At 70.0% G+C, this 57671-nt stretch carries 48 protein-coding genes and 3 tRNA genes (2 of these 51 cut by a window edge); 19 read left to right on the top strand and 32 right to left on the bottom strand.

The genetic code is table 11. The features are described 5' to 3' along the window. Together rpsL and ABH926_RS12555 are read right to left on the bottom strand one after the other, a co-directional pair. A protein-coding gene (gene rpsL / locus ABH926_RS12560; RefSeq protein ID WP_012785148.1) for a 30S ribosomal protein S12 crosses the window boundary here: on the bottom strand, positions 1-309 show its 5' portion. 66 nt of this gene lie to the left of the window's left edge; the window shows 309 of its 375 coding nt (coding positions 1-309); its start codon is at positions 307-309; its stop codon lies off the left edge, out of view. Between the two features lie 542 nt (positions 310-851). After that, positions 852-1265 carry a hypothetical protein gene (locus ABH926_RS12555; protein ID WP_370365655.1) on the bottom strand — a complete coding sequence of 138 codons (414 nt, stop codon included), beginning with the start codon at positions 1263-1265 and terminating at the stop codon, positions 852-854. 109 nt (positions 1266-1374) lie between these two features. On the opposite strand from ABH926_RS12555, the gene ABH926_RS12550 reads away from it, so the two are divergent. After that, entirely contained in the window at positions 1375-1725 is a 351-nt protein-coding gene (locus tag ABH926_RS12550; protein ID WP_370365654.1) for a hypothetical protein, read from the top strand. Between the two features lie 88 nt (positions 1726-1813). Here ABH926_RS12550 and ABH926_RS12545 read toward each other — a convergent pair whose 3' ends face one another. From ABH926_RS12545 to ABH926_RS12500, 10 genes are all read right to left on the bottom strand, one after another. Further along, on the bottom strand, positions 1814-5692 hold the full coding sequence (locus ABH926_RS12545; protein ID WP_370365653.1) for a DNA-directed RNA polymerase subunit beta': 3879 nt from the start codon (positions 5690-5692) through the stop codon (positions 1814-1816). A gap of 32 nt (positions 5693-5724) precedes the next feature. Continuing rightward, the gene (gene rpoB / locus ABH926_RS12540) at positions 5725-9201 is read right to left on the bottom strand and encodes a DNA-directed RNA polymerase subunit beta (RefSeq protein ID WP_370365652.1); all 3477 of its coding nucleotides are present in this window, start codon (positions 9199-9201) and stop codon (positions 5725-5727) included. A 594-nt stretch (positions 9202-9795) separates the two neighbouring features. Continuing rightward, on the bottom strand, positions 9796-10179 hold the full coding sequence (rplL, locus tag ABH926_RS12535; RefSeq protein ID WP_370365651.1) for a 50S ribosomal protein L7/L12: 384 nt from the start codon (positions 10177-10179) through the stop codon (positions 9796-9798). A gap of 52 nt (positions 10180-10231) precedes the next feature. Continuing rightward, positions 10232-10756, bottom strand: coding sequence for a 50S ribosomal protein L10 (gene rplJ, locus ABH926_RS12530; RefSeq protein ID WP_370365650.1), 525 nt, complete (start codon positions 10754-10756; stop codon positions 10232-10234). 393 nt (positions 10757-11149) lie between these two features. Beyond that, positions 11150-11863 (bottom strand): 50S ribosomal protein L1, encoded by a 714-nt coding sequence (rplA, locus tag ABH926_RS12525; RefSeq protein WP_370365648.1) that lies wholly within the window; start codon positions 11861-11863, stop codon positions 11150-11152. A gap of 120 nt (positions 11864-11983) precedes the next feature. Beyond that, on the bottom strand, positions 11984-12418 hold the full coding sequence (gene rplK, locus ABH926_RS12520) for a 50S ribosomal protein L11 (protein ID WP_370365646.1): 435 nt from the start codon (positions 12416-12418) through the stop codon (positions 11984-11986). Positions 12419-12587: 169 nt separating this feature from the next. Then, complete coding sequence (locus tag ABH926_RS12515; RefSeq protein ID WP_370365645.1) at positions 12588-14651, bottom strand: cell wall-binding repeat-containing protein; 2064 nt, start codon at positions 14649-14651, stop codon at positions 12588-12590. A gap of 119 nt (positions 14652-14770) precedes the next feature. Continuing rightward, positions 14771-15517 (bottom strand): transcription termination/antitermination protein NusG, encoded by a 747-nt coding sequence (gene nusG / locus ABH926_RS12510; RefSeq protein ID WP_370365644.1) that lies wholly within the window; start codon positions 15515-15517, stop codon positions 14771-14773. A 47-nt stretch (positions 15518-15564) separates the two neighbouring features. After that, positions 15565-15807: a preprotein translocase subunit SecE gene (gene secE / locus ABH926_RS12505; RefSeq protein ID WP_370365955.1), complete on the bottom strand. Its 243-nt coding sequence runs from the start codon at positions 15805-15807 to the stop codon at positions 15565-15567. Between the two features lie 135 nt (positions 15808-15942). Beyond that, positions 15943-16015 (bottom strand) — tRNA-Trp (locus ABH926_RS12500). A 190-nt stretch (positions 16016-16205) separates the two neighbouring features. On the opposite strand from ABH926_RS12500, the gene ABH926_RS12495 reads away from it, so the two are divergent. Beyond that, positions 16206-17453 (top strand): pyridoxal phosphate-dependent aminotransferase, encoded by a 1248-nt coding sequence (locus tag ABH926_RS12495; protein ID WP_370365643.1) that lies wholly within the window; start codon positions 16206-16208, stop codon positions 17451-17453. A gap of 114 nt (positions 17454-17567) precedes the next feature. On the opposite strand, the gene ABH926_RS12490 is transcribed toward ABH926_RS12495, so the two are convergent. Continuing rightward, a complete protein-coding gene (locus ABH926_RS12490; protein WP_370365642.1) occupies positions 17568-19106 on the bottom strand; it encodes a DHA2 family efflux MFS transporter permease subunit in 1539 nt (512 codons plus the stop codon). Between the two features lie 151 nt (positions 19107-19257). Beyond that, positions 19258-19914 carry a TetR/AcrR family transcriptional regulator gene (locus ABH926_RS12485; RefSeq protein ID WP_370365641.1) on the bottom strand — a complete coding sequence of 219 codons (657 nt, stop codon included), beginning with the start codon at positions 19912-19914 and terminating at the stop codon, positions 19258-19260. Positions 19915-20135: 221 nt separating this feature from the next. On the opposite strand from ABH926_RS12485, the gene ABH926_RS12480 reads away from it, so the two are divergent. The 4 genes from ABH926_RS12480 (at position 20136) to ABH926_RS12465 (ending at position 26445) form a co-directional block, all read left to right on the top strand. Next, positions 20136-20855, top strand: a complete 720-nt coding sequence (locus ABH926_RS12480) for a response regulator transcription factor (RefSeq protein ID WP_370365954.1) — start codon at positions 20136-20138, stop codon at positions 20853-20855. Between the two features lie 8 nt (positions 20856-20863). Further along, the gene (locus ABH926_RS12475; RefSeq protein ID WP_370365640.1) at positions 20864-22279 is read left to right on the top strand and encodes an ATP-binding protein; all 1416 of its coding nucleotides are present in this window, start codon (positions 20864-20866) and stop codon (positions 22277-22279) included. Between the two features lie 207 nt (positions 22280-22486). Continuing rightward, the gene (locus tag ABH926_RS12470; protein ID WP_370365639.1) at positions 22487-23773 is read left to right on the top strand and encodes a glycosyltransferase; all 1287 of its coding nucleotides are present in this window, start codon (positions 22487-22489) and stop codon (positions 23771-23773) included. Further along, positions 23770-26445, top strand: a complete 2676-nt coding sequence (locus ABH926_RS12465) for an ArnT family glycosyltransferase (protein ID WP_370365638.1) — start codon at positions 23770-23772, stop codon at positions 26443-26445. Before ABH926_RS12470 ends, ABH926_RS12465 begins: the two co-directional genes overlap by 4 nt. Positions 26446-26602: 157 nt before the next feature. Here ABH926_RS12465 and ABH926_RS12460 read toward each other — a convergent pair whose 3' ends face one another. Next, positions 26603-26725 carry a hypothetical protein gene (locus ABH926_RS12460; RefSeq protein WP_370365636.1) on the bottom strand — a complete coding sequence of 41 codons (123 nt, stop codon included), beginning with the start codon at positions 26723-26725 and terminating at the stop codon, positions 26603-26605. Between the two features lie 210 nt (positions 26726-26935). On the opposite strand from ABH926_RS12460, the gene ABH926_RS12455 reads away from it, so the two are divergent. Beyond that, a complete protein-coding gene (locus ABH926_RS12455) occupies positions 26936-27313 on the top strand; it encodes a pentapeptide repeat-containing protein (protein WP_370365635.1) in 378 nt (125 codons plus the stop codon). Positions 27314-27382: 69 nt separating this feature from the next. Here the strand turns inward: ABH926_RS12455 and ABH926_RS12450 are convergent, their stop codons facing one another. The 6 genes from ABH926_RS12450 to ABH926_RS12425 all read right to left on the bottom strand — a co-directional run bounded on the left by ABH926_RS12450 (position 27383) and on the right by ABH926_RS12425 (position 30122). Beyond that, on the bottom strand, positions 27383-28447 hold the full coding sequence (locus ABH926_RS12450; protein WP_370365634.1) for a UDP-N-acetylmuramate dehydrogenase: 1065 nt from the start codon (positions 28445-28447) through the stop codon (positions 27383-27385). Positions 28448-28604: 157 nt separating this feature from the next. Beyond that, positions 28605-29033, bottom strand: coding sequence for a MaoC family dehydratase (locus tag ABH926_RS12445; protein WP_370365632.1), 429 nt, complete (start codon positions 29031-29033; stop codon positions 28605-28607). After that, on the bottom strand, positions 29030-29500 hold the full coding sequence (locus ABH926_RS12440) for a MaoC family dehydratase N-terminal domain-containing protein (RefSeq protein WP_370365631.1): 471 nt from the start codon (positions 29498-29500) through the stop codon (positions 29030-29032). The genes ABH926_RS12445 and ABH926_RS12440 overlap by 4 nt, the downstream gene beginning before the upstream one ends. Before the next feature lie 124 nt (positions 29501-29624). Then, a complete protein-coding gene (gene rpmG / locus ABH926_RS12435; RefSeq protein WP_194892873.1) occupies positions 29625-29789 on the bottom strand; it encodes a 50S ribosomal protein L33 in 165 nt (54 codons plus the stop codon). 108 nt (positions 29790-29897) lie between these two features. After that, positions 29898-29971, bottom strand: a tRNA-Met gene (locus ABH926_RS12430). A 78-nt stretch (positions 29972-30049) separates the two neighbouring features. Beyond that, positions 30050-30122, bottom strand: a tRNA-Thr gene (locus ABH926_RS12425). 91 nt (positions 30123-30213) lie between these two features. Between ABH926_RS12425 and ABH926_RS12420 the strand changes: the two genes are divergently transcribed. Next, the gene (locus ABH926_RS12420; protein WP_370365630.1) at positions 30214-30774 is read left to right on the top strand and encodes an NUDIX hydrolase; all 561 of its coding nucleotides are present in this window, start codon (positions 30214-30216) and stop codon (positions 30772-30774) included. A 70-nt stretch (positions 30775-30844) separates the two neighbouring features. Here the strand turns inward: ABH926_RS12420 and ABH926_RS12415 are convergent, their stop codons facing one another. Then, positions 30845-31648, bottom strand: a complete 804-nt coding sequence (locus tag ABH926_RS12415; RefSeq protein WP_370365629.1) for an SIMPL domain-containing protein — start codon at positions 31646-31648, stop codon at positions 30845-30847. A gap of 152 nt (positions 31649-31800) precedes the next feature. Between ABH926_RS12415 and ABH926_RS12410 the strand changes: the two genes are divergently transcribed. Then, the gene (locus tag ABH926_RS12410; RefSeq protein ID WP_370365628.1) at positions 31801-32400 is read left to right on the top strand and encodes a hypothetical protein; all 600 of its coding nucleotides are present in this window, start codon (positions 31801-31803) and stop codon (positions 32398-32400) included. Here ABH926_RS12410 and ABH926_RS12405 read toward each other — a convergent pair. Next, the gene (locus ABH926_RS12405; RefSeq protein ID WP_370365627.1) at positions 32397-33182 is read right to left on the bottom strand and encodes a DeoR/GlpR family DNA-binding transcription regulator; all 786 of its coding nucleotides are present in this window, start codon (positions 33180-33182) and stop codon (positions 32397-32399) included. The two genes, ABH926_RS12410 and ABH926_RS12405, sit on opposite strands and share 4 nt — an antisense overlap. A 130-nt stretch (positions 33183-33312) precedes the next feature. Between ABH926_RS12405 and ABH926_RS12400 the strand changes: the two genes are divergently transcribed. The 6 genes from ABH926_RS12400 (at position 33313) to ABH926_RS12375 (ending at position 42221) form a co-directional block, all read left to right on the top strand. Further along, entirely contained in the window at positions 33313-35307 is a 1995-nt protein-coding gene (locus tag ABH926_RS12400) for a DUF5107 domain-containing protein (protein WP_370365626.1), read from the top strand. 268 nt (positions 35308-35575) lie between these two features. After that, a complete protein-coding gene (locus tag ABH926_RS12395; protein ID WP_370365625.1) occupies positions 35576-36889 on the top strand; it encodes an ABC transporter substrate-binding protein in 1314 nt (437 codons plus the stop codon). Between the two features lie 2 nt (positions 36890-36891). Continuing rightward, positions 36892-37860, top strand: coding sequence for a carbohydrate ABC transporter permease (locus tag ABH926_RS12390; RefSeq protein WP_370365624.1), 969 nt, complete (start codon positions 36892-36894; stop codon positions 37858-37860). A 13-nt stretch (positions 37861-37873) separates the two neighbouring features. Then, positions 37874-38737 (top strand): carbohydrate ABC transporter permease, encoded by an 864-nt coding sequence (locus ABH926_RS12385; RefSeq protein WP_370365623.1) that lies wholly within the window; start codon positions 37874-37876, stop codon positions 38735-38737. Continuing rightward, positions 38734-40680 (top strand): DUF5107 domain-containing protein, encoded by a 1947-nt coding sequence (locus ABH926_RS12380; protein WP_370365622.1) that lies wholly within the window; start codon positions 38734-38736, stop codon positions 40678-40680. The genes ABH926_RS12385 and ABH926_RS12380 overlap by 4 nt, the downstream gene beginning before the upstream one ends. A gap of 14 nt (positions 40681-40694) precedes the next feature. Continuing rightward, the gene (locus tag ABH926_RS12375; RefSeq protein WP_370365621.1) at positions 40695-42221 is read left to right on the top strand and encodes a right-handed parallel beta-helix repeat-containing protein; all 1527 of its coding nucleotides are present in this window, start codon (positions 40695-40697) and stop codon (positions 42219-42221) included. 93 nt (positions 42222-42314) lie between these two features. Here ABH926_RS12375 and ABH926_RS12370 read toward each other — a convergent pair whose 3' ends face one another. Both ABH926_RS12370 and ABH926_RS12365 read right to left on the bottom strand, forming a co-directional pair. Then, the gene (locus ABH926_RS12370) at positions 42315-42488 is read right to left on the bottom strand and encodes an AAA family ATPase (RefSeq protein WP_370365620.1); all 174 of its coding nucleotides are present in this window, start codon (positions 42486-42488) and stop codon (positions 42315-42317) included. Positions 42489-42575: 87 nt separating this feature from the next. Continuing rightward, on the bottom strand, positions 42576-43826 hold the full coding sequence (locus ABH926_RS12365) for an alpha-L-fucosidase (protein ID WP_370365619.1): 1251 nt from the start codon (positions 43824-43826) through the stop codon (positions 42576-42578). Positions 43827-43898: 72 nt separating this feature from the next. On the opposite strand from ABH926_RS12365, the gene ABH926_RS12360 reads away from it, so the two are divergent. Continuing rightward, positions 43899-44642 carry a helix-turn-helix domain-containing protein gene (locus ABH926_RS12360; RefSeq protein ID WP_370365618.1) on the top strand — a complete coding sequence of 248 codons (744 nt, stop codon included), beginning with the start codon at positions 43899-43901 and terminating at the stop codon, positions 44640-44642. 76 nt (positions 44643-44718) lie between these two features. On the opposite strand, the gene ABH926_RS12355 is transcribed toward ABH926_RS12360, so the two are convergent. From ABH926_RS12355 to ABH926_RS12335, 5 genes are all read right to left on the bottom strand, one after another. Next, positions 44719-46239 (bottom strand): SDR family NAD(P)-dependent oxidoreductase, encoded by a 1521-nt coding sequence (locus ABH926_RS12355; protein ID WP_370365617.1) that lies wholly within the window; start codon positions 46237-46239, stop codon positions 44719-44721. Positions 46240-46328: 89 nt separating this feature from the next. After that, on the bottom strand, positions 46329-46769 hold the full coding sequence (locus tag ABH926_RS12350) for an iron chaperone (protein WP_370365616.1): 441 nt from the start codon (positions 46767-46769) through the stop codon (positions 46329-46331). Positions 46770-46929: 160 nt separating this feature from the next. Then, the gene (locus tag ABH926_RS12345) at positions 46930-50367 is read right to left on the bottom strand and encodes a S8 family serine peptidase (protein ID WP_370365615.1); all 3438 of its coding nucleotides are present in this window, start codon (positions 50365-50367) and stop codon (positions 46930-46932) included. 576 nt (positions 50368-50943) lie between these two features. Next, a complete protein-coding gene (locus tag ABH926_RS12340) occupies positions 50944-51360 on the bottom strand; it encodes a hypothetical protein (protein ID WP_370365614.1) in 417 nt (138 codons plus the stop codon). A gap of 90 nt (positions 51361-51450) precedes the next feature. Then, on the bottom strand, positions 51451-53097 hold the full coding sequence (locus ABH926_RS12335; protein ID WP_370365613.1) for an alpha/beta hydrolase: 1647 nt from the start codon (positions 53095-53097) through the stop codon (positions 51451-51453). A gap of 42 nt (positions 53098-53139) precedes the next feature. Between ABH926_RS12335 and ABH926_RS12330 the strand changes: the two genes are divergently transcribed. Beyond that, positions 53140-53556: a PPOX class F420-dependent oxidoreductase gene (locus ABH926_RS12330; protein ID WP_370365612.1), complete on the top strand. Its 417-nt coding sequence runs from the start codon at positions 53140-53142 to the stop codon at positions 53554-53556. A 64-nt stretch (positions 53557-53620) separates the two neighbouring features. Beyond that, positions 53621-54310 carry a YqjF family protein gene (locus ABH926_RS12325; RefSeq protein WP_370365611.1) on the top strand — a complete coding sequence of 230 codons (690 nt, stop codon included), beginning with the start codon at positions 53621-53623 and terminating at the stop codon, positions 54308-54310. Here ABH926_RS12325 and ABH926_RS12320 read toward each other — a convergent pair. Next, positions 54297-54989, bottom strand: coding sequence for a RibD family protein (locus ABH926_RS12320; RefSeq protein ID WP_370365610.1), 693 nt, complete (start codon positions 54987-54989; stop codon positions 54297-54299). The two genes, ABH926_RS12325 and ABH926_RS12320, sit on opposite strands and share 14 nt — an antisense overlap. Positions 54990-55023: 34 nt before the next feature. After that, positions 55024-55824 carry an ATP-grasp domain-containing protein gene (locus tag ABH926_RS12315; RefSeq protein WP_370365609.1) on the bottom strand — a complete coding sequence of 267 codons (801 nt, stop codon included), beginning with the start codon at positions 55822-55824 and terminating at the stop codon, positions 55024-55026. Between the two features lie 297 nt (positions 55825-56121). On the opposite strand from ABH926_RS12315, the gene ABH926_RS12310 reads away from it, so the two are divergent. Continuing rightward, positions 56122-57671, top strand: the 5' portion of a protein-coding gene (locus ABH926_RS12310) for a hypothetical protein (protein WP_370365607.1). 205 nt of this gene lie beyond the right edge of the window; 1550 of the gene's 1755 nt are visible here — the first part of the coding sequence; it begins with the start codon at positions 56122-56124; the stop codon falls past the right edge of the window.

Here is a 57671-nt window from a genome sequence, read left to right as displayed (position 1 = left end):
GTCGAGCGAGCCACGGACGATCTTGTACCGAACGCCCGGCAGGTCCTTCACGCGGCCGCCGCGCACGAGCACGATCGAGTGCTCCTGCAGGTTGTGGCCGACGCCCGGGATGTACGCCGTGACCTCGATGCCGGAGGACAGCTTCACACGGGCCACCTTGCGCAGAGCCGAGTTCGGCTTCTTGGGCGTGGTGGTGTACACGCGGGTGCAGACGCCGCGGCGCTGCGGGGACCCCTTGAGGGCAGGAGTGTTGCTCTTCACAACCTTGTCCTGCCGGCCCTTGCGGACCAACTGCTGAATGGTAGGCACTAGGTGCTGGCCTTCCCTTTCCTTCTACGGCTCCACGTGGGCGACCCCGGTCGTGGAGAGCTACTACCTCTCGGTTTCGCGTCGAGTTCCTGCTTGTCCACTTGTCACACACCCCTGCGGGACCGGGTCCGTCCTGTCCGGGTATAACCCGGGACGTCCAGTCCACGAGGTCGGGTGTGTCGCGACCAACAGACCCCTGCTGCCTCCGGCGGAACGGCGAGCGGCTTGGGCCGACGCCACCGAACGAACGGTGCGCAGGCAGGAGCAGCCGGGGGGACACCCCTGGCACGGCGACGAGCCTACCCAGGGCATGCCTGTGAGGTCAAAACGAGGGGAGGGACCCTAGCACCGGCGAAGGCCGCCATCAAGGCGGCTGGTCCGGTCCCTGGACCCACCACGGTCCGCCGTGCCGGCGAACCCACTCATTCTCGCATGCCGGACATAGGTCCGTGACCTTTTAACGGGACGGGTGACATTCGGCGGCACCTGGGTCAACGGCAGGGGCCCGGGAGGTATTCCCGCGTCCCACCCGGCCCGCTCCGTCACGTGAGCAACAGCGTGAGGACGCCCTTGATGCCGGCGTGCGCGACGAAGTAGTAGTGGAAGATCAGGTAGGCCAGGATCGCCAGATCGGCCATCCCCAGCAGCCGCGCCAGGTCCGCGATCCCGGCTCCGGTCCGCCGCCCCTCCGAGGCCAGTATGTTCCGCTTGGCCCGCGCCCCCCAACGGGCCGCCAGGACCGCGGCCACCAGAGCCACGACTATCGGCAGGTTGTAGAACGGCGTCCACGACGACCACGCCAGCGCCGCCGCCGCCATCGCGGCCACCGCGCGCAGGTCCACCCGTGCGCCCTGCTCCGGCGGGTGGCCGCCGCCCTGGCGCGGTACCGGACCGGCCGAGGGCCGGCTGCCGCCGGCGCTGTAGTTGGGACGCCCGACCTCGGGCTGCTCGTTCATCGGCACTCCGCTTTTCAGGTCACAGGCGACACATTCAGAGTACCCATCAGGAACCTGAACCACGTCTCGCGCATCTAAGTACGGAATGGTCCTCAGGACGGGGGAAACGATGACAGAGCAAGAAGTCTTCCAGAAGCAGTTCAGCGCGTTGGCCGTGACCACGCGTGCGGCCTTGGTCTTCCGCTACCGCGAAGGCCTGCCGCTTTCCCATGTGGCCCAGCTGGTCGACCGGCCGGCCGGGAAGCTGGAGCAGCACCTTGATCGAGTTCTGACAGAACTGAAGGGCGCCGGGGCACTGGAGTCCGGCCACCAGGAGACCGCTGAAGAGGTCCTGTGCCAACGGCTCGAGGAACTGCGCGGCGATCCCGCGCTGTCCGCCTTCAGCCTCGTGTGCGCGGTCCGGGCCAAGCAGCAGGAACGCAGGCTGTTCGGCGGTTGGGCACGGCGCGGGTTCGCCTGAGCCGGTCCTCGACGACGCCGAAGGGCGGCCGCTCCCCCACGGGGGAAGCGACCGCCCTTTCAGCGCTTTACGCGATCAGCGCCCGAACTCAGCCGCTGTAGCCGCCGAAGTCGTACTCCTCCAGCGGAACCGCCTGGCCGGAGCCGCTGCCGAAGCTGTACGACGAGTAGTCGTCGTCGTAGCCCACCAGCGTGTACATCTGGGCCTTCGCCTCTTCGGTCGGCTCGACCTTGATGTTCCGGTAGCGCGGCATGCCGGTCCCGGCCGGGATCAGCTTGCCGATGATCACGTTCTCCTTCAGGCCGAGCAGCGAGTCGGACTTGCCGTTGATCGCCGCGTCGGTCAGGACCCGGGTGGTCTCCTGGAAGGAGGCCGCCGACAGCCACGAGTCCGTGGCCAGCGACGCCTTCGTGATACCCATCAGCTGCGGACGACCCGAAGCCGCGTGCCCGCCCTCGGCGATCACCTTGCGGTTCTCGGTCTCGAAGCGGCTGAACTCGACCAGCTCGCCCGGGAGCAGTTCGGCGTCCCCGGCCTCGATGATCGTCACCCGGCGCAGCATCTGCCGGACGATGATCTCGATGTGCTTGTCGTGGATCGGCACACCCTGGCTGCGGTACACCTTCTGGACCTCGGCCACCAGGTGGATCTGCACCTGGCGCTGGCCCAGGATGCGCAGCACGTCGTGCGGGTTGATGGTGCCCTTGGTGAGCTCCTGCCCGACCTCGACGTGCTGGTCGTCGGAGACCAGCAGCATGGTGCGCTTGCTGACCGGGTAGGCGACCTCCTCCACCGACGGGTCGTCGGGGGTGATGACCAGCTTGCGGGTCTTGTCGGTGTCCTCGATCCGGACCCGGCCGGCCGCCTCGGCGATCGGCGCCACGCCCTTGGGCGTGCGGGCCTCGAACAGCTCGATGACACGCGGCAGACCCTGCGTGATGTCGTCACCGGCCACACCGCCGGTGTGGAAGGTGCGCATGGTCAGCTGGGTGCCGGGCTCGCCGATCGACTGCGCGGCGATGATGCCCACCGCCTCGCCGACGTCCACCAGCTTGCCGGTGGCCAGCGAGCGGCCGTAGCACATCGCGCAGGTGCCGACCTTGGACTGGCAGGTCAGGACCGAGCGGACCTTGACCTCGGCCACGCCGTTCTCGATCAGCTTGTCGATCGCCACGTCGCCGAGGTCCACGCCGGCGTCGAGGATCGTCTTCTTCTCGACGACGACCTTCTCCGCGGTGTTGCGCGCGTAGACCGAGTTCTCGACGTTCTCGTCCTTGATCAGCCGGCCGTCGGAGCCGCGGGACGCGATCGGCATCACGATGCCGCGCTCGGTACCGCAGTCCTCCTCACGGATGATCACGTCCTGCGAGACGTCCACCAGACGCCGGGTGAGGTACCCGGAGTCGGCGGTGCGCAGCGCGGTGTCAGCCAGACCCTTGCGGGCGCCGTGCGTCGAGATGAAGTACTCGACGACCGACAGGCCCTCGCGGAAGGACGCCTTGATGGGACGCGGGATGGTCTCGTTCTTGGCGTTCGACACCAGTCCACGCATACCGGCGATCTGCCGCATCTGCATGAAGTTACCGCGCGCTCCGGAGTCGACCATCATGAAGATCGGGTTCGTCTTCGAGAAGTTCGCCTGCATCGCGTCGGCGACGTCGTTCGTGGCCTTGGTCCAGATGGAGATGAGCTCCTGGTTGCGCTCTTCCTTGGTGACCAGACCGCGCTCGTACTGCTTCTGGATCTTGGCGGCCTGGGCCTCGTAGCCCTCGAGGATCTCGCCCTTCTTCGGCGGCACGACGATGTCCTCGACGGACACCGTGACGCCGGAGCGGGTCGCCCAGTAGAAGCCCGCGGACTTCAGGTTGTCCAGGGTCGCCGCGACGGTCACCTTCGGGTAGCGCTCGGCCAGGTCGTTGACGATCGCCGAGAGCTGCTTCTTGGCCACCTCGCGGTTCTCGTACGGGTAGTCCAGCGGCAGCAGCTCGTTGAACAGAGCGCGGCCCAGCGAGGTCTTCAGGCGGAACGGCTGACCGGTCTCCCAGCCCTCCGGCGCCACCCAGCCGCGCGGCGGCACGGCCTCGGAGATCCGCAGCTCGATCGGCGCCTGCAGGTCCAGCTCGCGGTTGTCGAAGGCCATCATGGCCTCCGAGATCGAGCCGAACGCCCGGCCCTCGCCCTTCATCCCGTCACGGTCCATCGTGAGGAAGAAGATGCCCAGGACCATGTCCTGCGTCGGCGAGGTGATCGGCCGGCCGTGCGCCGGGGACAGGATGTTGTTCGAGGACAGCATCAGGACCCGGGCCTCGGCCTGCGCCTCGGCGGACAGCGGCAGGTGCACCGCCATCTGGTCGCCGTCGAAGTCCGCGTTGAACGCGGTGCAGACCAGCGGGTGGATCTGGATCGCCTTGCCCTCGACCAGCTGCGGCTCGAAGGCCTGGATGCCCAGACGGTGCAGCGTGGGGGCGCGGTTGAGCAGCACCGGGTGCTCCCCGATGACCTCTTCCAGCACGTCCCACACGACCGGCCGCGCGCGCTCCACCATCCGCTTGGCGGACTTGATGTTCTGCGCGTGGTTCAGGTCCACCAGCCGCTTCATCACGAAGGGCTTGAACAGCTCCAGCGCCATCTGCTTGGGCAGACCGCACTGGTGCAGCTTGAGCTGCGGGCCGACGACGATGACCGAACGGGCCGAGTAGTCGACGCGCTTGCCCAGCAGGTTCTGGCGGAACCGGCCCTGCTTGCCCTTGAGCATGTCGCTCAGGGACTTCAGCGGACGGTTGCCGGGACCGGTGACCGGACGGCCGCGGCGGCCGTTGTCGAACAGCGAGTCCACGGCCTCCTGCAGCATCCGCTTCTCGTTGTTGACGATGATCTCCGGCGCGCCCAGGTCCAGCAGCCGCTTGAGGCGGTTGTTCCGGTTGATCACGCGGCGGTACAGGTCGTTCAGGTCGGAGGTCGCGAAGCGGCCACCGTCCAGCTGCACCATCGGACGCAGGTCCGGCGGGATCACGGGCACGCAGTCCAGCACCATGCCGGACGGCGAGTTGTTGGTCGAGCGGAAGGCCTCGACGACCTTCAGCCGCTTCAGGGCCCGGGTCTTCTTCTGGCCCTTGCCGTTGCGGATGGTGTCGCGCAGCGACTCCGCCTCGGCGTCCAGGTCGAAGGTCTCCAGACGCTTCTGCAGCGCCGCGGCGCCCATCGAGCCGGAGAAGTACGTGCCGTAGCGGTCACGCATCTCCCGGTACAGGATCTCGTCGCCCTCCAGGTCCTGGACCTTCAGCGACTTGAACCGGCTCCAGACCTCGTCCAGGCGGTCGATCTCGCGCTGCGCGCGGTCGCGCAGCTGCTTCATCTCCCGCTCGCCGCCCTCGCGGACCTTGCGGCGCTGGTCGGCCTTGGCACCCTCGGCCTCCAGGGCCGCCAGGTCCTCCTCCAGCTTCTTCTGCCGGGCCTCGACGTCGGCGTCGCGCCGGTTCTCGACCTGCTGGCGCTCGACGGAGACCTTGGCCTCCAGCGAGGGCAGGTCGCGGGTGCGCCGCTCGTCGTCGACCTCGGTGATCATGTAGGCGGCGAAGTAGATGACCTTCTCCAGGTCCTTCGGCGCCAGGTCCAGCAGGTAGCCCAGCCGGGACGGCACACCCTTGAAGTACCAGATGTGGGTCACGGGCGCGGCGAGCTCGATGTGGCCCATCCGCTCACGACGCACCTTGGCCCGGGTGACCTCGACCCCGCAGCGCTCGCAGATGATGCCCTTGAAGCGCACCCGCTTGTACTTGCCGCAGTAGCACTCCCAGTCCCGGGTGGGGCCGAAGATCTTCTCGCAGAAGAGCCCGTCCTTCTCCGGCTTCAGGGTGCGGTAGTTGATGGTCTCCGGCTTCTTCACCTCGCCGTAGGACCAGGTGCGGATGTCGTCGGCAGTCGCCAGACCGATACGGAGCTCGTCGAAGAAATTGACGTCAAGCATATGGTTTCTATCCTCCTCGATGACTCGTTCGATCAGACCTCTTCGACACTGGACGGCTCACGCCGGCTCAGGTCGATGCCCAGTTCCTCGGCCGCCCGGAAGACGTCCTCGTCGGTGTCGCGCAGCTCGATCATGGTGCCGTCCTTGCTGAGCACCTCGACGTTCAGGCACAGCGACTGCATTTCCTTGATCAACACCTTGAAGGACTCGGGGATGCCGGGTTCGGGGATGTTGTCGCCCTTGACGATGGCCTCGTAGACCTTCACGCGGCCGAGCACGTCGTCGGACTTGATGGTGAGCAGTTCCTGCAGCGCGTACGCGGCGCCGTAGGCCTCCAGCGCCCACACCTCCATCTCGCCGAACCGCTGGCCGCCGAACTGGGCCTTACCGCCCAGCGGCTGCTGCGTGATCATCGAGTAGGGGCCGGTGCTGCGGGCGTGCAGCTTGTCGTCCACCAGGTGGTGCAGCTTCAGGATGTACATGTAGCCGACCGAGATCGGGTACGGGAACGGCTCGCCGGAGCGGCCGTCGAACATCCGGGCCTTGCCGGTGCTGTCCACCAGGCGGACCCCGTCGCGGGTCTTCAGGGTGTTGCCCAGCAGGCCGGTGATCTCGTCCTCGCGGGCGCCGTCGAAGACCGGGGTCGCGACCTTGGTCTTCGCCTCGGCCTTGTCCGCGCCGATCGAGCGCAGGCGCTCCTGCCACTCGGCCTGGCCGTCGCCGATGTCCCAGCCGGTGGCGGCGATCCACCCGAGGTGGGTCTCCAGCACCTGGCCCGGGTTCATGCGCGAGGGCACGCCCAGCGGGTTCAGCACGATGTCGACCGGGGTGCCGTCCTCCAGGAACGGCATGTCCTCGACCGGGAGGATCTTGGCGATGACACCCTTGTTGCCGTGCCGGCCGGCCAGCTTGTCACCGTGGGTGATCTTGCGCTTCTGCGCCACGTACACCCGGACCAGCTGGTTGACGCCCGGCGGGAGCTCGTCGCCGCTGTCGCGGTCGAAGATGCGGACACCGATGATCTTGCCCTGCTCGCCGTGCGGCACCTTCAGCGAGGTGTCGCGGACTTCGCGGGCCTTCTCACCGAAGATCGCGCGCAGCAGCCGCTCCTCGGGGGTGAGCTCGGTCTCGCCCTTGGGCGTGACCTTGCCGACCAGGATGTCGCCGGGGACGACGTCGGCGCCGATCCGGATGATGCCGCGCTCGTCGAGGTCGGCCAGGACCTCCTCGGAGACGTTCGGGATGTCCCGGGTGATCTCCTCCGGGCCCAGCTTGGTGTCCCGGGCGTCGACCTCGTGCTCCTCGATGTGGATCGAGGACAGGACGTCGTCCTGCACGAGGCGCTGCGACAGGATGATCGCGTCCTCGTAGTTGTGGCCCTCCCACGGCATGAACGCCACGAGCAGGTTCTTGCCCAGGGCCATCTCGCCGTCCTGGGTGCACGGGCCGTCGGCCAGCACCGAGCCGACCTCGACCCGCTCGCCCTCGGCGACGATCACCTTCTGGTTGAAGGAGGTGCCCTGGTTGGAGCGGCGGAACTTGGCGATCCGGTAGACGCTGGTGGTCGCGTCGTCGTTGGCGACGGTCACCAGGTCGGCGGAGACCTCGGTCACCACGCCGCCCTTGTCGGCGGTCACCACGTCGGCGGCGTCGACCGCGCAGCGGTACTCCATGCCGGTGCCGACGAACGGCGAGTCCGACTGCAGCAGCGGCACGGCCTGGCGCATCATGTTCGCGCCCATCAGGGCGCGGTTGGCGTCGTCGTGCTCCAGGAACGGGATCATCGCGGTCGCGACGGACACCATCTGGCGCGGGGAGACGTCCATGTAGTCGATGTCGGCCGGGGCCATCATCTCGATCTCGCCGCCCTTGCGGCGGCACAGCACGCGCTCGTCGGTGTAGGAGCCGTCGTCCCGGACCGGGGCGTTGGCCTGGGCCACGACGTACCGGTCCTCCTCGTCGGCGGTGAGGTAGTCGATGTGGTCGGTGACCTTGCCGTCGACGACCCGGCGGTACGGGGTCTCGATGAAGCCGAAGGCGTTGATCCGGCCGTAGGAGGCCAGCGAGCCGATCAGGCCGATGTTCGGGCCTTCCGGCGTCTCGATCGGACACATGCGGCCGTAGTGCGAGGGGTGCACGTCGCGGACCTCGAAGCCGGCCCGCTCACGGGACAGACCGCCGGGGCCCAGCGCGTTCAGCCGGCGCTTGTGGGTCAGACCGGACAGCGGGTTGGTCTGGTCCATGAACTGCGAGAGCTGGCTGGTGCCGAAGAACTCCTTGATGGAGGCCACGACCGGCCGGATGTTGATCAGCGTCTGCGGCGTGATGGCCTCGACGTCCTGCGTGGTCATGCGCTCGCGGACGACGCGCTCCATGCGGGCCAGGCCGGTGCGGACCTGGTTCTGGATCAGCTCGCCGACGCTGCGCAGACGGCGGTTGCCGAAGTGGTCGATGTCGTCCTCTTCGACGACGACCGAGGGCGCGCCCTCGACCTGCGGGTCCATCTCGGTCTCGCCGGCGTGCAGCTTCACCAGGAACTTGATCGCGTTGACGATGTCGTCCTCGGTGAGCACCGTGTTGTCGATGCCGCTGGCCTGCCCCAGCTTCTTGTCGATCTTGTAGCGGCCGACCTTGGCCAGGTCGTAGCGCTTGGGGTTGAAGTACAGGTTGTCCAGCAGGGTCTGGGCCGCCTCGCGCGTCGGCGGCTCGCCCGGGCGCAGCTTGCGGTAGATGTCCAGCAGCGCCTCGTCCTGGCCGGCGGTGTGGTCCTTCTCCAGCGTCTGGCGCATGGACTCGTACTCGCCGAACTCCTCCAGGATCCGGGCGTCGTCCCAGCCCAGGGCCTTCAGGAGCACGGTGACGTGCTGCTTGCGCTTGCGGTCGACGCGCACGCCGACCATGTCGCGCTTGTCGATCTCGAACTCCAGCCAGGCACCCCGGCTCGGGATGATCTTGGCGTTGAAGACGTCCTTGTCGGAGGTCTTGTCGATGTCCTGCGAGAAGTACAGACCCGGGGAGCGCACCAGCTGGGTCACCACGACACGCTCGGTGCCGTTGATGATGAAGGTGCCCTTGTTGGTCATGAGCGGGAAGTCGCCCATGAACACGGTCTGGCTCTTGATCTCGCCGGTCTCGTTGTTCGTGAACTCGGCGGTCACGAACAGCGGGGCGGCGAAGGTGAAGTCGCGGTCCTTGCACTCGTCGATGGAGTACTTCGCGGGCTCGAAGCGGTGGTCGCGGAACGTCAGCGACATGGTGCCCTGGAAGTCCTCGATCGGGGAGATCTCCTCGAAGATCTCCTCCAGACCGGAGGTGGTGGGCACGTCGAGGCCGGCGGCCTGCTGCTCGGAAACGCGACCCTTCCAGGTGGCGTTGCCGACGAGCCAGTCGAAGGACTCCGTCTGCAGCGCGAGCAGGTTCGGAACCTCGAGCGGCTCTTTGATCTTCGCGAAGGAGATGCGGCGGGCGGCGTTCTTGGTGATGTTCTGGGCGGTGCGCGAGGCGGCCAAGAGGGGTCCTTCCGGGGCTCGGACTGGACTGGCTGTCCTTAGCGCTACCGGTGGACCTGTATCCCTACCCGCCGACGGATTCAGCGAAACCCCAGGTCGGCGGCGGTGTAATGGGCACCGGTGCCGGGTGGTGGACGGGGTTTCACGAGGCCGTTGACAGAACAAGGCATGCAGAAAGGCAGCGCAAACGAACAGTGTAGCCATCTTGGCCACGCCTGTCCAGCCCGTGCCTGAATAGGCCTGACGCGGGTCGGCCGGCCCCGTCTCCGGGGCCCCGACGCGTCGGGCAACAGACGGACAGACTAGCCGGATCGACCGACGGTTGTCGCCGCCGACACGGGCCCCGCGTCCGTCCTTCGCACCTTTTTTCTTCCCCGGGCCCTGCCTCGCGCTGCCGTGGCCTCCAGGGGTCAGCTGTATGGGGCTGACGTACCGCAGAATCCCGCGTAGCTGGGCCGACGTCAAGAGGCGTCCGGGGATCAGTGCTGTCGCAAGCCCGCCGCGCACGGTGATCACACTGGTCACGCCCGGAACGCGAAGGACCCCCGGGGAAACCCCGGGGGTCCTTCGAATGGCTCGCGCCGTGAAGAAGAACTACTTCACGGAGACGCCGGCGCCGGCCTCTTCCAGAGCGGCCTTGGCCTTCTCGGCGGTCTCCTTGTTGACCTTCTCCAGCAGCGGCTTCGGAGCGCCGTCGACGAGGTCCTTGGCCTCCTTCAGACCCAGCGAGGTCAGCTCGCGCACGACCTTGATGACCTGGATCTTCTTCTCGCCGGCACCCTCGAGGATGACGTCGAACTCGTCCTGCTCGGCCGGGGCCTCGGCGGCGGCGGCCGGGCCGGCCGGGCCGGCGACGGCGACCGGGGCGGCGGCCACGACGTCGAAGGTGTCCTCGAACAGCTTCACGAACTCGGAGAGCTCGATCAGCGTCATCTCCTTGAAAGCCTCGAGCAGCTCGTCGTTGCTGAGCTTCGCCATGATAGGCGTCCTTTCTCTAAGTGAGTTCTAGCTAGGTTTTGCCGGGTGCCTATCAGGCGTCGGCGGACTTCTTGGCCGACAGCGCGTCCACGGTGCGGACGGCCTTCGACAAAGGAGCCTGGAAGAGCGCCGCCGCGTTCGCGAGGGACGCCTTCATCGCGCCGGCCGCCTTGGCCAGCAGAACCTCGCGGGACTCAAGGTCCGCGAGCTTGGTGATGTCGGCCGGGGTGAGGGTCTTGCCCTCCATCACCCCGCCCTTGATCACCAGAAGGGGGTTCGCCTTGGCGAAGTCACGAAGACCCTTGGCAGCCTCGACCGGGTCGCCCTTGATGAAGGCGATGGCCGAGGGACCCTTCAGCGCCGACTCGTCCAGACCGTCAATACCGGCCTCGCGAGCAGCGACCTTGGTCAGCGTGTTCTTCACCACGGCGTAGTCCGTGGTCGCACCGAGCGCGCGCCGAAGCTCCTTCAGCTGCGCGACAGTGAGCCCGCGGTACTCGGTCAGCACGGCGGCGTTCGAGCCGCGGAAGTGATCCGCGATCTCGGCGACCGCAGCCGCCTTGTCAGGCCTCGCCATACGGGCCTCCTTCCGGGGTGTCAGAGCCGACTCCAGCCTCAAACAAAAAACGCCCGGCGCGTCAGCGCGGGCGTCACGAGTCGGTACCCCGCCCCCAGGGGCGGCAACTGCTTCACTAATCGCGCCTCGGCGGGTCGCTCCGTGAGGAGGCCTTCGACTGGTCCGGGCCGTTCGGCTCGGAGCAGCGACCAGCGGTCTTCGGCTGCGTCAAGATTAGCACGGGGGTGGGGGTGGTTCTGACCGCGTTACGGCGGCGGCCGGAAGCGCGGCACTGATGCGGGAACAGCACCCGCGCCGACCCTTAGGGGCTAGCCCTCCTCCGGCCCCGGACACGCCGAAGGCCCCCGTCCCGAAGGAACAGGGGCCCGGTCGTCACGGCCTACCGGCCGGAACTCACGCCTCGTCGTCGGTCGCGACGTTGCGCACGCGGTTGGCGTCGACCTGGATGCCGGGGCCCATGGTCGTGGCGAACGTGATCTTCTTCAGGTAGCGGCCCTTGGCGGCGCTCGGCTTCACGCGGAGCACCTCCTCCAGGGCGGCGGCGTAGTTCTCGGCGAGCTGCTGCTCGGAGAAGGACACCTTGCCGATGATGAAGTTCAGGTTCGAGTGGCGGTCGGCGCGGAACTCGATCTTGCCGCCCTTGATGTCGTTGACGGCCTTGACCACGTCGGCGGTGACGGTGCCGGTCTTCGGGTTCGGCATCAGCGAACGCGGGCCGAGCACCCGGCCCAGGCGGCCGACCTTGCCCATCAGGTCCGGGGTCGCCACGACCGCGTCGAAGTCCAGGCGGCCCTTGGCGACCTCGTCGATCAGCTCGTCGGAGCCGACGATGTCGGCGCCGGCCTCGCGGGCCTGCTCGGCCTTGTCGCCCTGGGCGAAGACCAGCACGCGGGCGGTCTTGCCGGTGCCGTGCGGGAGCACGATCGTGGAGCGGACCATCTGGTCGGCCTTGCGGGGGTCGATGCCCAGGCGCATCGAGACCTCGACGGAGCTGTCGAACTTGGTGACCGAGGTCTCCTTGGTCAGGCGGATGGCCGCCAGCGGGGTGTAGACCTCGTCGGCGTCGATCTTCGCCGCGGCGTTGCGGTAGCCCTTGCTGCGCTTCATTGCTGCTCTCCTTGAGCTGGTGAGATGTGGTCTTCACGAGCCGCGCGCGGCTCTGCCACTACTGCTGGTGACGCGGGCTCGGCCGGCCGTACGACCGGCTGAGCCGCCGAGCCGGAAGGCTCAGCTGTCCGAGACGATGACGCCCATCGAGCGCGCGGTGCCGGCGATGATCTTCATCGCGGCCTCGACGTCGTTGGCGTTCAGGTCCGGCATCTTGGTCTCGGCGATCTCCCGGACCTGGGCCTGGGTCAGCGTCGCGACCTTGTCCTTCTGCGGGACGCCCGAGCCCTTCTCGATGCCCGCGGCCTTCAGGATCAGCTTCGCGGCCGGCGGGGTCTTGGTGATGAAGGTGAAGGAGCGGTCCTCGAACACCGAGATCTCGACCGGGACGACCTGGCCGCGCTGGGCCTCGGTGGCCGCGTTGTACTGCTTGCAGAACTCCATGATGTTCACGCCGTGCTGGCCCAGAGCCGGGCCGACGGGCGGGGCCGGGTTCGCCATACCGGCCTTGATCTGGAGCTTGATGACCGCGGTGAGCTTCTTCTTGGGAGGCATTCCCGAACTCGTTTCTGTAGACGTCGCCGATAACCCCTACCAAGGGCACGGCGGAGACACGTTGCCATGGGCAACAGCCGTCAAGCTTACCGGACCGGCCGGTATGCCCCGGACAGGACGAGGCCCCCGCCCCGGTCAGCACCGGTGCGGGGGCCTCGGACCGGAGGAACTACGGCCGGCTCGGCGTCAGCTTCAACGCCCCGCCGCCCGGCAGCGCCGACCGCAGCCCCGCCGCGTCCCGCGGCGACAGCGTCCCGGCGGCCCCGTCCGCCGACGCGGCGGCCAGCCGGTGCCCGCTGCCGTCGACGGCGCCCAGCGGGCCGGCGATCGCCTGCGCCAGCTGCCTGTCGATACCGGCCGGCACCGCCACGGTCCCGCCGAAGACGAAGCCGGAGTACAGCTCGCCCCGGTTCGCGTCCAACAGCGCGATGTCCTGGCCGGAGAGCCCGGTCGCCGGGTTCACCAGCAGCAGCGGACCGCCCTGGGTGCCCATCGCCGCCCCGCCGGAGAGCGCGTCGGGCCAGGCCGCGCCGGTGGCCACGCCGACGGCGTCCAGCGCCGGGAAGAACGTGTTCGCCACCTTGAACGAGGTCTGATACCGGTCGTTGCCGACCAGCGGCAGGCGCCAGTAGCCCTGCTGCGTGGAGTCCAGCGCCTTCAGCGCCTGGCCGCCGACCGCGGCCAGGAAGATGCTGGAGCTCGGCCCGAAGTCGGTCCCGAAGTGGTGCAGGTACGCGGCCGTCTCGGTCGGCATCCTGGTGTCGTCGGTGAGCACCACCACCGAGCCGTAGTTCGCGCCGGCCGCGGCGCCCGCGGACAGCGCGTCGGCGAAGTCCTGGCCGGTGGCCAGCAGGATCTCGCTGGGCTTGGCGGTCATGGTGTCGGCGATCCGCACCGCGGTGTCGTACCGGGTGCTGCCGGCGATCCGCGCCGGGCTGAAGCCCAGCGCGTGCACGGCCGCTTCGACCGCCGGGGACAGCGCCTGCGTGCCGCCCAGCAGGTAGACGGTGGCGCCCGGGTGCAAGATGCGCTTGAGCTCGGCGGCGGCCTGCGGCGACAGCGATCCGCTCTTGGTCAGCAGCAGCGGACCGTTCTTCCGCGCGGCCAGCGCCGAGCCGGCCAGCGCGTCGGCCGGCAGGTCGTCGCGCGACAGGACGGCGACGTCGGCCTGCGAACGGCTCACATCGGCGGTGTCGCCGTTGTTCCGCCACCCCTCCTGCGACACGGCGGTCGCGGTGCCCAGGCGGTCCGCGCCGGCCAGCCGCACCACCGGCTTGGCGAACTCGGTCCGGTAGGACAGGTGCTCGCCGCCGCTCAGCGCGCCCGAGACGGAGATCGTGGTCTCGGCGTTGGCCGTGGCCTTCGGGTCGGTGTTCAGCGCGACCCAGCGCACCTGGCTGGTGCCGGCCGAGGTCTCGTCGAAGGCGATCGTCTTGCCGTCCGGGGAGAACACCGGGTTGGCGACCTTGACCCCGGTGGCGGCGAAGGTCTGCTGGACCGGCGTGGCCAGCCCGCCGGAGGGCGCCGCGGCCGGGACGGTCCAGATCTGCGGCACGTTGTCCTTGTCGGCCTGCACGAACGCGACCGTCTTGCCGTCCGGGGACACGCTCGGCGCGGTGCCGGTGGCCGCGACCTGGTACGGGACGAAGTCCCCGGTCTCGTCGCGGACCCAGATCCCGGCCGAGGACCCGTTCTGGGACCGGGCGAAGGCCAGGGTGTCGCCGCCGAAGTCCGGGGCCGAGTCGGCGGCCGCCGGGCTCGAGGCCTTCGGCAGCGGCCAGGACACCGGCGTGCCGTTGCCGGCGGCCGAGCCGTTGGACCAGGTTGCCATCAGCTGGGTCGGGCCGGAGGCGCCGCCCGCGGCCGGGTCCCAGCCGGCGAAGACCAGCAGCTCGCCGCCGTAGGTCCAGACCGGCTGGGCGTCGGCGGCGGCCAGCCGGGCCACCGCCTTCAGGCTGGAGCCGTCGGCGTTCGCGGTGTAGATCTGGCCGTTGGCGCTGAAGGCGTACTTGCTGCCGTCGGGCGACCAGGAGACGTCGGTGCCGGCCCAGGGCACCGAGGTGCTCCCCCCGCCGACCGTCTCCAGGGAGCCGTTGGTGTGGCTGATGGTCAGCGGGCTGTGCGCCGGGACGCCGCCGACGGTGGCGCCGGCCTGCGGCGCGAGCGCCAGCGCGACCAGCGAGGCGGACACGACGGCGGCCGCGGACAGCCGCCTGGACATGCGGAATGACACGAGATCCCCCCACGGAATCTTCAGGGAACGTTAAGGGCGCTCCACCGTATGGGGAGCGCCCTGTCAGCTGCCTGCGAAAGCAGCATGAGAATCGGTCATCCGTTTGGCGGAGCCGGACCTCAGCTGTTCTTCTGGATCTGGTTGAAGCTCAGCTCCACCGGGGTCTCCCGGCCGAAGATCTCCACCAGGCCCTTGACCTTCTGCGAGTCGGCGTTGATCTCGTTGATCGTGGCCTGCAGCGTGGCGAACGGGCCGTCGATGACGGTGACCGAGTCCCCGACCTCGAAGTCCAGCACCTTGACCTCGGCCGGCGCCTTCTGCTTGCCGCTGACCTCCTCGGGCTGCTCCTCGAGCAGGATCTTCACGACCTCGTCCAGGGTCAGCGGGTACGGCTCGTGGGCGTTGCCGACGAAGCCGGTCACGCCCGGGGTGTTGCGCACCACGCCCCAGGACTCGTTGGTCAGGTCCATCCGGACCAGCACGTAGCCGGGGAACTTGTTGCGCTTGACCCGCTTGCGCTGGCCGCCCTTGATCTCGACGACCTCCTCCATGGGCACCTCGACCTGGAAGATGAACTCCTCCATGTTCAGGGTGGTCATGCGGGTCTCGAGGTTCTGCTTCACCCGGTTCTCGTAGCCGGCGTAGCTGTGGATCACGTACCACTCGCCGGGCGCGCGGCGCAGCGCGTCGCGGAACTCCTCGATCGCCTCCGGGCTGCCCGGCGCGGCCCCGCTGCCGGTCTCACCCTCGGCCTGCTCAGCCGCGTCCTGATCGGGCTCACCGGTGGCGACCTCCGCCTCGACGGCCTCGTCGTCGTTCTCCACGAGAACAGTCGCCTCTTCGAGGTCTCCGTACGTCTCAGACACGGTCGCTCATACTTCCTTCGCTCGGGGTGCTATGTCGGTACGGCGGCTCAGCCGAACACCCACATCACCAGTTTGCTGAACCCGTAGTCCAGCGTAGCCACGATCGCGACGACGATCGCGACGAACACGATGACCACCGTGGTGTAGGTGACCAGTTCGTTGCGGGTCGGCCACACCACCTTGCGCAGTTCGGCGATGATCTGCCGGTAGAACAGGCCCAGGCGGCCCAGCGGGGACCGGCGGCGCTCGGGGCGGCGGTCGCCACCACGGCCGCGGTCCGGCTTCGACATCGCGGAGGTCGAGCTCGTCTCGGTCACCTGGTCCTCATCACATTCGGTGAAAGTGGCAAGTTGCGCGGCGGGTCTCGCCGCGAACACGCTTCGCGCCCAGGAAAGCCCTATACCGGGCTTTCCTGGGCGCCTAAGCAGGGCCGGAGGGACTTGAACCCCCAACCCCCGGTTTTGGAGACCGGTGCTCTGCCAGTTGAGCTACGACCCTTTGCCTAAGCGTGCTCCACAAACCTACCTCGCCGAGGTGGGGAAGGGGAATCCGCCGATCGAGAGTGTACGGGAAGCGCGTCCCCGATTGCGAACGGGTTCCGCTCAACGGGGCGTACGGCCGCCTCCGGGCCGTCTCCTTTCGTGGAACACCACCCCGATCGCCGCCCTGGCGGTGGGACGATGGGGGCATGACAGCCTCCACAGCCTCAACTCCCTCCCCGTCCCGCCAAGGCCCTGCCACCAGGGTCTCCCGGCGCGTCGGTGCCATTGCCGAGTCCGCGACCCTGGCCGTGGACGCGAAGGCCAAGGCCCTCAAGGCCGCCGGCCGTCCGGTGGTCGGCTTCGGCGCCGGAGAGCCCGACTTCCCGACCCCGGCGTACATCGTCGAGGCGGCCGTGAAGGCGGCTCAGAACCCGAAGTACCACAAGTACACGCCGGCCGGGGGGCTGCCGGAGCTGAAGGAGGCGATCGCGCACAAGACGCTGCGCGACTCCGGCGTGTCGGTCTCGGCGAACCAGGTCGTGGTCACCAACGGCGGCAAGCAGGCCATCTACAACGCCTTCGCGACGTTGCTGGACCCCGGTGACGAGGTCATCGTGCCGGCCCCGTACTGGACCACCTACCCCGAGGCCATCCAGCTGGCCGGCGGCGTCCCGGTGGACGTGGTGACCGACGAGACCACCGGCTACCTGGCCTCGGTGGAGCAGCTGGAGGCGGCCCGGACCGAGCGCACCAAGGTGCTGCTTTTCGTCTCGCCCTCCAACCCCACCGGCGCGGTCTACAGCCCCGAGCAGGTCGAGGCGATCGGCCGCTGGGCCCTGGAGCACGGCCTGTGGGTGCTCACCGACGAGATCTACGAGCACCTGGTCTACGGCGACGCGCGCTTCACCTCGATCCTGAAGGCGGTGCCGGAGCTCGCCGAGCAGACGGTGATCGTCAACGGCGTGGCCAAGACCTACGCGATGACCGGCTGGCGGGTCGGGTGGCTGATCGGCCCGGCCGACGTGGTGAAGGCCGCCACCAACCTGCAGTCGCACGCCACCTCCAACGTCTCCAACGTGGCCCAGATCGCCGCGCTGGCCGCGGTGTCCGGGGACCTGGAGGCGGTCAGCGAGATGAAGCTGGCCTTCGACCGCCGCCGGCAGACCATGGTGCGGATGCTGAACGAGATCCCCGGCGTGGTGTGCCCGGAGCCCGAGGGCGCGTTCTACGTGTACCCCTCGGTCAAGGAGCTGCTCGGCAAGGAGATCCGCGGCCAGCGGCCGGCCAGCTCGGCCGAACTGGCCTCGCTCATCCTGGACGAGGCCGAGGTCGCCGTGGTGCCCGGGGAGGCCTTCGGGACCCCCGGCTACCTGCGGCTGTCCTACGCGCTGAGCGACGCCGACCTGGTCGAGGGCGTGTCGCGGCTGCAGAAGCTGCTCGGCGAAGCGCGCTGAACCGTCCGACGGACCGCATGACGTCGAAGGCCCCGGCGGCGAGCCGGGGCCTTCCGTGTGTCCGATCACCGTCTCGGATGTCCGCGCTGATCGGATATCACGCTGTTCTGCGACCTATGCCGTCGCGGTGGCAGCCTCCTGATGCCGACGTCCCTCCGCCGGGTCGCCGGCGCTCTGCTCGGAGGCGCCGTCCCCGGCCGGTGAGGCGCCGGCGGCCGGGCGCCGGTTCGGCACCAGCCACATCGCCAGCGTCGCCACCGCCAGGATCGCCGCGCCGGTGTAGACCGCCGGGACCATGCCGTCCACGAAGTGCTGGCCGGCGGACTTGGTCGCGGTCGGGCCGTAGCCGCCGTTCGCGGAGAACACCGCGCCCATCACCGCGATGCCCAGCACGCCGCCGAACTCCCGCAGCGCGTTGTTGATGCCGGAGGCGATGCCCTCCTGGTCGCGCCGCACCGAGCCGAGCACCAGGTTCGCGATCGGCGCGAAGAACATCGCCATGCCGGTGCCGCCGAGGATGAAGGCCGGCAGCAGCGCGGTGTAGGCCACCGTGGCCGTGCTGACCGCCGCGATCCAGCCCAGCGCCACCGCCTGCAGGCCCAGGCCCACCGTGACGATCCACTTGCCGCCGATCTTGTCGGACAGGATGCCGGCGATCGGGGCCACCAGCATCGGCATGCCGGTCCAGGGCAGCACCCGCACCCCGGAGGCCAGCGGCGAGTCGCCGAAGACGGTCTGGAACACCTGCGAGAGGAAGAAGACCGAACCGAACATCCCGAAGGACATCAGCAGGGCGCTGAGGTTGATCAGCGGGAAGCTCCGGCCGCGGAACAGGTGCATCGGCACCATCGGCGCGTCGGTGCGCAGCTCCCAGACCACGAAGCCGGCCAGCATGACGGCGCCGACGACGAACCCGGTCAGCACCAGCGAGTTGGTCCAGCCGACGTCCCCGCCCCGGATCAGGCCCAGCACCACACCCAGCAGCCCGCCGGTGGCCAGCCCGGTCCCGACCACGTCCAGCCGGCGCACCGGGCCGCGGCTCTCGGTGAGGCCGAACCAGGCCAGCGGCAGCAGCACGACGCCCAGCGGCACGTTCACCCAGAAGATCCACTGCCACGAGGCGGCCTCCACCACGGCCCCGCCGATCACCGGCCCGAGCGCCACGGCGAGCCCGCCGATGGCCCCCCAGGCGCCGACCGCGGCGCCGCGCTTCTCAGGACGCACACTCGCCGACAGCAGCGTCAGGCTCAGCGGCACGATCACCGCGCCGCCCAGGCCCTGCACGGCACGCGCCGCGATCAGCACCCCGATGTTCGGCGCCAGCGCCGAGACCACGGAGGCGCCGGTGAAGACCGCGAGGCCGGCGACGAACAGGGTCCGGCGGCCGAAACGGTCGCCGAGCGTGGAGCCGGTCAGCAGGAAGACGGCGAAGGTGAGGGTGTAGGCCGAGACCGTCCACTGCAGGCCGGACAGGCCGGCGTGCAGGGACTGCCGGATCGAGGGCAGCGCGATGCTGACCACGAGGTTGTCCAGCTGGGCCATGAACATCGCGGCGGAGGTGATCAGGAAGGTGCGGACCGGGTGGCCGATGGTGGCGGCCCGCAGGCCGTCCGCCGTCCGGCCCCCCGGCCGGTCGATGGTCTCGGTGCTCATCGTGGTACTCCCCTGGTTCGTGATGAGGGCGGTTTGAGTAGTTAGCAATCACTAACTACAGAAGGTAGTAATCAGTCACTAACTTGTCGGGACAGAAGGATGCTGCGAAAAGGTGCTGTGGGGTTTTCGGACGGCGTCCGGACCGGTCAGGTCAGTCGGTGAACGCCTTCTCGACGTAGTTCGCGTACTTCGGCTCGGCCGGGCTGCCGGGCGAATGCTTCTCGGCCGCCGCGGCGTCGAGGTCCGCGGCGTCCGCGGCGGCCTCCGCGGTGTCGTCGCGCAGCACCGCGAGGATCGGCTGCCACTCCGGATCGTCGCTGTCGTCGCGGCCCATCGCGGCGATCACGTTGCAGAGCATGCCCTTGGCCAGGAAGTCCACGCGGATCCCGACCGGGGCGCCCGAGAGGTTGTCCATGTGCTGCCACAGGCCCTGCATCGCTTTGCGCACGGCCGCCTGGACCTCGGGGTCGTGACACGCGGCGAACTGCTGGAGCTGCATGTTCAGCACCTCGCGGTCCGCCATGAGCAGGTCCTGGTAGGCATCGCCCATGGCGGCGAGCGCCGCGTGCCCGTACTTGCCGTCGGCCGCCTTGGTGAAGACGTCCCGGACCAGCGACGCGCCGTACTCGACGGCGGCGATGAACAGGTCGCGCTTGGTCGGGAACAGCCGGAACAGGTAGGGCTGCGACACCCCGACGCGCTTGGCGATGTCGGAGGTCGAGGTCCCTTCCAGGCCGCGCACCGAGAACTCGGCGACGGCGGCACGCACCACTTGGTCGCGGCGCTCTTCGGCACTCATGCGGGTCATGTGAAGTAAGTTATCACTCACTAACTTAGCTCGCAAGCCCCGGGCGCGGGAACCCTGGCGGGGAGGACCGAAACCTCTCAGAATTCTCCTGAAAGTTTCTCAGACGTTCCTCATCGACCCCACGGATAGTGGTCGCCGTGAGCTCTCCCACGCCCTTTCTCGCTGGTCCCGCCGGTGCCGCCGGCGCGCAGAGCGTTCAGAACACCCAGAGCACCTCCGAGATCCTCGTCGTCGACGACGAGCCCGGCATCCGCGCCGTGCTCGCCTCCAGCCTGGAGTTCGAGGGCTACGCCGTCCGGACCGCCAACGACGGCCGGGCCGCGCTGGCCGAGGTCCAGAGCGCGCGGCCGGACCTGGTCGTGCTGGACGTGCTGATGCCGGGCATGGACGGCCTGACCGCCTGCCGCCGGCTGCGCTCCGCCGACCCGACGCTGCCGGTGCTCATGCTCACCGCGCGCGACCTGACCGGGGACCGCGTCGCCGGCCTGGACGCCGGCGCCGACGACTACCTGGCCAAGCCCTTCGAGCTCGACGAGCTGCTGGCCCGGGTCCGGGCCCTGTTGCGGCGCGGCGCGCTGGTCGGCGAGGGCGCCGAGCCGGGCGCGGGCGCGGCCGCCCGGGAAGACCACGTCCTGGAGTACGAAGACCTGCGCATGGACACCCTGACCCGCGAGGTGACCCGGGCCGGCCAGCTCATCGAGCTCACCCGGACGGAGTACCTGCTGCTGGAGATGTTCCTGTCCCACCCGCGCCAGGCGCTGACCCGCGAGCAGATCCTGCGCTCCGTGTGGGGCTTCGACTTCGAGCCCGCCTCGAACTCGCTGGACGTGTACGTGATGTACGTGCGCAAGAAGACCGAGTTCGACGGCCTGCCCCGGCTGGTCCAGACCGTCCGCGGGGTCGGCTACGCGCTGCGCACCGCATCCGGCGGGCGGCGATGAGGCGGAGGATGCCGCTGCGCTCGCGGCTGGCGATCATGTGCGCCGTCGCGGTCGCGATCGCGATCGGCGCGGTGTCGCTCATCTCCTACGTCGCGGTGGGCAACCGGCTCCACGACCAGATGGACAAGTCGATCGCCGGCGCCGGGGGACCGGGCATCGGCCAGGTCTTCCACGACCACGGCCAGCAGTTCCAGACGAAGTCTCCCTGCGGCCCTCCCCCAGGCGACGGCCCGCGTCCGGCGAGCGACAACGAGTACCACCCGCAGGCCCTGGTCAGCATCACCTACTACAGCCCCACCGCCACCTGCCCTCTGCCCGGATCCACCGAGGTGCAGGGCCAGGCCAGTGACCTGCAGGTCGCCGGAGGACTGCCGACCGACACCATCTGGCGCGACGGGGTCACCACCGCCGGCGACAAGGTCCGGATCGAAGTCATCCCGGCACCGGACAACAGCACGGGCGTGCTCCTGAAGTCGCAGCCCTACCAGCCCATCGACGACTCGCTCAGCAGCCTGGCCTGGCTGCTGATCATCGTGTCGCTGCTGGGGATCGGCGGCGCCGCCACCGTCGGCCTGCTCGTGGCGCGCGCGGCACTGCGCCCGGTGGACGTGCTGACCTCGGCGGTCGAGCACGTCGCCCGCACCGAGGACCTGTCGGTCCGGATGCCGGTGTCCGGCGGCGACGAGATCGCCCGGCTCTCGGAGTCCTTCAACTCGATGACGGCCGCCCTGCAGGCCTCCCGCGACGAGCAGAAGCGCCTGGTCGACGACGCCGGCCACGAGCTGCGCACCCCCCTGACCTCGCTGCGCACCGCCATCGACCTGCTGATCCGCTCCGAGGAGTCCGGCCGGGCGCTGCCGGAGGGCAAGCGGACCGAACTGCTCACCGGCGCCCGCACGCAGATGCGGGAACTCACAGTGCTGATCGCCGACCTGCTGGAGCTCTCGCGCCCCGAACAGGCCTCGCAGGTCACCGCCCCGGTGGCGCTGCACGAGGTGGCCGAGCGCGCGATCGAACGCGTCCGCCCCCGCGGCGCCGCGCGCGAGACCCCGGTGACCATCACCGAGAACCTGCGCCCCTGGACCACGCACGGCGACAGTGCCGCCCTGGAACGCGCGGTGGTGAACCTGCTCGACAACGCGGTGAAGTTCGCCCCGCCGGGCTCGGACGTCCAGGTGCGGCTGACGAACGGCTCGCTGACCGTGCGCGACCACGGCCCCGGCATCCCGCCGGAGGAGCTGCCGCACGTCTTCGAGCGCTTCTGGCGCTCCCCCACGGCCCGCGCACTGCCGGGCAGCGGTCTGGGGCTGGCGATCGCCGCACGCGCCGCCAGGGAGTCCGGAGGCGCCATCTTCTTCGAGCGGCCGCACGACGGCCCCGGGACCATCGCCCGGCTGTCCCTGCCCGGCACCGCCGAGGCCTGATCCGCGGGAATCAGGGCTTTGGCATCGCCATGAGTACGGCACTGACTCTCCGTAGCCGGACCAGCCCGACAGCGTGATCACCATTCGGTGGATGATCTCTACTTTGTCAACAGACGCTCACATGTCCCACCAGTGCCGCGGCCTTTCTCATGTCCGTTTCATCGAAGCCTCATTCCCCTCCCACGCCGCCCCACGAGCGTCAGTGCCATGAACGCAACCGCTCTCACCGACCGCGAACCGCCGGACGCCGGCACCGGCGAGGCCCGCGGTCCGCGCAGACGGCTGGTCGAGGTCGTGGTGCCCGTCTACAACGAGCAGCACGTCCTGGAAGCCAGCGTGCGCAGACTGCACCGCTACCTGGTCGAGAACCTGCCCTATCCCTTCCGGATCACGGTCGCCGACAACGCCTCGACCGACGGCACCTGGGCGGTGGCCGCCCGGCTGTCGCGCGAGCTGAGCGGGGTGCGCGCCGTCCACCTGGACCTCAAGGGCCGCGGCCGGGCGCTGCGCGCCGTGTGGTCCGCCTCCGACGCGGACGTCGTGTCCTACATGGACGTCGACCTGTCCACCGACCTCAACGCATTCCTGCCGCTGGTGGCCCCACTGCTCAGCGGCCACTCGGACCTGGCCATCGGCACGCGGCTGGCACGGGGCAGCGCGGTGGCGCGCGGCCCCAAGCGGGAGTTCATCTCGCGCACCTACAACTTCCTGCTGCGCACCACGATGGCGGCGCGCTTCTCGGACGCGCAGTGCGGGTTCAAGGCGGCCAAGACCGAGGTGGTCCAGGCGCTGCTGCCGCGGGTGGAGGACGAGGAGTGGTTCTTCGACACCGAGCTCCTGCTGCTCGCTGAACGCTCGGGCCTGCGCATCCACGAGGTGCCGGTGGACTGGATCGACGACCCGGACTCCCGCGTCGACATCGTGAAGACCGCCAAGGCCGACCTGCGGGGCATGTGGCGGGTGGCCAAAGCCTCGCTGCGCTCCTCCTCCGGCGCGCCGGTCCGGGCCCGGGTCCGGGCCGCCGACCCGCCGCCCGGGCTGAAGTGGCAGATCCCGGTCTTCGCGACCATCGGCGTCCTGTCGACGCTGGCCTATCTGCTCCTCTACGTACTGCTGCGGGGCCCGATGGGGGCCTTCGCGGCCAACGCCGTCGCGCTGGCCGTGACGGCGGTCGCCAACACGGCCGCCAACCGCCGCTTCACCTTCGGCGTGACCGGCAGCCGCAATGCTCTGCGCGACCAGATCGGCGGCCTCGTCGCCTTCGGCATCGGGCTGGTGCTGTCCACCGGGACGCTGGCCGGGGTCCACGCGGCCGTGCAGCATCCCTCCCGGGTCACGGAACTGGCCGCGCTGATCGTCGCCAACGGCCTGTCGACGCTGGCCCGCTTCGTCCTGCTCCGCGCCTGGGTCTTCCACCCCAGGCACCATCCGACCACGTCCGCCGATCACGATTCCCCGGTCCCGGCGGCTCAGACCTCTGGAGAGCTGTCATGAGCGCGATTTCCCCGACGTCAGAAGTCGTCTACGAGATCGGACCGCTGTCCGACGCGACGGCGGCCGGCGGCACCGGACGCTTCACCCGGTTCTGGCGCGGCCCGGAGAGCGACCCGCGCTGGGCCCGGCCGGGCCTGCTTGGCCTGCTGGTCGCCGCCGCCGTCCTGTACCTGTGGGACCTGTCGGCCTCCGGCTGGGCGAACTCGTTCTACGCCGCGGCGGTCCAGGCCGGCACGAAGAGCTGGAAGGCGATGCTCTTCGGGTCGCTGGACGCCGGCAACTCGATCACCGTCGACAAGCCGCCGGCCTCGCTGTGGGTCATGGAGGTCTTCGGCCGGATCCTCGGCTTCAACTCCTGGACCATGCTGATGCCGCAGGCGCTGATGGGCGTCGCGACATGCGGCGTGGTCTACGCGGCGGTGAAGCGGGTCCTGACCCGGAGCCACAGCGCGACGATCGGAGCGGCCGCCGGCCTGCTCGCGGCGGCCGCCCTGATGGTCACCCCGGTCGCGGTGCTGATGTTCAAGTTCAACAACCCCGACGCGCTACTGGTCCTGCTCATGACGCTCTCCGTCTACGCGGTGGTGCGCGCCATGGAGCACGGCAGCACCCGCTGGCTGGTGCTGGCCGGGACGCTGATCGGCTTCGCGTTCCTCACCAAGACCCTGCAGGCGTTCCTGATCCTGCCCGCACTGACCGCCGTCTACCTGGCTCTGGGCCCCGGCAGGTTCCTGCGCCGGCTGTGGCAGATCGGCGCCGCCGGACTGGCCATCGTGGTCAGCGCCGGCTGGTGGGTGGCGATCGTGCAGTTCTGGCCGGCGAGTTCGCGGCCGTACATCGGCGGCTCGCAGGACAACAGCTTCCTGAACCTGACCTTCGGCTACAACGGCTTCGGCCGCCTGACCGGCAACGAGACCGGCAGCGTCGGCGGCGGCTTCGGCGGCGGGGCCCGGCGCGCGCTGGAAGGTGCGACGGGCGCCACGGGTGCGGCCGGCGGTAACGGCTTCACCTTCACCGCACCCGGCGGGCAGACCGTCACCATGCCTGGAGGCTTCGCGGGCGGGGGCCCCGGCGGCCGCGGCGGCGGTGCCGGCGGCTTCAGCCAGGGCACCGGCATCGGCCGGATGTTCAGCTCCGAGATCGGCAGCCAGGTCAGCTGGCTGATCCCGGCGGCGCTGGTGCTGTTCGTCTTCGGCCTGTGGGCCGCCGGCCGGGCCCGCCGCACCGACCACGCCCGCGCCGCACTGCTGGCGTGGGGGCTGTCCCTGGTGAGCACGGCCGCGGTCTTCAGCTACATGCAGGGCATCTTCCACCCGTACTACACGATCGCCCTGGCCCCGCTCATCGCCGTGACCATCGGCATCGGCGGCGGCATGCTGTGGGCCCGGCGCACCGAGCCGCTGGCCCGCATCGGCCTGGCCGGCGCGGTCGGGGTGAGCACGTGGTGGTCGTTCCACCTGCTGGGGCAGACGCCGGACTGGTACTCGTGGCTGCGGTATCTGATCGCGGTCGTCGGTGTGGTCGGGACGGTGCTGCTGCTGGCCGGGCCGGGCTGGCTGCGGACCGGGGCGCAGGGTGCGGTAGACAAGGCGCAGAGCGTGCCGGGCACGGTGCCGGCGGCTGAGGCCGACGGTGTCGCCGGGCAGCCGAGTTGGGTACCGAACGGCGGCGCGACCGCTGGCGATGGCGAGAAGGGTTCTGTATCCAACACGAACGCAGTGTCCGGCCCGGCTGTGGCGGCGCCCGCTGCGAACGCATCACGTAACAAGGCGCTGCGACTGGCGGCGGTGACTCTGGGTGTGGGCGCGGCGTTGCTGGGCCCGGCGGCGTACGCCGTGGCCACGACCGGCCAGGGCCACAGCGGCTCCATCCCCTCGGCCGGACCGGCCGGCACGGGCTTCGGCGGACCTGGCGGGTTCGGCGGCGGTCGGGGCGGCGGACGCTTCACGATGCCGGGTGGCGGTCAGGGCTTCTTCGCGGGTGGGCCCGGCGGCACCGGGGGCACAGGCACCACGGGCGGTACCGGCAGCACTGGCGGCACTGGCGGCACTGGCGGCACTGGCGGTACCGGAAGCACTGGCGGCACGACCGGCCAGACTGGTCCGGGCGGCTTCGGCGGCGGAACCGGCGGCGGAACGGGCGGCATGGGCGGCTTCGGCGGAGGCACTGGCGGCACTGGCGGCACTGGCGGCACCACCGGCGGCCAAGGCCAACTCGGCGGCACCCAGGGCGGCAGCACCACCGGCCAGCTCCCCGGCGGCTTCGGCGGCGGCACCCGCAGGGGCACCGGCGGAGGCGGCATGGGCAACCTGCTCGACGCCAGCACCCCCGGCGCCCAGATCCAGGCCCTGCTGAAGCAGAACGCGTCGAGCTACCGCTGGGTCGCCGCCGCCATCGGCGCCCAGAACGCGGCCGGCTACCAGCTCGCCACCGGCGACCCGGTGATGGCCATCGGCGGCTTCAACGGCTCCGACCCCTCCCCGACGCTGGCGCAGTTCCAGGCCTACGTCGCCCAGCACAAGATCCACTACTACATCGCCGGCGGCATCGGCGGACAGGCCAACGGCGGCGCCGACGAGGGCAGCTCGATCGGCACATGGGTCGCGGCCCGCTACAAGGCGCAGACCGTGGACAACGTCACGATCTACGACCTGACATCGCCGACCTCATAAGGAGGATCACGAACGCGGCGGGTGAGTGGGGTACGGCCCACTCACCCGCCGCTTGCGTCCACCCCGCACCGCCACAATGCTCATCCCCACGACAGAGGTGGATGGGGCGCGGCCGCGAACCAGAGCGCATATACAAACCGGCACCGTTCGGCGCGGTCTACTCGCTGCTGCTGGCGGGCGGCGTGGTCGGGGCAGCGTTGGTGTACATGGTGCTGGTGGCCGTGGTTCCGGGCGCCTCCGCGGACCGGCTGGACGTCGCCAAGTCCGCGCTGCTCGTCACCGGCGGATCCGGCGCGCTGGCCGGGCTCTATGTGGGATATCGCAAGCAGCGCACTGATGAAGCCAGCCACCTGCGCGACCAGGACAAACTGTTCACAGAACGCTTCACGCAGGCCGCCACGCAACTCGGCAGCGATCGGGCAGCGGACCGGCTGGCCGGCGTCTACGCGCTGGGCCGGATCGCGGACGATTCAGAGCGCGACCGCTCGACATGCATGAAGGTGCTCTGCGCCTACCTGCGCATGCCGTACGATCCGGCATCCGCGGATCCCGCCGAACAATCCGCACCCTCGACGCGGAGTACGCGACCTTCTCGGACGGTGCGAACTTCGACGAAGCCACCTTCACCGGCGACGCCTGGTTCACCTGCGCGCGATTCCACCGCTACGCCGACTTCCACGGGGCGAAGTTCGGCGCGATCGCGGAGTTCGGCAAGGCTGATTTCGCCGGCGCAACCTCGTTCCACGGAGCGGCCTTCGCGGCGGAGGCGTCCTTCGTCGGAGCGACGCTGAACGCCGAGACCGATTTCGCAGAGGCCACCTTCGGTGAGGAGCAACCGCCTCAATGGCCGGACGGGTTCACTCTGTGAGCCGCATGCCCGATTTGTCCGCCATACAGTGATCGATCGCTTACTTGCGATTCGCCCCTGATGACGAAACTACAGATCCGCGCCCACGAAAACCGGCTCGGGCACCAACTCCACGCCGAACCGGTCCCGCACCCCGTCCCGGATCTCCCGCGCCAGCCCCAGCACGTCCGAGGCCGCCGCGGCGCCCCGGTTGGTCAGCGCCAACGTGTGCTTCGTCGACAGGGTCGCCGGGCCCGCGCCGTAGCCCTTCGGGTAGCCCGCCTGCTCGATCAGCCAGGCCGCCGAGGTCTTCACCTGGTTGTTCGGGGCCGGGAAGCGCGGCGGGGCGGCGGTCGCGCGGGCGACCAGGGCGTCGAAGGCGTCCGCGTCGAGGACCGGGTTGGTGAAGAACGAGCCCGCCGACCAGGTGTCGTGGTCGTCCGCGTTCAGGACCATGCCCTTGGCGGCGCGCAGTTTCAGGACCGTGTCGCGGACCAGGGCCGGCGGGACGCGCTCGCCTTCCTCGACGCCGAGGGCGCGGGCCAGTTCCGCGTAGCGGATCGGGGCCGACAGGCGTTCGGATTCGGAGGCGGCCGGGGGGTCGAAGCCGAACCAGACCGTCAGGACCACGTACTTGCCGGGGTTCTGCTTGAACACCGAGTCGCGGTAGCCGAACTCCAGACAGCGGGACTGCATGCCGCGGATGTCGCCGGTCCCGCGGTCCAGGGCGCGGATCCAGGCGATGCTCTGGCCGACGTCCTGGCCGTAGGCGCCGACGTTCTGGATCGGGGTCGCGCCGGCCGAGCCGGGGATGCCGCTCAGCGCCTCGACGCCGACCGCGCCGAGGTCCACCGCCTCGGCGACGAAGGCGTCCCAGTCGTGGCCCGCGGCCACCCCCAGGCGCAGGCCCGAGCACGTCTTCTGCTTCGTCACGCCGGTGGTGGCGATCTTCAGCACGGTGCCGTCGAAGCCGTCGTCGCCGATCACCAGGTTGGAGCCGCCGGCCAGGATCAGCAGCGGCTCGCCGCGGCGGTCGCAGTCCGTGACGGTCTCGACGATCTCCTGCTCCGTGGTCGCGGTCACCATACGCCGCGCCGGTCCGCCCACACGCAGGGTGGTCAGGGGCGCGAGGGGTGCCGAGGCCTGTTCGAGCATGAGGGACACGCTACCGGGTGCCGGGCCCGGCGGGCGTGCCATCTCAGTCTCCGAACGATCGTCACGGAGTCCGAACTGTTCGCCGGCCGAGAAGGTCGGCGCAGGTCAGGGTCGGCAGGGTCGGCAGGGTCAGGAGGGTCGGGTCAGGAGGGTCGGGTCAGGGCAGCCGGACCAGGGCCCGGGCCAGTCCGAGCACCTTCTCGCCGCCGCTGGTCGCCACCAGGTCCACGCGCACCGTGCCGTCCTCGTTGACCGCGCTGACCCGGCCGGTGACGGTCAGCCGGGCCCCGGAGGCCTCGTCCACGCCGTCCGGCACCACCACCGGCTTGGTGAACCGCACCTGGTACTCCACGACCATCCCCGGGTCGCCGCACCAGTCGGTGACCACGCGGACCGCCTCGGCCATGGTGAACATGCCGTGTGCGATCACGTCGGGCAGGCCCACGGACTGCGCGAAGCGCTCGTTCCAGTGGATCGGGTTGAAGTCGCCGGAGGCGCCGGCGTACTTCACCAGGTCCACGCGCCGGATCGGGAACGTCTGCTCGGGCAGCACATCGCCCTTGGCGACGTCGGCGAACTTGATCACGACTGCTCCCCCTCGGCGGCTTCGGCGGCTCCGACCACGACCAGCTTGGAGAACCCGGACACCACGTGCTCGCCGTCCACGGTGGCCAGGTCGGTGCGGGTGCTCAGGAAACCCTGGCCCATGCGCTCGCTGATGTCCTCGATGATCACCGTCGCGGTCAGCTGGTCGTCGGCGTAGATCGGCCGGGAGTAGACGAAGCGCTGCTCGCCGTGCAGGACCCGGCTGAAGTCCAGCCCCAGGTCCGGGTCCTCGATGATGACCGTCGCTGCCGGCCAGGTGATGGCGATCGGGAAGGTCGGCGGGGCCAGCACGTCGCGGTGCCCGAAGTCCTGGGCCACCGCCGGGTCGCGGTAGACCGGGTTCGGGTCGCCGATCGCGTCGGCGAACTCTCGGATCTTCTCGCGGCCGACCTCGTACACCGCGGTGGGCGGGTAGGTCCGGCCGATGAAACCGGCGTCCAGCGCCATGGTCCCTGTGCCTCCTTGGATACGAAGAAACCGCCCGCGCCCACTCCCGGGGGAGTCGGCGGGGCGGTCCAAAACTACAGGCCGCGCGCGCGGGCCCGGCAGTGCGGGCCGCGGACTGCGGAGACTAGCGGGTCTCGCGGTGCGGGGTGTGCTTGTTGCACCAGCGGCAGTGCTTCTTCAGCTCCAGGCGGTCCGGGTCGTTGCGGCGGTTCTTCTTGGTGATGTAGTTGCGCCGCTTGCACTCGGTGCACGCGAGGGTGATCTTCGGCCGGACGTCGACAGCAGCCACAGGGGTGCCTCTTTCTTTCTTCGAGGGCTCCGGACCTTCCCAGGTCGGCCCTCACGATGGACAACCCTGCAAGGATACCTTGCAGGGCTGGGGGTTCTGCCTAATGCGTAGCGGTGGCCGGACTTGAACCGGCGACACAGCGATTATGAGCCGCTTGCTCTACCAGGCTGAGCTACACCGCCACTCGATCAACGAACCGAACAGTCCGGCGGACACGGGTTTTCACCCTTTTGTGTCCGCCGGACCACCGGCGTGACCTGAGCCCCTTTACGGAATCGAACCGTAGACCTTCTCCTTACCATGGAGACGCTCTGCCGACTGAGCTAAAGGGGCGAGCAAGGAATAAGTTACACGGTCTTGGGCCAGGCGCGAAATCGGGTTTGCGGACGCCGTGTCGCAGTGCTCGTCCAGTACGCTCAGCCGCATGTCAGAGCCTGTGGCGCGCAGCCGAAGCCAGTGGACCGTGCACGGCGAGCGGCCGGTTTATGAGAACCCGTGGCTGGACGTCCTGATGGCCGACGTCGAACTCGCCGACGGCACCCGCTTCGAGCACCACGTGGTCCGCACCCGCGAGGCCGCCAGCTGTGTGGTGACCAGGACCGAGGCCGGCCGCGAGGAGGTGCTGCTGATCTGGCGGCACCGCTTCGCGATCGACAAGTGGGTCTGGGAGATCCCCTCCGGACTGATCGAGGAGGGCGAGGACCCGGCCGACACCGCGCGCCGCGAGGTCGAGGAGGAGACCGGCTGGCGGGTGAGCGAGGTCACACCGCTGCTGTCATTTCACCCGGTCGGGGGCATGCTCCGGACGCGCTACCGGCTGTTCCGCGCGGTCGGCGCGGAACACGTCGGCGAGCCGACGGAGGAGAACGAGGCCGAGAAGGTCGCCTGGATTCCGCTGGACGAGGTACTCGGGCTGGTCGACGCCGGGCTGATCGCCACATCATCGTCGTTGGTCGGACTGCTGCGGGTGCTGGCCGAGCGGTAGGGGCGGCCGGCGCGGCGCCGCCGGTGTGGTGCGGCGCCGCGCCGACCCGAACGGGGGGCGGCCGAACGGCTCACGCGAAGCCGAACACCACGGTCACGGTCACCGTGACGTCGGTGCTGCCCATCTGGATCGGCACCGCGCTCGTCGCGCCGGCGGCCACGGGCGCGCGGACGTCGACCGGGCTGGGGGTCGGGTTGCCGTCGCTCTCCTCGACCCGCACCACCTGGCCCAGGGTGCGGCCCGCGGACTTCGCGTACTGCGCCGCCTTGACCTTGGCGTCGTTGAAGGCGGCGTCACGCGCCTGACTCAAGGGCCCGGAGGTGTTCTGCAGATCGGTCGACAATCCGGAGATCTGGGTGGCGTTCCCGCCGGCCGCCGACGCGGCGGAGATCGTCGCGCCCGCGGACTTCGGATCGCGCAGCGTCACGGTCAGGTTCTCCGAGGCCTGATACCCGGTGACCGTCGTCTTGCCGCCGGAATCCGCATACTGGGGACCGACATTCAACCCCGAGGTCTTCTGGTCCGCGGTGGCGACCTTGTTGCCGGTCAGCGAGTTCTGCACCGCGCCCATCGTCGCGGCCAGCGTGTTCATCGCCGAGCTGACGTCGGCGGCGGTGTCGCTCACGGTCAGCGTGAGGATGAGCGTGTCGGGGGTCCCGGTCACCTTCCCGGTGCCCTGTACGGTGATGCCGGGGAACGCGTCCGGCGCCACCGCCGTGGAGTCCGCGGCCAGCACGGACCCGTAGGGCGCGGCGCTGGCGTCCGGCGCCGAGCTGCTGCCGGACAGGCCGATCGCGACCGCGCCGCCGGCGGCCAGAAGAGTCGCGACGCCGAGCACCAAGCCGCGGCGGGTGAAGCTGAGGGTGAGGTCCATGGCCGTTGGATGCGGCCGATCTAGGTTCGGTTCCCGCGTGCCATCAGTGCCATCAGTGCGATCGGTGCCATCGGTGCCATCAGTGCCATCAGTGCGATCGGTGCCATCGGTGCCATCGGTGCCATCGGTGCCATCGGTGCCATCATCGGCGGATGGCGACGCTGCGCGCGGTGGTGGAGATCGAGCCCTGGGCCGACGAGTCCGACGCGCCCTGGCCGATCGAGAAGGCGGAACCGTACCGCTGGGAGGTCCTCGACGGATCGACCCCGCCGGCCACGATCGGCACGGTCATGGCCGCGCTCGCGAAGTGGTGCCGCCCGGAGGACGCCGATGACGACCACGAGCCGACGGCCGCCGAAGCGCTGCGGTGGATAGCGGCGGCGGACTACCTGGTGCTCAGCGCCGGGATCCAGGCCGCCGACAGCGGGACGGCGGTGAACCCGGGCTGCTGCGTCGACCTCGAAACCTGGCGGGACTGGCCGAACACCTGGCACGGCCATCCCGGACCGCAGATCAAACACGCCGACGACGCGCTGCTGATCCGCGGGGACAAGAAATCGCAGGACTCTGTGACGATCGCGACCGGCACGCTGCCCGCACTGATGGCGGGTGTTCGCGACGACCTGATTGCGTTCCTGGCCGCCGTCGAGCGCTGGGCGACAGACCTGTGCGCCGACGCCGGGTTGGCCGCCGAGATGATCGCCAACATCGACCACCACGTGGTCATCAGCGCGCCGCTGGATCAGCTTTAAGCGCGCACCACCCGCACACCGAGATCCGTGAACCGTGCCACCATCTCCTCCGGCGCGTCGCCGTCGGTCACCAGCGTCGTCACCTCGGATATCGGGCATATCCGGGCGAAGGCCCGCCGTCCCAGCTTCGAGGAGTCGGCGACCACCACCACGTGCCGGGCCCGCGAGGCCAGCGTCTGGTTCACGGTGGCCTCGGCCTCGTTGTGCGCGCTGGCACCGTGCTCCGCGTCGAGGGCGTCCACGCCGAGGATCGCCAGGTCCAGCGCCACGCGTTCGAGCATCGCCGCCGCCACCGGGCCGACCAGCTCGTAGGACTTCGGCGAGCCGACGCCACCGGTCGCGACCACGTGCAGATACGGCCGCACCACCAGTTCCTGCGCGATGTTCAGCGCGTTCGTCACGACGGTCACCGCCGGCCCGCGCTGCTCCCCCGCCAGGTCCGCGCGCGTGGCCAGGGCCCGGGCCACCTCGGTCGCCGTGGTGCCGCCGTTGATGCCGACCGTGGAGCCGACCGCGACCATGCCGGCCGCGACCGAGGCGATGCGCTGCTTCTCGGGGGCGTGCCGGGCCACCTTGAAGCGTAGGGGCAGGTCGTAGGAGACGCTGTGCGCCGTGGCGCCGCCGCGGGTCCGCGAGAGCAGCTGCTGCGCGGCGAGCTCGTCGAAGTCGCGGCGCACGGTGGCCGCCGAGACCCCGAGTTTGTCGGCGGTCTCCTCGATCTCCAGTCTGCCGAGTTCGGCGAGCATCTCCAGCAGGACGCTCCAGCGCTCGTAGCGGTTCACGTGGGTCCTTTCCCCTGTTCCAAGCACACCATGACGGGATCGTGACCTTGTTTGCAAGATTTTCTGGCACACTGAAGCGATCCTGCAAGGTGTCAGCGCCAAAGCTAGCCAAATCCTAGGGGGCCGTCGGTTGAGCGTCCTGCGCCTGGCCTCCGCGCTGCTCCCGGTGGCCGCGATCGGCCCGGAGAACCCGCTTCCGCCGCTGCGCAAGCTCGCGGACCCCCGCGGCGACCTGGACGTCTCCGAAGCCGACGCCGAGATGGTCGCCAACCTCGGCTACGGCCACGTGGAATCCCTACTGCCGTACACCTTCCAGGACGGCTACACCCGCGAGACACCCGACCGCGAACTGGTCACGGCGGTGCTGGAGAACGACGTCCTGCGCGCCGAATTCCTCCTGAGCCACGGCGGCCGCCTGATGTCCCTGCGCCACAAACCCACGGGCCGCGAACTCCTGCACTTCCCCCCGAAGCTCCAGCTCGCCAACCTGGGCCTGCGCAACGCCTGGTTCGCCGGCGGCGTCGAATGGAACCTGGGCACCTTCGGCCACACCGCCCTCACCTGTTCCCCGATGCACGCGGTGCGCGTCACCCGCGACGACGGCACCCCGGTCCTGCGCATGTACGAGTACGAGCGCCAGCGCCGCCTGGTCTACCAGCTCGACTGCTACCTGCCCGACGGCTCGCCGGCCCTGCTGGTCCATGTCCGCGTCCACAACCCCTTCCCCGAGGACGCGCCGGTCTACTGGTGGAGCAGCGCCGCCGTACCGCAGACCTCTGATACCCGTGCCCTGATGCCCGCGACCTCGGCGTACCACTTCTCCTACACCGGGAAGATGCGCCGCATCCCGTTCCCGCGCTGGCGCGACGCCGACACTTCCTACCCCGGCCGCATCGACTACGGCGCCGACTACTTCGCCGAGATCCCGGACGGCGAACGCCGCTGGATCGCGGCCGTCGACGCGGGCGGATCAGGGCTCTTCCAGACCTCGACCGACCGGATGCGCGGCCGCAAGCTGTTCCACTGGGGCACCGGATCCGGCGGCCGCAACTGGCAGGACTGGCTGTCCGGCCCCCGCCGGGAGTACTTCGAGATCCAGGCCGGCCTGGCCCGCACCCAGCTAGAACACCTGCGCCTGCCGGGCCGCCAGTCGTTCTCCTGGGTCGAGGCGTACGGCCTGCTCCAGACCGATCCCGAAAACGTGCACGGCGCGAAGTGGCCCGACGCCACCAGGGCCGCCGCGTCCGCCCTCGCCGAGCTGCTGCCCGCGCACCGCCTGGACGAGGAGCTGGCGACGATGGCCGCGCTGGCCGACCGGCCGCCGGAGGAGGTCCTGCACGCCGGCACCGGCTGGGGCGCGCTGGAACGCCGCGCACTGGGCCGCAACCGCGCCCTGAACCTGCCGGGCACACCGTTCCCCGACGCCACGATCGGCCGCGACCAGCAGTCCTGGCTCTCGCTGGTCCGCAAGGGCCAGATGCCGACGCCGGCCCCGGCGCTGCCGCCCTCGTCCTACGCCGTCGGCCCGGTCTGGCGGACGCTGTTGGAGAAGGCGACCAGCGATCCGGCGCACGCGACCTGGTTCACCTGGCTGCATCTGGGCGTGAACCGCTATCACGCCGGCGATCTGCCCGGTGCCCGCGAGGCCTGGGACCGGTCGATGGCCCAGGCCGAAACCGCGTGGGCGCACCGGAATCTCGCGATCCTGGACGAGTCCGCGGGACGCCTGGACGAGGCCGCGGACCGCTATCTGCGTGCCTGGCAGCTCTCACCGCGCCTGCGCCCCCTGACCATCGAGACCCTGCGCGCGCTGATCACCGCCGGGCGTCCCGGCGAGGCCCTGGGCATCGTCGACCGGCTCAAGGAGCCCGACCGCTTCGCCGGCCGGATCCTCATGCTGGAGTGCCGCGCCGCCCTGAACGCCGGCGATCTGGTGCGGGCGCGCCGGATCCTGGAGACCGGTCTGGTCGTCGAGGACGTCCGCGAGGGCGAGGACCCGCTGTCGGACATGTGGTGGGAGTTCCACTCCCGGCAGGCCGGCGGGCTCGGTCCGGTCGTGTCACAGCGGTTGCGCGAAGAGCACCCGCTGCCGTGCAGCTACGACTACAGCGTCCGCCAGCTGTAGCAGCCCCCTTCCTCACAGCACCCGATTCAGCCGCAGCTCATCAGGGCTGCGGCTGCTTTGTGACGCCGTTTCTCGCAGGTTTTGCAACTTTGTGCGCGCCACTGCAATCAGAGATCTCAATATCGCATCGCTGAAAGAAATCTTGCAAAGAATGCTTGTAGTTCACGCGATCGGCGTCCTACTGTCTCCTCCCAGCACCCCGAGTGATCCTTCCGGTCCTTATCTCAGTCCGGCTCTTCGGCCGTCCTAGCCTTCGGAGGAAACGAATATGGGCAGCAGCACCGGCCGGGGCCCCCGGCTTCTCGCTATAGCCACCGCCGCAGTCCTCGCGGTCGGTGTCAGCGCGTGCTCCAGCAGCAAGAGCAGCTCGTCGGCGGGCGGCTCCGGCAAGTCCGGCGGCAGCTTCAGCTACTGGTCGATGTGGCGGCAGGACGAGCCGCAGGCCAAGGTGATCCAGGCGGCGATCAACCAGTTCACCGCGGACACCGGCATCAAGGTCAACGTCGAGTGGACCGGCCGGGACGTGGCCAAGAAGATCGGCCCGGCGATGGCCGCGGGCAAGGCCCCCGACATGTGGGACGAGGGCGCGGACGTCATCTACGGCGCGGCGGCGCAGAACGGCAACGCCAAGGACCTCTCCGCGGTCCTGGACATGACCATCCCGACCGACAACGAGAAGGTCTCCGCCGCGATCCCCTCGAAGTACTGGGACTCGCTGCCCAAGGACCCCAACGGCGGCCAGCACTGGGTGATCCCCTACGAGGCCAGCACCGCGGGCATCTTCTACAACTCCGCCGACCCGGCCGTCTCGGCCGCGATGGGCTCCCAGCCGGCCACCTGGGACGACTTCATCAAGGTCTGCGACGCGCTGAAGGCCAAGAGCGAGCCCTGTCTGGCCTCCGAGGGCGAGGACCCCTGGACCAACGGCCTCTGGTTCGACTACCTTCTCAACGCCGGCGGGGTGAACTTCAACGACCTGGCGACCGACAAGACCGGGGCGGCCTGGGACAACCCGGCCGTGCTGAAGGCCGCGCAGCAGGTCGAGCAGCTGGTCAAGGGCGGCTACATCATCCCGACCTACACCGCCACGAAGTACCCGGCGCAGCAGACCAACTGGGCCGGCGGCAAGGCCGGCTTCCTGATGAACGGCAACTGGGTCACCGCCGAGGTCGCCAAGCAGATCCCGGCCACGTGGAAGTACGGCTTCATGCTCCCGCCGGGCGCGACCCAGCCGGACTCGATGGTCTTCGGCTTCGCGCTGACCAAGAACGCCAAGAACGTCAGCCAGGCCGAGCAGTTCATGGCCTACTTCCTGCAGAAGAAGACGCTCTCGGGCATCTCCACCGAGGCCGGCAACATCACGCCGCGCACCGACATCCCGGCGCCGGCCGAGCTGACCGACGTGCAGAAGACCCTGGACGCCCCCAAGCTGCGCATCACCTTCGACGGGGTGTCCGGCGACTGGACCACCAAGGTGTGGAACCAGAACTTCCTGGACTTCTGGCACGGCAAGATCGACGCCGCGACCTTCGTCTCGAAGATGAAGTCCGACCAGGTCTCCTTCTGGAAGAGCCAGAGCTGACCATGAGCACCGCCACCCTGCCGGACTCGTCCCGGGCGCGCCGCGCCCGGGGCGGGTCCGCCTCGCGTCCGCCGGTCGGCGCGGCCCCGCTGGAGCGCTCGCGCCGCCGCATGTTCTGGGCCTTCACCACCCCGGCCGTCCTGGTCTACGTCGTGCTGTTCCTGGTCCCGGTCGGCTACGCGGCTTGGACCAGCCTGTACAAGTGGGACGGCATCGGCCCGAAGAAGTGGAAGGGCCTGAAGAACTATCAGACCCTGTGGCAGGACCCGATCTTCCGGCACTCGCTGACCAACACGCTGAAGATCCTGTTCGTCGGCGGAGTCCTCACCTTCGCGATCGCCTTCGCGCTGATGCTGATCCTGCGCGAGATGAACCGCAAGCTGTTCGCCCGCTCGGTGCTGTTCTTCCCGTGCCTGGTGAACGCGATGGTGTTCGGCATCGCCGCGGGCGTCCTGTTCTCCCCCACCGGACCGGTGAACAAGGTACTGCAGCTGCTCGGCTGGAGCCATCCGCCGCAGTGGCTGGCGACCGAGCACCTGCAGACCATGATCCTGGGGACCCTGGTGTGGACGGCCACCGGCTACTACACCGCGATCCTGATGGCCGCCGTGGACCAGATCCCCGAGTACCTCTACGAGGCCGCCGAGCTCGACGGCGCCAACGCCTTCCAGCGCTTCCGGCACGTGACGCTTCCGATGTGCTGGGACGTGATCTCGGTCTGCGCGGTGCTGTGGACGGTGAGCTCGGTGAAGATCTTCGAGCTGATCCTGATGTACGGCGGCAGCAGCGGCGCGCAGCCGCCGTCGGACTCCTGGAACACCGCGATGTACGTCTACATAGAAGCCTTCCCGACGGCTTCGACGCCACAGCTGGGCCTGGCCACTGCCGCCGCGCTGGTGAGTCTGTTCCTGGTGGTCGTCTTCACGGTCGTGCTGCGCCGGCTGCTGCGCCGCGACCCCATCGAGTACTGATCCGGGGGAGCTCATGACGTCCCGAACAATGACCGCCGCCCGGCGCAGGCCCGCCAGCCTGCCGATGCGGATCGCCACCGGCGTGGTGTGGGTGGTGGTGGCCGCCGACATCGCCCTGATCGGCTGGATCCTGCTGACCTCGCTGCGCGACGGCACCGACATCCTCAACCACCCCTTCGGCGTGCCGACGCACCCCAAGTTCGCCAACTACGGCAAGGTGTTCTCCGACGGCGGCTTCGGCCAGGCCGCGCTGAACAGCGTCCTGGTCGCCGTGCTGTCCTCGGTCCTGGCCGTCGCGGTGGCCGCGCCCTGCGCCTACGCGCTGGCCCGCCGCCGCAACCGGGTCTCCGGCGCGATGAGCATGACCTTCGCCATGGGCTTGGGGGTGCCGGGGCAGGTCATGGTGGTCCCGCTGTTCATCGGCATGGCCAAGGCGAACCTGGACGACTCCCAGCCCGGCCTGATCCTGGTGTATCTGGGCCTGGCGATGCCCTTCACCGTCTACCTGCTGACCGGCTTCTTCTCCGGCATCCCCCAGGTGCTGGAGGAGGCCGCGGTGCTGGACGGCGCCGGGGCGCTGCGCACCTTCACCAAGGTGATCCTGCCGGTGGCGCGCGGCGGCCTGATCACCGCGTTCCTGCTGCAGTTCATCTCGGCGTGGAACGAGACGCTGTTCGCCATCGTGCTGACCCACAGCCAGGACAAGGTGACGCTGCCGGTGGCGCTGTCCAACTTCGTCCAGGAGGCCCAGCTCAACGGCCTGGACTGGGGCGCGATGTTCGCCGGGGTGTGCGTGGTGCTGGCCCCGATGATCGCGTTGTTCAGCTGGCTCGGCAGCCGCATCATCCAAGGTATGACAGTGGGGATTGGCAAGTGAGCACGCACCTCCGACGCGACGTCCTGGCCATCGAGGGCGCCGCCGACCCGGCCGCCGGAACGCTGCCGATCCTGAACGGGATCGCCCGGCCCGGCTTCGACTCGGCCGTGGCCCCCTACCCGGACATGGCCCGCAACCTGGAGTACGGACGGCCCCCGACGCTGCTGCCGTACACGATGCAGGACTCGTACACGCGCGAGCGCACCCCGCGCGAACTGCCGACCCTGGTCCTGGAGAACGAGGTGCTGACCGCCACGTTCCTCCCGGACCACGGCGGCCGGCTGTGGTCCCTGGTGCACCGGCCGACCGGCCGCGAACTGCTGCACCGCAACCCGATCCTGCAGCCGGCGAACCTGGCGCTGCGCGACGCGTGGCTGGCCGGCGGCGTGGAGTGGAACCTCGGCGGCACCGGCCACTGGCCGCTGACCTGCTCGCCGCTGCACGCGGTCCGGCTGAGCGCGCCGGACGGCACGCCGGTGCTGCGGATGTACGAGTTCGAGCGGCTGCGCCGGGTGGTGATGACGGTCGACGCCTGGCTGCCGGCCGGCTCGCCGGCGCTGCTGGTCCACGTCTGGCTGCACAACCCGGCCGAGGCGCCGACGCCGGTGTACTGGTGGTCGAACATCGCGGTGCCGCAGAGCCCTGACGTGCGCGTGGTGGCGCCGGCGGAGCGCGCCTTCCACTTCGACTACACGGCGCAGCTGAAACTCGTCGACTTCCCGAACGGCGACACCGCCGACACGGCCGACACCAGCAACGCCGCCGACCAGAGCTACCCCGCACGGTTCCCGGCGGCGGCGGACTTCTTCATGGACATCCCGTCCGGCGAGCGCCGCTGGATCGCCGCCCTGGACGCGAGCGGCTCGGGCCTGGTGCAGACCTCGACCGACCGGCTGATCGGCCGCAAGCTCTTCCAGTGGGGCATCGGGGCCGGCGGCCGGCGCTGGCAGGAGTGGCTGTCCGGTCCGGACGCGGAGTACATCGAGATCCAGGCCGGGCTGGCCCGGACTCAGTTGGAGCACCTGGAGCTGCCCGGCGGTGCCACGTGGGAGTGGGTCGAGGCGTACGGGCTGCTGGAGGCGGATCCGGCGGCGGTGCACGGGACGTGGGATGAGTCCCGCGCCGCGGTGGCCGGGGCGCTGGAGCAGTTGGTGCCGCGGGCTTCGTTGGAGGCCGCGCTCGGTGACGCACAACGGTTCGAGGATGCCGCCAATGCCGCTGATGCCGCCGATGCCGCCCCGGAACTGTTGCACCGGGGCTCCGGCTGGGGCGCGCTCGAGATCGCGGCCGGCGCCGTGGCCGACGACCCCCTGCACCCGTTCGGGTCCTGCGACGCCGAGCAGCAGCCGTGGCTGGACCTGCTGCTGACCAAGCGGCTGCCGCCCAGCGAGCCGCCGGCGTCCCCGGTCACCGGCCCGAAGTGGCGCGCCCTGCTCGAGGCCTGCGCCGACGACTGGCACGCGCTCTACCACCTCGGCCTGCTCCGCCTCGCCGACGGCGACCGCGACGGCGCCCGCGAAGCGTGGACCCGGTCGCTGGCCGACCGCCCGAACGCGTGGGCGCAGCGGGCCCTGGCGCACCTCGCCGACTCGCCGGAGGAGGCCGCGAACCAGACCCTGGCGGCCCACCGCATGTACCCTGATCTGCGCGAACTCACCATCGAGACCCTCAAGGCCCTGCTTGCCGCCGACCGCCCCCACGACACGCTGAGCGTCATCGGCGCGCTGTCCCCGGAGGACCGGGACAACGGCCGGATCCGCCTGTACCACGCGGAGGCCGCGCAGGCGATCGGTGACATCGACCAGGTCCGGCGCCTGCTCGACGAGGGCATCACCGTCGACAACCTCCAGGAGGGCGAGGCCTCCCTGGACCTGCTGTGGCTCGCCGCCCACCCCGACCGACCAGTACCGCCCGAGTACGACTTCCGGATGTCCGGAAGCTGATTCGAGAGGAACGCATGGCGCACCTCACCGTCCGCCGCACCGTCGCGGGAGCCGTGGCGGCCGCTGGTCTGGCCCTCGGCACCGCCCCGGCGGTCCAGGCCCACGGCATCGGGCCCCAGGCCGGCACGTTCTACTACGTCGACTGTTCACGCACCCACGACGGCGACGGTTCGGCCGCGCATCCGTGGAACACGCTGGCCGCCGTGGACAAGCCGGTCTTCTCGCCGGGCGACCACATCCTGTTCGCGCGCGGAACGACGTGTGTCGGCACCCTCGCACCGCGGGGTTCCGGCGTGGCGGGCTCGGACATCGTGGTGGACGCGTACGGTTCGGCCAGGCAGGCCCTCCCGCGGATCGACGGCGACGGCGCGGTCGAGACGGTGTCGCTGCGCAACCAGCAGTACTTCGAGATCCACCGCCTGGACGTGACCAACGCGGCGAACCCCGGCACCAACCACCGCGGCATCCATGTGGACGCGCAGGACGCCGGCAAGCTGTCGCACATCGTGATCTCCGGCGTGACCGTCCACGACGTGCTCGGGGACGACACGAAGGACGCCGACGGCAGCGACGGGATCGTGGTCAGCGTGCACGGGACGAGCGTCCCGACGTGGTTCGACGACGTGCGGATCGCCGGGAACACGCTGAAGCATGTGAACCGCGAAGGGATCGTCACCGCCTCGTCCTGGCAGCAGTACGAAGGACTGCAGGAGCACCCCTTCACCAACGTCCTGATCCAGGACAACACCCTGTCCCAGACCGGCGGCGACGGCATCGTGGTCGAGCAGACCTCCGGCGGCCTGGTCGACCACAACACGCTGGCCGGCTTCAACGTCGCCTCGCACGGCTACAACGCGGGCATCTGGCCGTGGGACTCCGACCACGTGACGTTCCAGTACAACGACGTCTCCGGCGGCCACGGCCACCTGGACTCGATGGCCTACGACATCGACGACTTCACGGACACGATCGTCTACCAGTACAACTACAGCCACGACAACGACGGCGGCTTCGCCCTCATCTGCGGCACCGCCGACGGCTACGTCCGCAACTCGGTGATCCGCTACAACATCAGCCAGGACGACTCCTACCGCGGCATCGAGAACTGCTCAGGCCCCTCCGGCCCGGTGCAGGCCTACAACAACACGATCTACGTGAAGCCCGGCGCCGGCATGGCCGTGCTGCGCGAGAACAACGACAGCACGGCCCGGAACGTGCAGTTCACGAACAACGTGGTCGTGAACGCCGGCGCCCCGGCCGACGCGACCTTCGCCCTGTCCGCGGCGACGAGCTACCAGCTGACGGACAACACCTTCTACAACACCGCGACCGCCCCGGGCACCGGCACACTGACCACGAACCCGCACTTGGTCGCAGGCGGCACCGGCCCGCGCGGCGAACGCCTGTGCACCGGCTCACCGGCCCTGGCCAGCGGCATCGCCATCGCGCACAACGGCGGACGGGACTACTTCGGCAACGCGATCCCGTCCGGCGCCCCGAACCGCGGCGCCTACGCCGGGGCGGGGGTGCGCGGCTGCTGATCGGGCGAGACGAGCGCGCAGCGGCATCCGGTGGGGGGAGCCGCTGCGCGCTTGCCGTGTTTGGCTGTGTTTAGCGGTCGCTGCCCAGAAACGTCAGGGCCGCCGCGACATTGACCGACAGATCGAGCAGGCTGTCGAGCACCAACCGGTCCTCATCGCCGCCTCGATCGGATCCACCGACACCACCAGCGCGCCCAGCTCGCGGGCCAGCGGCTCGGCGACCGTGCTCTTGCCCGCGCCGGGGAGGCCCGCCATCGCGATCAGCATGACGACACCATTGCATGGTTGGGGGCTGGCGGCGGTTGGGAGGCGCCGGGCGGTCCTGCCGATCACGCTGATGGCGCCAGCCGATCCTCAGCTCCGCCCCTCCCCCCGATACAACTCCACCTCGCCCTCCAGCTCGATCGCCAGCACCGTCACCACCGGGTCCGCGACGCTCGGCGCGTCGATCGCCAGCACCCCGGGCACCGGGTCGAAGCCGCCGTAGCGGCGGTGCGTCAGCTCCTCGCCGGTGGCCAGTGCGGTGACGCGCTTGACCTTGCTCGTCAGGCCCTTGATCGTCACCGCTTCGCGCGGCGGGTCGTAGCAGAACACGTACAGCGTGCGCCGGTCCGCCGACACGGTCGTCGGTGCGTAGACGTGCCCCGCGGGGATGCCGCGGACCGTGCCGAAGACCGCCGGCTCGTTGCGGGCGATCCAGCGGCCCAGCGCCTCCAGGCGTGAGGCCTGCTCCGGGGGGATCGAGCCGTCGGCGCGGGGGCCGACGTCCAGGAGGAGGTTGCCGCCGCCGGCGATGGTTTCGACGAAGGTGCGGACCAGCAGGGTGATCGGCTTGTGGTCGTGGTCGTTGCGCTGGAAGCCCCACGAGTTGTTCACCGTGTAGCACAGTTCCCACGGCCCCTCCGGCGGCGTGATCGGCGCGCCCTGCTCGGGCGTCGCGTAGTCGCCGTGGCCCAGCAGGCGGGAGTTGAAGACCATGTCCGCCTTCAGCGCCGTCAGCTGCTCCCGCAGCTCGGCCATGCGCCACTGCTCCTCGGGGCGTTCCCAGTCGCCGTCGAACCACAGCAGGTCCGGCTGGTAGCCCTCGACGATCTCCTTCAGCTGCGCGCGGTGGAACTTCAGGAAGCGTTCCCACGCCTGCGGATCCTCCGCGGCCCCGGCAACCTCGCCAGCCGCGCCGCTCTCGAACTCCTCCCGCGAGTGGAACGGGTAGTCCGGGTGCGACCAGTCCAGATGCGAGAAGTACAGCCCCACCTTCAGCCCCGCGTCGCGCATCGCCTGCGCGTACGGCGCCAGCAGGTCGCGCCCGGCCGGCGTCCGCTTCACCACGTTCAGATCGTTCTCGGCCGTCTCCCACAACGCGACGCCGTCATGGTGCTTGGACGTCAGTACCGCGTACCGCGCACCGGCCGCCTTGAACAGCCGGGCCCACTCCCCCGCGTCGTAAGCACTCGCGGTGAACCCGTCAAGCTGCTTCATGTAGTTCTCGTAGGTGATCTCGCCGTTGTAGAACGACCAGGACTCCGGGATGCCGTTGACGGCGTAGATCCCCCAGTGGACGAAGATGCCGAGCTTGGCGTCGGCGAACCAGGGCTGCATGGTCACGGTTCACCACGCTAGGCGCGAAGAGCAGTGCTGTGGATCGGTCTGGATCACCCGCACTGGTAGTTTTTCACCATGGAGCTCGAGACGCCGCCGCTGGTGGCCAACGCCGGCGTCGGCGTCCACGGCATCAACACCGCGGTGGACGTCTTCCGCCTCCCCGACCTGTGGCAGCTGCACCTCTACAGCTACAGCGCAGCGTTCGCCGCCGACGGCGCGTGGTTCGACCTCCGCCCGGGAACCGTCAGCCTGGTCCCGCCCGGCACCACCGTCGAGTTCCGCTACCGGGGACGCTCCGAGCATCTGTACGTCCACTTCGCCCTGAATGGATGCCGACGCCGCGACCCCTTCGTCGGCGACGCGGGCCCGGCCCTGCCGATCCTGCGCGAGCTGCTCCTCGACGCGGTGGCCGCGTTCCCGACCTCGCCGGATCGTTCGGCAGCCGCGGTGTGGGCAGCACTGTGGCGCGTATCAGACCTCGCGGACGCCAACGGAGCCGCGCCGCCGAATCCGGTCGTCGCGGCCGTGATCCGCAGGATCGAGGAACACTTGGCCGAACCGTTGGTGGTCGCGGAGTTGGCCCGCATCGCCGGTGTCTCGCACAACCAGCTCACCCGCCTGTTCCACCAGCACGTCGGCGACACGGTCGTCGGCTACATCGCCTCGCGGCGGATGGCCCGCGCACTGCATCTGTTGCAGGCATCAACGCTGTCCGTCACCGCCATCGCCACGACCGTGGGGATTCCGGACCTCCAGGCGTTCAACAAGGCGTGCCGCAAAGCGTTCGGAGCCTCGCCGCGAGCTCTGCGTGACCGGTGACACGGCCGGTGACACGGCCGGTGACACGGTCGGTGACACGGTCGGTGACACGGTCGGTAACGCGACCGCCGAAGGCCTACCAACCGGCGTTCGCGTAGTCCTTCAGGAAGCAGCCGTACAGGTCCTCGCCCTGTTCGCCGCGCACGATCGGGTCGTAGACCCGGGCCGCGCCGTCGACGAGGTCCAGCGGCGCGTGGAAGCCCGCGCCCGCCAGCCGAACGCGGTCCGGGTGCGGCCGCTCGTCGGTGATCCAGCCGGTGTCGACGCTGTTCATCAGGATGCCGTCGGTCTGGAACATCTCCTGCGCGCTGGTGCGGGTCAGCATGTTGAGCGCGGCCTTGGCCATGTTGGTGTGCGGGTGCCCGGCGCCCTTGTAGCCGCGGCTGAAGACGCCCTCCATCGCCGATACGTTGACGATGTGCTTGCGCGCCGCCGGCGAGACCTTCATGGCGTTCCGCAGCCTGCTGATGAGCACGAACGGCGCCGTCGAGTTACAGAGCTGGACCTCCAGCAGCTCGATCGGGTCGACGTCCTCGACGGTCTGCACCCACGAGTTGGTGTCGGCCAGGTCCGGGACCAGGCCCCCGGCGTCGATCGCGGTGCCGGCCGCGATGCGGTCCGGCGCCGCCGAGCCGGCGGTCAGCGCGAGCGAGACGAGGTCCGCGCCCGCGACACCGTCGGCGATACCGAGACCCCGCGCCCCCACGCCGACCAGATCCGCCGCGATCGCCGCCGAGGACCGCGTCTGCCCGGGCAGCGCGACCAGCCCCGAGCCGGTGAAGCGCCCGAAGGAGACCAGCTCCGGCAGCGGCCCGTCGGGCAGCGGCTCGGCCTCGGCCCGGACCAACGGCTCGTAGGCGCCGGCCGAGCGCCGCACGGTCTGCGCGGCGTTGTTGACCATGATGTCCAGCGGCCCCTCGGCCGCGACCGAGTCGGCGAGCGCCACCACCTGCGCCACGTCGCGCAGGTCGATGCCGACGACCCGCAGCCGGTGCAGCCACTCGGCGCTGTCGGGCATCGCGGCGAAGCGGCGCGCGGCGTCGTTCGGGAAGCGGGTGGTGATGGTGAGGTGCGCGCCGTCGCGCAGCAGCCGCAGCGCGATGTACATCCCGATCTTCGCGCGGCCGCCGGTGAGCAGCGCCCGCTTGCCGGTCAGATCGGCCCGGGCGTCGCGGCGCTTCCAGTTCTCGGCGGCGCAGTCGGGGCACAGCTGGTGGTAGAACGCGTGCACCTCGCGGTAGCGCTCCTTGCAGATGTAGCAGCCGCGCTCGCGGTTCAGCACCCCGGCCACCGCGTTGCCCGACGCCGCCGTCTCCGAACTGAGCGGCAGGCCCTGCGTCTCGTCGTCCAGCCGGGTCGGCGCTCCGGTCGCGGTCTTGGCGGTGACGGCGCGATCCGCCTCGATCACCCGCGCCTGCCGCTCGGCCCGCCGCCGGATCTTGACGCTCTTGTAGACCCCGGCCGTCGCCCGCCGCACGGTCACCGCGTCGGGATGCTCGGTCGGCAGTTCCTCGACCTCGGCCAGGATGTCGAGCAGCAGCGCCAGGCGTTCGGGGGCGATGCCGGGACCGAAGTCCTCGGGGGCCTCATCAGTCACAACGGCACCGTCAGACTGTCCGGCCACCACATCGTCTTGCTCGATCACCCGCACAAATCTACCCGGCGTGCGGTGCTGCTCCGGCCGCCTCAGGCAGCCGCTCGCGCCACCAGCTCGGCAATCCGCTTCTTCAGCGCGTCCGTCATCTCGGTGAGCGCGTAGTACGTCGGCCACATCTCGCCGTCGTCGAGAGCGGCCACGTCGCTGAAACCGAGGGTGGCGTAGCGGGTCTTGAACTTGGACGCCGGCTGGAAGAACACCAGCACCTTCCCGTCCTTGGAGTACGCCGGCTGCCCGTACCAGAGCCGCGGGGTCAGGGCCGGCGCCGCCGCCTTCACCAGCTCGTGCAGCTTCTCGGCCAGCTCGCGGTCGTCCGGCGGGAACTCCGCGATCTTCGCCAGGACCTCGGCCTCGGCGTCCGCGCCGGTCGCGGCCTTCTTCGCCGACCGGACCTCCTTCGCGCGCTCCTTCATCGCGGCGCGCTCTTCGTCGCTGAAGTTCTCGGTGCTCTTCTTCGTCGTGTTCGCCATGTCGTCCAGCGTAGGAAGACAGGCCGCGCCGGGCTTCTCCAAAACTGATCAGTGAAGAAGTACAGGAGCACAGAAGAAACAGGAGCACAGAAGGAACACACGACAGCGGGCGCCCGGACCGCCGAGGTCCGAGCGCCCGCCGTCTGAATGCGGCTCGCTACTACTTCACCGTGTAGCTGTAGGGCAGGCCCGTCAGCTCGTCGGCGGTGCCGAACGCCGCGTTGTAGGTGTCCAGGTACACGACACCGCTCACCTTGCTGCCGCTCTTGCCGGTCGGCGTGAACGTGACGGTGATCGTCCCGGTCTGGCCGGGCAGGATCGTCACCGGGGCCAGCGCCGGCGCGGTCGGGTCGACCCCGGCCAGCCACAGGTCGCCGGTGCCGGCCACGGCCGAGCGGTCGAAGGCCAGCGTGGTGACGCTCTCGGCCTCGGTCGCGCTGCCGGTCACGGCGGCGTTCGTGGGCCCGACCGGGGTCGGGTCCTGGCCCCAGACGCCCTGGGTGATCCACGGCGAGTCGACGGTGACCGAGGCGGTCAGGCCCTTGGACACACCGTAGATCTCCGGCGTGCCCGACGGGCTGCTGGCCGAGAAGTCAGCGGCGATCGTCGAGGACTGCGACGCGCGCAGCTCCGTGGTGTGCGTCGGGATCTGGAACGAGGGCTGCGCGCCGGTCGTGGCGAACGGCAGGGCGACGGTCGCGCCGAGCGGCTGCGCCGCCGGCAGGTCGTAGTCGGCGCTGCTGTTCAGACGGGGGTCGGCGAACACGGTCAGCGGGGCCGCGCCGGTGTTCTTGATCTTCACCGTCGCCGTCACCGCCTTGCCGGCCGCGAGCTTGCCCGAGGGCAGGCCCTTGGCGCTGGCGTCGACCGCGTTGTAGCCCAGCCGGCCGGCGAAGGGATCGGCCAGGTCGCCGGCCAGGATCGCCGGGTTGTTGTCGTCCAGGACCAGGGCCCAGCGGCCGGCCGCCGGGGCGTCGGCGTAGCCGGTCAGCGAGGGCTGGAGGCTCTCGTTGCCCTGCGCGTCCACCGCGATGTTCGTGCTCAGCGACACCACCTGGTGGTCCGGGGACTCCAGGTAGGCCGAGACCGCGTGGCTGCCGCTGAACGTCAGGTTCATCGCCAGGTTCTTCTTGCCGCGCGGCACGTCGAAGTAGTACGACTCGGTCTGCGACGGCGTGTTCGCGCGGCCGTTGCCGCCGGTCAGCGCACCGGTGAAGGTGCCGCCGTCGTTGTTCGTGGAGATCAGCGTCCGCTTGGTCACCGGCACCGTGGTGACCTGGTGGAACCCGGTGGTGAAGGCCAGCGCCGCGGAGACGTCGCCGGGGTTGGCGCCCAGCGTCTGCCGCACCGTGAACTTCTGCGACTGCCCCGGCTTGAGCACCGCGCCGGCCGGGCTCACCGAGCCGACGGCCTTGTACTTGGTGGCCAGGAAGTCATAGTTGACGTTGCCCTTGAAGCCGGTGGCGTTGGCGTTGGCGTAGAAGTACGCCGTCCAGGTGCCGGCCGGCGGGTTCGCCTGCTCGACCTGCGCGTAGTTGGTCGTGCCCTGCGGGCTGTTCCAGTTCTCGTACTCGCCGTTCGGGCCGACCAGCACCAGGCGCAGCAGCGTGCTGGTGCCACCGCAGGCGCAGGTGGCCGTGCCGGTCAGGTGGTCGGCGCCGGCCGGGACGGTGAACGTGGTGCTGAACCAGTGCCGCTTCAGGCCGGGGGTCCCCAGGGTGTAGCCCTCGTAGAACCACGGCGAGTTCGGGTCGGTGAAGTCCACGGCCTTGGTGCCGGAGACGTTCGCGACCGTGGTGTCCAGCTCCCGCACGTCCGCCGACACCGTCTGGGTGTTCGGGCTGGTGTTGGTCAGCGTGACGGACGCGCTCTGCTTGGAGCCGCCGTTGCCGATCATCGAGACCTGGGTGTCGCCGCCGGCGGTGGTGGCCATCAGGCCGTCGCCCTGCGCCTTCGGCGCGCCGTTGCCGTCCTTGACGGACATGGCCGTCCGGACCGCGCGGTAGGTGTTCAGCTCACCGGCGCCCTGCTGGTCGGCCGGCAGGCCCAGGTCGCTGGCCGAGGAGGTGAGGATCTGCTTCACCAGCTGCGGCGTCGGACGGACCCCGCCGTGGGTGTTCTCGTACGCCTCGATGACCAACGCGGCGCCGCCGGCGACCAGCGGCGAGGCCATGCTCGTCCCGCCGAAGTCCTCCAGCGAGGCCGGGTTGCCGTTGTAGTCCACACAGGCGCTGAAGCGGGCCTCGGGGCTGCACAGCGCCCAGCCGCCCTGGCCCGGCGCGACCAGGTCCGGAACCCGGTCCTTGACGTTGGTGCCGGAGGAGGACAGCGCCGCGGTGTTGTTCGAGGCCCAGCCGCTGGCCAGGTTCCGCGCGCCGCCGGTACCGGTCTGCGCCTGGTCCCGGAAGGTGGTGGTGGCGCCGACGCTGACCACGTTCGGGTCGACGGCCGGCTGGCCCTCGGTGTTGGTCACGCCGCCGTCGCCGGTGGAGGTGACGACCGTGACGCCGGCGGCGACCGCCGCGTCGTCGGCCAGGCTGGTCACGTCCAGGCCCTCGGTGGGCTCGGCGTTGCTGCCCAGCGACTCGTTGATGACGTCGACGTTGTCCACGTTCACCGCGTAGTCGATGGCCTGCACGACGGTGGAGTCGAAGACCAGGTTGGCCGCGCCGAACACGTTCAGGCCGACCAGCGAGGCGCCGGGGGCGACACCGCGGACGGTGATGTTGCAGCCCGCGGGCAGCGGGTGGTGCGGCATGACGTACTTGGACAGGTCGTAGCTGTGCAGGCCCTGCGCGGCGATGGAGCTGGCGTCGCCGAAGGCCTCGTCGCCGCTCTCGTTGCCGTTCGGGTCCGTACCGGAGAAGTCCTGGTAGTCGCTGAACACGTGGCTGCCGTCGGCCCGGATGAAGTCCGGGTTGTTGACGTCCAGCCCGTCGGCGATCCACGCCACCTTCACGCCCTTGCCGTCCACCAGGTTCTGGGCCTGCGGCCGGTTGGTGTCGGTGAACGCGGTGTTCGTGGTCTGCAGCGCTTCAGGCTCCAGCAGCGGCTTGCTCGGGTCGGTCGGGCAGGTGCCCGGCAGGACCTTGTCGGCCGGGGTCTGGCCGTCGGCACCGGTCTGCGCCGTACCAGCAGAGGCGGCGCCCTTGGCGGAGTCCGCGATGGCCGCCTTCTGCGCGTCGGACAGCGGGTCGACGACCCGCTGCTGGTCGGCCACGACCGCCTCGACGGAGGGGTTCTGCCGCAGGTTCGCGGCCTCGGCGTCGGTCATCTTGGCCGAGAAGCCGTTGATCACCGAGAACTTCTTGATGTCCTGCGCGCCGGTGGCCTGCACGTTGCTGACCAGCGGAGCCTGGTCGGCGGCGGTGGCCGCCTTGCGCTGGGACTTGGCGGTCTTGACCGAAAGCTCGGGGTGCTGGTTCTTCAGCAGCACGATCACGGAGTGCTTCGCGCCGGTCGACAGCGCGGCCAACTGCTGGGCCGCCGACGGCTTGGCGGACATGGGACTCGCCAGGGCCGCGGCGGAGGTGCCGATTCCCAGTCCCAGTGCCGTGACCGCGACCACCGCGATGCGGTGCCTGCGGGCAAACTGCATGGTGTGCCTTTCTCCCGGCGCGCGGCCACGCCGCCGCACGCCCCCTTTGTGATGGAACCCGGGTGGTGCCTTACAGGGTCTTGCGACGAGTAACGGAGAATGGCAATGCGTCTACTGCATTGCGAAGATCGATACTCGTCACAGTAGAGGGTGTCAGGAACCTCAGAAAGACGTAGGCGCTTCTACGTTGCGACACGCCTGGACTTGCGCTCACCTCGTGATACGTGCGCGGGGCGGCGTCTACGCGGTAAGGGGTGAGCAAGGGTCGTGAGGGTGGAAACGCCGTCAGGGCGGGGATCCGTGGATCCCCGCCCTGACGGGTATTAGCACTTTTATAGGATACGGCGATTTCCGATGGACCGCCGGGTCCCGCGGGGTTTAGAAGAAGCCGTCGTCCCCGTTGTTGTTGTAGTCCCCGCCGCCGTTGTTGTAGTCCCCGCCGCCGAAGTCGCCGCCGCGGTCATAGTCGGCCTGCTGGTAGTCGTTCTGCTGCCATTCCTGCTGCTGGAACTCCTGCTGTTGGAACTCCTGCTGCTGCTGGAATTCCTGCTGCTGATACTCCTGCTGCTGGAACTGCTACTGGTCGGAGTACCCGCGCTCCTCGAAGCCGCGCTCGTACGCCTGCTGCTCGTCGCGCTTGTTCTCATCGCCCTCGAGCATCTCGCCCAGCAGCATCCCGCCGACCAGGCCCGCCGCGCCCGCGCCGATCACCGCACCGGTGCTGTGCCCCTGGTGCGGCGGCTGCTGGTACTGCGCCTGCTGCGGGTAGCCCGGCTGCTGCGCCGGATAGCCCTGCTGCGGATAGCCGGCCTGGGGGTAGCCCTGCTGTGGATACCCCTGCTGTTGGACCGGCTGGTAGTACGGCGGCTGAGTGGTCTGGATGCGCTGCGCACAGAACTGGCAGACCTCGACCGGTCGTGCCACGCCCCACTGCGGCTGCCACATGACGTTGACTGACGCCTGGCCGTGCGCCGGATCGAAGAAGCAGATCACGGGTGTCCCCCATATCGTTGAGCCTTCCGCGATCCTAAACGGGCTGCGGACGGCTGGGGTTCCCCGTTTGCGATCTCTTTTACCGCCGCCTCACGCCGTGCACCGCTCCCCCTGCGGCGGAAGGGTGCCGCTGACCAGGTACGCCTCCATCGCCGACGCGGCGCACTGGTTGCCGCTGCCGAACGCCGCGTGCCCGGTGCCCACGCGGGTCAGCAGCCGCGCGTTGGCGAAGCCGTTCGCCAGGTTCACAGCGTTCTGGTACGGCGTCGCCGGGTCGTCGGTGGTGCCGATGACCAGGATCGTGTCCGAGCCCTGCGCCTTGATCTGGTGCGGCTTCTCCTGGGTCTGGAACGGCCAGTTCGCGCACATCGGCTGCGCCAGGTCGGCCGGGGCCAGGTTCGAGTTCAGGATCGAGGCGCCGGACTTGAGCTGGCTGTACGCGGTCTGCACTTCCGAGGCGCTGGGCGTCGGGGTGGTGAAGTCGGCGCAGCGCACCGCGATCAGGCCGTTCTGCTCGGTGCTGTAGTGGCCCTCGGGGTCGCGGCCGTTGTACTGGTCGGCGCCGGCCAGCAGCTCCGAGCCGTCGCCGTTCTTCATCGCCTTGGTCAGCCCCTCGCGCAGGTACTTCCACCAGTCCGAGCCGACGTCGCCGTAGAGCCCGATGATGACGCCGGTCCAGCCCAGCGTCTGGTCCAGCGGCCGGTTCGGGTCGCCGCTGGGCAGCGGGTGGTCCTGCAGGCCGTCGATGAAGTGGCCGAGCTGCTGCGCCGCGGCCGTCGGGCTCCCGGACAGCGGGCACTGCGAGGCGTAGTTGGTGACGCAGTCGCCGGCGAACTTCTCCAGCGACTTCTCGAAGCCGACCTGCTGCTGGACGTCCGCCTCGAGCTGGTCGGCGTTCGGGTCCACGGCGCCGTCGAGCACCATGTGGCCGACGTTGGCCGGGAACTCCTCGGCGTACACCGAGCCGATGTAGGTGCCGTAGGAGATGCCGAGGTAGTTCAGCTTCTTGTCGCCGAGGACCTGGCGCATCAGGTCCATGTCCTGCGCGACGTACTTGGAGCCGACGTAGGGCAGCAGGGCGCCGGATTTCTTCTCGCAGGCCGCGGCCAGGGTCTTGCTGTCCTGCTCGGCCTTCGCCGCCCGGGCCGCCGCGTCCTTGGGCGGGTCCTGCTCGTAGAGCTTGTCCTGGGTCTTGTCGTCCAGGCACGTGATCGCGTCGCTGCGGCCCAGCCCGCGCGGGTCGAAGCCGATGATGTCGTAATGCGCGTGCAGGGCGCCGTCGAACTCCGACTTGGACTCCTCGACGAAGTCCACCCCGGAGGCGCCGGGCCCGCCGGGGTTGGTGAACAGCGAGCCGAGCTTGTTCGCCTGGTCCGCGGCCGGCCACTTCACCAGGGCGAGTGTGACGTCCTTGCCCGTGGGCGCGGTGTAGTCCAGCGGGACCACGACGGTCCCGCACTGGAAGGCACTCAGGTCCGCGCTCGGGTCGTCGGCCGGCTCGCTGGTGCAGGCCCCCCAGGAGACCTGCTGGGAGTCGAAGCCCTGGAGCGAGGTGAACTTGCCGCTCGGCAGCGAACCGGACCCCGAGGACCCGCCCGAGGAGCTGGAGGAGCCCCCGGAGGACCCCCCGCTGCCGCCGACCGAGCCGGTCGAGGTGCACCCGGCGACCAGGGTCCCGCCGAGCAGCATCGCGACGACGGATATGGTCCGGCCCCGGCGAGCCCCGATTACCTTCATGCGCTCATGTGTATCACCTCGTCCCGACCCTAGAATCACGATATGGATGCCTTCCTGGAACTCTTGGGCGCACGGGGACGCGCCACACTGGCGACGATCAAGAAGGACGGACGACCCCAGCTGTCGGTCATCAGCTACGCCTACGACCCCGCTGACCAGGTCATCCGGGTCTCGATCACCGCAGACCGGGCGAAGACCCACAACATGCGCCGGGACCCCCGCGTATCGCTCATGGTGCATCCGGAGGCCTACAAATACGCGGTGTACGAGGGCGACGCCGAGCTGTCACCGGTCGCCCAGAGTCCGGATGACGAGACGGTCGAGGAGTTGGTGCGTCTCTACCGCGCCGCGTCCGGCAAGGAGCACCCGGACTGGGACGAGTACCGGGCCGCGATGATCGCCGACAAGCGCCTGGTCCTGAGCATCCGGGTGACCCACGCCTACGGCATGGGGGTCTGACACGGACCCGCGCGAGCCCGAGCCGGTCAGCGCCGATCCCCCCAGGCTGCCCGGCCCGCCGCTGATGACCCAGTCCTGGCTGGACGCGACGTTCCTGCACTGGGCCGTCGATCCGGAGGCGGTGGCGCCGCTGCTGCCCGCCAAGGTGCGGCCGGACGTCGTCGACGGGGTGACCTACGTCGGACTCATCGCCTTCCGTATGCACCGGATCGGATGGTGGCCGCTGCCCGGGATGCCGTACCTGGGGACGTTCCCGGAGACCAACGTGCGGCTGTACTCGGTGGACGAGGCCGGGCGGCGCGGTGTGGTGTTCCGGTCGCTGGAAGCCTCGCGGCTGCTGCCGGTGGCCACGGCGCGGACGGCGTTCCGGCTGCCGTACCGCTGGGCGCGGATGTCGGCGTACCGCTACGGGGACGTGTACTGGTACGGCTCGCGGCGCCGCGAGCCGGGGCTGCCGCACGCGCAGAGCCTGATCGGGGTGCAGGTGGGGCCGGCCATCGAGACGCCGTCCGCGCTGGACCACTTCCTGACGGCCCGGTGGCGGCTGCACTTCACCCTCGCCGGCCGGACCGTGCACATGCCGAACGCGCATCCCCGGTGGCCGTTGCACCAGGCGGAACTGCTCGCGTGCGAGGAGGACCTGGTCGCCGCGGCCGGGCTGCCGGGAGTCTCGTCCCGGCCGCCGGACAGCGTCTTGTTCTCGCCGGGAGTGCCGGTGCGGTTCGGGACGCCGCGCGCCGTCAGCCGGGATTGAAGCGGCTGATCAGATAGCGCACGAAGACCAGATCGCCGATCGGCCGGGTCTCCGCCAGGGTCATGCGGTGCCGCGCGTTCTGCGGGAAGTCGGCGGCCCGCACGAAGCGCGGAGCCCGGTCGTCGCCGACGAAGAACGGCGCGATCGCCAGGTGGATCTCGTCGGCGAGGTCCTCGGCGAGGAACCGGGTGTGCAGCGAGCTGCCGCCCTCGACCATCAGCCGGTCGACGCCGCGCCGCTTCAGATCCGCGAGGATGCCGGGGAAGTCGACGAGCGCGCCGGCCGCCACCACCTCGGTGTCCGCGACGGCGGCCAGCCGGTCGGCCTGCGCCGGCACCGCGGCGTCGGCGCAGTAGACCAGCTTGTGGCCGCCGGTGGTGAAGAAGCGCGCGACGGGGTCCAGCGCGCCGGCGCCGGTCACCGTCACCTTGACCGGGTGCTCCGGCAGACCGCGCCGCACCCGGTCCGCGCGCCGCTCCGGATCGCGGACCAGCAGGCGGGGGTCGTCGCGCCGGATGGTCTCGGCGCCGACCATGATCGCGTCGGAGCCGGCCCGGAGCGCGTCCACCCGGTCGAAGTCCGCGTCGTCGGAGAGCATGAGGCGGTCGGGGGTGGTGTCGTCGAGGTGGCCGTCCAGGGACATGGCGGCGCTGAGGATCACGTGGGGGCGCTCGAGCATGGAGTCATCGTGGCACGCGCCGATCACGCGCCGGTCAATCGACGCGCTGGGCGGCCGGCCTCAGGAAGACGCGGTCCCGCTCGCCGACCTCGGCCATCGGGCCGGCGGCGCGCAGCACGACGTCCAGGACCCGTTCGGGGTCGGCGGCATAGTGTCCCGAGGCCCAGGCCGCGTTGGCCTCGATGACCGCGGGCTGCTCATCGATCAAGCCGACATCGACCACGACCGCGCTCGGTAGCTTGTCGGCCGACTCCTGGAGTACTTCCCGCGCGAAACCGAGGATCTGCTGCTCCGACTCGTGGCCGGTCAGCGGCTCGATGTCGAGATCGCCTTCGATCGCGTACTGCGCGCCGGTGACGATCTCTCCGTCGATCGCATAGAGCCGGAACTCGACGGTGAACCGGACCGGATCGCTGGCGAGTACCGGGGTGTCGGAATCGACGGCGTCGGGGCCGGGCAGTTGTGTGCCCTCAAGGTAGACACGAGCCGGAAAACTCTTGTCGTTGGGCGGTTTCAGGAACGCCGGGATGCGCAACGTCCACGCCTCGGCCATCGTCAGCATCCTGATCTCGCGGCACACCGCTTCGCGTGGGAGCCGGGTCAGCCAGTCGTCCGGCGGCTCCAGCAGAGCGATGTCCAGCTCGGCGGCCACCGCGTCGGCGAACAGCGGGCCGGCATAGAGGTGCGCGGGCCCGCCGACGAGAAAGCCCTCCGGGACGCGCCAGCCGGTCAGGTGCTCGGTGAGCAGGCCCCGGCGGTGCGCGACCGAGGCCAGGACGTGCGAGGTGTCGTTGGCGCGCGGTGAGAAGACGAGCGTGCGCGGCAGCTCGATCATGGTGGACCCTCCCCGTTTGTCCGCCCCGGTTTTGTGCGCCCCGGTTTTGTTCGCCCAGAGAGTACGCGATCTCCGTTGCGGAACCAGGGGTTTTCCCGGAGGCGTTCCCGGGACATGACGGTGAAGCAGCGAGTCAAACGTGTCATGCGTTCCAGGAAGGCCCGCCGGCGCGACCGCGAGCGCGGCGGCCCGGACTGGCCCGCGGGTCCCGACGGCGGCGTCCGCGAACCACGACGACCGAAGGGGTCGCCGCCTCAGGACTCGATCTCTCTTACGGAGCCACGGTAGAAACGTCCCATGCGCCTCACCGGACTCACCGCCAGCGAAAAGCGAGTCCGGGAGGACTTCCGGGACGGCGGCCGCACTTCCTTCGCGACCGGCGACCCGGCGGCGGACGACCCCGCGGTGGGCTCGACATGGGGCCCGGAGCGCACGCTGCGCGCGTCGTTCATCAGAGGCCTGATCGAGGAGGCGGGTGAGCGCCGCGCGCCGCTGCGGGTGGTCGGCGCCCGGGTCGTGGGGCGGCTGGAGTTGGAGTACCTGGAGCTGGGCTACTCGCTGAGCTTCGGGGAGTGCTGGTTCCAGGACGACCTGGACCTGCACGACTCCCGCCTGCGCCGCCTGAACCTGCGCGGCACCCGCCTGGCCGGCCTGAACGCGTCGTTGGCGCGGGTCGAGGCCACGGTGGTGATGCACCGCGCGCGCGTCGATGGACTCGTCCGCCTCGACCACGCCGTCATCGGCGGCGAGCTGCTGATCACCGAGGCGCACCTGTCCCATCCCGGCGACCTCGCCCTGCGCGCCGAACGGGTCCGCGTCGGCGGCGACCTGATGCTGTGGGGCACGACGATCGAGGGACGCGCCACCCTGCGCGACGCGAAGGTGGACGGCGTCATGAGCCTGGAGCGGGCCCGCCTCAGCGACCCCGCCGGCCAGGCCCTGGACGCGGCCCGCATCCAGGTCGGCAGCGACCTGCTGGCCGACGAACTGCGCGCCGAGGGCGCCATCCGGCTGTCCGGCGCCGAGATCAAGGGCCTGCTCCGGATGGCCGACACGAAACTGAGCAACCCCGGCGCCACGGTCCTGGAGGCGTACCAGGCGAAGATCGGAGCCGACCTGCAGTGCTACCGCGGATTCGAGGCCGACGGCCTGGTCCGCATCCAGGGCGCCCACATAGCGGGCCACGCCCGCTTCGACGACGCGATCCTGCGCGGCAACGGCACCGCCGCCCTCGACGCCCGCTACGCCGAGATAGGCGGCGCCGCCCGCTGCCGCGGCGTTCAGGCCACCGGCACCATCGCCTTCGCCAGCGCGCGTGTGGGGAACGATGTGGACTTCCGCGGGACGGTGGTGGCCGCGGCGGTCGAGGAGTCCGCCAATCTGCTCTACCTCGGCAACCTCCGCGCCGGCGAACTCACCCTCCGCTTCGCCGTGCCGCCCGCCGGCGGCATTTATCTCGCCAACGCCCAGATAGGCGTCCTCAACGACGACCCGGCCGTCTGGCCCCCGCACCTGACCCGCGACGGCTTCGTCTACGAGCGCATCGCCGAGCCCGGCCCGGTCACCGACCGCATCGGGTGGCTGGAGCGCGAGTCCGCCGGCTATCGGCCCGGCCCCTACGAGCAGCTCGCCGCCGTCTACCGCCGGCAGGGCCTGGACGGCGAAGCCCGTCGCGTCCTGCTCGCCAAGCAGCGTGCCCGGCGCCGCACGTTGCCGCGGGCCGCGCGACCCTGGGGCGTGATCCAGGACGCGGCGGTCGGCTACGGCTACCGTCCCGAGCGCGCCCTGGGGTGGCTCGCCGCGCTGCTGATCACCGGGGTCGTGGTCTTCGGCCTGCGGCATCCCGT

Origin of the sequence: Catenulispora sp. GP43, from assembly GCF_041260665.1 — a bacterium.
Classification (GTDB): Bacteria; Actinomycetota; Actinomycetes; order Streptomycetales; family Catenulisporaceae; genus Catenulispora.
Note: the sequence above shows the minus strand (reverse complement) of the source record. Positions and strands in the feature narration are given on the sequence as shown.

Excerpts from the sequence above, each read along its gene's own strand:
- ABH926_RS12555 (WP_370365655.1), bottom strand. The coding sequence starts at position 1,265 with ATGAACGAGCAGCCCGAGGTCGGGCGTCCCAACTACAGCGCCGGCGGC.
- ABH926_RS12550 (WP_370365654.1), top strand. The coding sequence starts at position 1,375 with ATGACAGAGCAAGAAGTCTTCCAGAAGCAGTTCAGCGCGTTGGCCGTG.
- ABH926_RS12545 (WP_370365653.1), bottom strand. The coding sequence starts at position 5,692 with ATGCTTGACGTCAATTTCTTCGACGAGCTCCGTATCGGTCTGGCGACT.
- rplL (WP_370365651.1), bottom strand. The coding sequence starts at position 10,179 with ATGGCGAAGCTCAGCAACGACGAGCTGCTCGAGGCTTTCAAGGAGATG.
- rplJ (WP_370365650.1), bottom strand. The coding sequence starts at position 10,756 with ATGGCGAGGCCTGACAAGGCGGCTGCGGTCGCCGAGATCGCGGATCAC.
- rplA (WP_370365648.1), bottom strand. The coding sequence starts at position 11,863 with ATGAAGCGCAGCAAGGGCTACCGCAACGCCGCGGCGAAGATCGACGCC.
- rplK (WP_370365646.1), bottom strand. The coding sequence starts at position 12,418 with ATGCCTCCCAAGAAGAAGCTCACCGCGGTCATCAAGCTCCAGATCAAG.
- secE (WP_370365955.1), bottom strand. The coding sequence starts at position 15,807 with ATGTCGAAGCCGGACCGCGGCCGTGGTGGCGACCGCCGCCCCGAGCGC.
- ABH926_RS12495 (WP_370365643.1), top strand. The coding sequence starts at position 16,206 with ATGACAGCCTCCACAGCCTCAACTCCCTCCCCGTCCCGCCAAGGCCCT.
- ABH926_RS12490 (WP_370365642.1), bottom strand. The coding sequence starts at position 19,106 with ATGAGCACCGAGACCATCGACCGGCCGGGGGGCCGGACGGCGGACGGC.
- ABH926_RS12485 (WP_370365641.1), bottom strand. The coding sequence starts at position 19,914 with ATGACCCGCATGAGTGCCGAAGAGCGCCGCGACCAAGTGGTGCGTGCC.
- ABH926_RS12475 (WP_370365640.1), top strand. The coding sequence starts at position 20,864 with ATGCCGCTGCGCTCGCGGCTGGCGATCATGTGCGCCGTCGCGGTCGCG.
- ABH926_RS12470 (WP_370365639.1), top strand. The coding sequence starts at position 22,487 with ATGAACGCAACCGCTCTCACCGACCGCGAACCGCCGGACGCCGGCACC.
- ABH926_RS12465 (WP_370365638.1), top strand. The coding sequence starts at position 23,770 with ATGAGCGCGATTTCCCCGACGTCAGAAGTCGTCTACGAGATCGGACCG.
- ABH926_RS12455 (WP_370365635.1), top strand. The coding sequence starts at position 26,936 with ATGCATGAAGGTGCTCTGCGCCTACCTGCGCATGCCGTACGATCCGGC.
- ABH926_RS12450 (WP_370365634.1), bottom strand. The coding sequence starts at position 28,447 with ATGCTCGAACAGGCCTCGGCACCCCTCGCGCCCCTGACCACCCTGCGT.
- ABH926_RS12440 (WP_370365631.1), bottom strand. The coding sequence starts at position 29,500 with ATGGCGCTGGACGCCGGTTTCATCGGCCGGACCTACCCGCCCACCGCG.
- ABH926_RS12420 (WP_370365630.1), top strand. The coding sequence starts at position 30,214 with ATGTCAGAGCCTGTGGCGCGCAGCCGAAGCCAGTGGACCGTGCACGGC.
- ABH926_RS12415 (WP_370365629.1), bottom strand. The coding sequence starts at position 31,648 with ATGGACCTCACCCTCAGCTTCACCCGCCGCGGCTTGGTGCTCGGCGTC.
- ABH926_RS12410 (WP_370365628.1), top strand. The coding sequence starts at position 31,801 with ATGGCGACGCTGCGCGCGGTGGTGGAGATCGAGCCCTGGGCCGACGAG.
- ABH926_RS12395 (WP_370365625.1), top strand. The coding sequence starts at position 35,576 with ATGGGCAGCAGCACCGGCCGGGGCCCCCGGCTTCTCGCTATAGCCACC.
- ABH926_RS12390 (WP_370365624.1), top strand. The coding sequence starts at position 36,892 with ATGAGCACCGCCACCCTGCCGGACTCGTCCCGGGCGCGCCGCGCCCGG.
- ABH926_RS12385 (WP_370365623.1), top strand. The coding sequence starts at position 37,874 with ATGACGTCCCGAACAATGACCGCCGCCCGGCGCAGGCCCGCCAGCCTG.
- ABH926_RS12375 (WP_370365621.1), top strand. The coding sequence starts at position 40,695 with ATGGCGCACCTCACCGTCCGCCGCACCGTCGCGGGAGCCGTGGCGGCC.
- ABH926_RS12370 (WP_370365620.1), bottom strand. The coding sequence starts at position 42,488 with ATGCTGATCGCGATGGCGGGCCTCCCCGGCGCGGGCAAGAGCACGGTC.
- ABH926_RS12360 (WP_370365618.1), top strand. The coding sequence starts at position 43,899 with ATGGAGCTCGAGACGCCGCCGCTGGTGGCCAACGCCGGCGTCGGCGTC.
- ABH926_RS12350 (WP_370365616.1), bottom strand. The coding sequence starts at position 46,769 with ATGGCGAACACGACGAAGAAGAGCACCGAGAACTTCAGCGACGAAGAG.
- ABH926_RS12345 (WP_370365615.1), bottom strand. The coding sequence starts at position 50,367 with ATGCAGTTTGCCCGCAGGCACCGCATCGCGGTGGTCGCGGTCACGGCA.
- ABH926_RS12335 (WP_370365613.1), bottom strand. The coding sequence starts at position 53,097 with ATGAAGGTAATCGGGGCTCGCCGGGGCCGGACCATATCCGTCGTCGCG.
- ABH926_RS12330 (WP_370365612.1), top strand. The coding sequence starts at position 53,140 with ATGGATGCCTTCCTGGAACTCTTGGGCGCACGGGGACGCGCCACACTG.
- ABH926_RS12325 (WP_370365611.1), top strand. The coding sequence starts at position 53,621 with ATGACCCAGTCCTGGCTGGACGCGACGTTCCTGCACTGGGCCGTCGAT.
- ABH926_RS12320 (WP_370365610.1), bottom strand. The coding sequence starts at position 54,989 with ATGCTCGAGCGCCCCCACGTGATCCTCAGCGCCGCCATGTCCCTGGAC.
- ABH926_RS12315 (WP_370365609.1), bottom strand. The coding sequence starts at position 55,824 with ATGATCGAGCTGCCGCGCACGCTCGTCTTCTCACCGCGCGCCAACGAC.